51 protein-coding genes and 1 other RNA gene (1 of these 52 cut by a window edge) are annotated in these 57671 nt (G+C 47.7%); 22 read left to right on the top strand and 30 right to left on the bottom strand.

Going from position 1 to position 57671, the window contains the following annotated elements; translation table 11 throughout:
* Positions 1 to 545 carry the 3' portion of a DUF4846 domain-containing protein gene (locus F0L74_RS15035; RefSeq protein ID WP_213086971.1) on the top strand. Its footprint begins 265 nt before the window's first position, so 545 of the gene's 810 nt are visible here — the last part of the coding sequence; its start codon lies off the left edge, out of view; the stop codon is at positions 543 to 545.
* Position 546: 1 nt separating this feature from the next.
* Here the strand turns inward: F0L74_RS15035 and F0L74_RS15040 are convergent, their stop codons facing one another.
* Positions 547 to 1770, bottom strand: coding sequence for a hypothetical protein (locus tag F0L74_RS15040; RefSeq protein ID WP_149838664.1), 1224 nt, complete (start codon positions 1768 to 1770; stop codon positions 547 to 549).
* 155 nt (positions 1771 to 1925) lie between these two features.
* On the opposite strand from F0L74_RS15040, the gene F0L74_RS15045 reads away from it, so the two are divergent.
* Entirely contained in the window at positions 1926 to 2423 is a 498-nt protein-coding gene (locus tag F0L74_RS15045) for a hypothetical protein (protein ID WP_149838665.1), read from the top strand.
* A 1-nt stretch (position 2424) separates the two neighbouring features.
* Here the strand turns inward: F0L74_RS15045 and F0L74_RS15050 are convergent, their stop codons facing one another.
* Positions 2425 to 3360 carry a hydrogen peroxide-inducible genes activator gene (locus F0L74_RS15050; protein ID WP_149838666.1) on the bottom strand — a complete coding sequence of 312 codons (936 nt, stop codon included), beginning with the start codon at positions 3358 to 3360 and terminating at the stop codon, positions 2425 to 2427.
* A gap of 459 nt (positions 3361 to 3819) precedes the next feature.
* Here F0L74_RS15050 and F0L74_RS15055 point away from each other — a divergent pair, with 459 nt between their 5' ends.
* Positions 3820 to 6138, top strand: coding sequence for a T9SS type A sorting domain-containing protein (locus tag F0L74_RS15055; protein ID WP_149838667.1), 2319 nt, complete (start codon positions 3820 to 3822; stop codon positions 6136 to 6138).
* Between the two features lie 137 nt (positions 6139 to 6275).
* On the opposite strand, the gene F0L74_RS15060 is transcribed toward F0L74_RS15055, so the two are convergent.
* Positions 6276 to 7757, bottom strand: coding sequence for a catalase (locus F0L74_RS15060; RefSeq protein WP_149838668.1), 1482 nt, complete (start codon positions 7755 to 7757; stop codon positions 6276 to 6278).
* Between the two features lie 200 nt (positions 7758 to 7957).
* Between F0L74_RS15060 and F0L74_RS15065 the strand changes: the two genes are divergently transcribed.
* Positions 7958 to 8443 carry an ankyrin repeat domain-containing protein gene (locus F0L74_RS15065; protein ID WP_149838669.1) on the top strand — a complete coding sequence of 162 codons (486 nt, stop codon included), beginning with the start codon at positions 7958 to 7960 and terminating at the stop codon, positions 8441 to 8443.
* Between the two features lie 71 nt (positions 8444 to 8514).
* Here F0L74_RS15065 and F0L74_RS15070 read toward each other — a convergent pair whose 3' ends face one another.
* The 6 genes from F0L74_RS15070 to F0L74_RS15095 form a co-directional block, all read right to left on the bottom strand.
* Complete coding sequence (locus tag F0L74_RS15070; protein WP_149838670.1) at positions 8515 to 8976, bottom strand: DoxX family protein; 462 nt, start codon at positions 8974 to 8976, stop codon at positions 8515 to 8517.
* A 64-nt stretch (positions 8977 to 9040) separates the two neighbouring features.
* Positions 9041 to 9619: a Crp/Fnr family transcriptional regulator gene (locus tag F0L74_RS15075; RefSeq protein ID WP_149838671.1), complete on the bottom strand. Its 579-nt coding sequence runs from the start codon at positions 9617 to 9619 to the stop codon at positions 9041 to 9043.
* An 80-nt stretch (positions 9620 to 9699) separates the two neighbouring features.
* Complete coding sequence (locus F0L74_RS15080) at positions 9700 to 10818, bottom strand: cellulase family glycosylhydrolase (RefSeq protein WP_246197716.1); 1119 nt, start codon at positions 10816 to 10818, stop codon at positions 9700 to 9702.
* Positions 10819 to 10848: 30 nt separating this feature from the next.
* Positions 10849 to 11916: a glycoside hydrolase family 43 protein gene (locus F0L74_RS15085; protein WP_149838672.1), complete on the bottom strand. Its 1068-nt coding sequence runs from the start codon at positions 11914 to 11916 to the stop codon at positions 10849 to 10851.
* 28 nt (positions 11917 to 11944) lie between these two features.
* On the bottom strand, positions 11945 to 13504 hold the full coding sequence (locus F0L74_RS15090) for a RagB/SusD family nutrient uptake outer membrane protein (protein WP_149838673.1): 1560 nt from the start codon (positions 13502 to 13504) through the stop codon (positions 11945 to 11947).
* Between the two features lie 20 nt (positions 13505 to 13524).
* A complete protein-coding gene (locus tag F0L74_RS15095) occupies positions 13525 to 16641 on the bottom strand; it encodes a SusC/RagA family TonB-linked outer membrane protein (protein WP_213086972.1) in 3117 nt (1038 codons plus the stop codon).
* A 183-nt stretch (positions 16642 to 16824) separates the two neighbouring features.
* Here F0L74_RS15095 and F0L74_RS15100 point away from each other — a divergent pair, with 183 nt between their 5' ends.
* The 6 genes from F0L74_RS15100 to F0L74_RS15125 all read left to right on the top strand — a co-directional run bounded on the left by F0L74_RS15100 (position 16825) and on the right by F0L74_RS15125 (position 23084).
* Complete coding sequence (locus F0L74_RS15100) at positions 16825 to 19950, top strand: ligand-binding sensor domain-containing protein (protein WP_188316015.1); 3126 nt, start codon at positions 16825 to 16827, stop codon at positions 19948 to 19950.
* A complete protein-coding gene (locus F0L74_RS15105; RefSeq protein ID WP_213086973.1) occupies positions 19922 to 20686 on the top strand; it encodes a response regulator transcription factor in 765 nt (254 codons plus the stop codon). Before F0L74_RS15100 ends, F0L74_RS15105 begins: the two co-directional genes overlap by 29 nt.
* 168 nt (positions 20687 to 20854) lie before the next feature.
* On the top strand, positions 20855 to 21349 hold the full coding sequence (locus tag F0L74_RS15110; protein WP_149838676.1) for a hypothetical protein: 495 nt from the start codon (positions 20855 to 20857) through the stop codon (positions 21347 to 21349).
* 214 nt (positions 21350 to 21563) lie between these two features.
* The gene (locus tag F0L74_RS15115) at positions 21564 to 22058 is read left to right on the top strand and encodes an SMI1/KNR4 family protein (RefSeq protein WP_149838677.1); all 495 of its coding nucleotides are present in this window, start codon (positions 21564 to 21566) and stop codon (positions 22056 to 22058) included.
* 103 nt (positions 22059 to 22161) lie between these two features.
* A complete protein-coding gene (locus tag F0L74_RS15120) occupies positions 22162 to 22815 on the top strand; it encodes a 3-keto-disaccharide hydrolase (protein ID WP_149838678.1) in 654 nt (217 codons plus the stop codon).
* A 56-nt stretch (positions 22816 to 22871) separates the two neighbouring features.
* Positions 22872 to 23084, top strand: coding sequence for a hypothetical protein (locus tag F0L74_RS15125; RefSeq protein ID WP_149838679.1), 213 nt, complete (start codon positions 22872 to 22874; stop codon positions 23082 to 23084).
* A gap of 63 nt (positions 23085 to 23147) precedes the next feature.
* On the opposite strand, the gene F0L74_RS15130 is transcribed toward F0L74_RS15125, so the two are convergent.
* Positions 23148 to 23669 carry a hypothetical protein gene (locus tag F0L74_RS15130; RefSeq protein ID WP_149838680.1) on the bottom strand — a complete coding sequence of 174 codons (522 nt, stop codon included), beginning with the start codon at positions 23667 to 23669 and terminating at the stop codon, positions 23148 to 23150.
* Between the two features lie 151 nt (positions 23670 to 23820).
* Positions 23821 to 24903 carry an oxidoreductase gene (locus tag F0L74_RS15135; RefSeq protein WP_246197717.1) on the bottom strand — a complete coding sequence of 361 codons (1083 nt, stop codon included), beginning with the start codon at positions 24901 to 24903 and terminating at the stop codon, positions 23821 to 23823.
* Between the two features lie 86 nt (positions 24904 to 24989).
* Here F0L74_RS15135 and F0L74_RS15140 point away from each other — a divergent pair, with 86 nt between their 5' ends.
* Positions 24990 to 25850 carry a helix-turn-helix domain-containing protein gene (locus tag F0L74_RS15140; RefSeq protein WP_149838682.1) on the top strand — a complete coding sequence of 287 codons (861 nt, stop codon included), beginning with the start codon at positions 24990 to 24992 and terminating at the stop codon, positions 25848 to 25850.
* Between the two features lie 67 nt (positions 25851 to 25917).
* Here F0L74_RS15140 and F0L74_RS15145 read toward each other — a convergent pair whose 3' ends face one another.
* Positions 25918 to 26697 carry a M57 family metalloprotease gene (locus tag F0L74_RS15145; protein ID WP_149838683.1) on the bottom strand — a complete coding sequence of 260 codons (780 nt, stop codon included), beginning with the start codon at positions 26695 to 26697 and terminating at the stop codon, positions 25918 to 25920.
* A gap of 175 nt (positions 26698 to 26872) precedes the next feature.
* The gene (locus tag F0L74_RS15150) at positions 26873 to 27361 is read right to left on the bottom strand and encodes a hypothetical protein (RefSeq protein ID WP_149838684.1); all 489 of its coding nucleotides are present in this window, start codon (positions 27359 to 27361) and stop codon (positions 26873 to 26875) included.
* A 207-nt stretch (positions 27362 to 27568) separates the two neighbouring features.
* On the opposite strand from F0L74_RS15150, the gene F0L74_RS15155 reads away from it, so the two are divergent.
* Positions 27569 to 28381, top strand: coding sequence for an OmpA/MotB family protein (locus tag F0L74_RS15155; protein WP_149838685.1), 813 nt, complete (start codon positions 27569 to 27571; stop codon positions 28379 to 28381).
* A 69-nt stretch (positions 28382 to 28450) separates the two neighbouring features.
* Here F0L74_RS15155 and F0L74_RS15160 read toward each other — a convergent pair whose 3' ends face one another.
* Positions 28451 to 29176 (bottom strand): SDR family oxidoreductase, encoded by a 726-nt coding sequence (locus F0L74_RS15160; RefSeq protein ID WP_149838686.1) that lies wholly within the window; start codon positions 29174 to 29176, stop codon positions 28451 to 28453.
* A gap of 237 nt (positions 29177 to 29413) precedes the next feature.
* Between F0L74_RS15160 and F0L74_RS15165 the strand changes: the two genes are divergently transcribed.
* Positions 29414 to 30235, top strand: coding sequence for a hypothetical protein (locus tag F0L74_RS15165; RefSeq protein WP_149838687.1), 822 nt, complete (start codon positions 29414 to 29416; stop codon positions 30233 to 30235).
* A gap of 498 nt (positions 30236 to 30733) precedes the next feature.
* On the opposite strand, the gene F0L74_RS15175 is transcribed toward F0L74_RS15165, so the two are convergent.
* Together F0L74_RS15175 and F0L74_RS15180 are read right to left on the bottom strand one after the other, a co-directional pair.
* The gene (locus F0L74_RS15175; RefSeq protein WP_149838688.1) at positions 30734 to 31252 is read right to left on the bottom strand and encodes a hypothetical protein; all 519 of its coding nucleotides are present in this window, start codon (positions 31250 to 31252) and stop codon (positions 30734 to 30736) included.
* 126 nt (positions 31253 to 31378) lie between these two features.
* On the bottom strand, positions 31379 to 32863 hold the full coding sequence (locus F0L74_RS15180) for an XRE family transcriptional regulator (protein ID WP_149838689.1): 1485 nt from the start codon (positions 32861 to 32863) through the stop codon (positions 31379 to 31381).
* Positions 32864 to 32967: 104 nt separating this feature from the next.
* Here F0L74_RS15180 and aceB point away from each other — a divergent pair, with 104 nt between their 5' ends.
* From aceB to F0L74_RS15210, 6 genes are all read left to right on the top strand, one after another.
* Positions 32968 to 34677 carry a malate synthase A gene (gene aceB, locus F0L74_RS15185; protein ID WP_149838690.1) on the top strand — a complete coding sequence of 570 codons (1710 nt, stop codon included), beginning with the start codon at positions 32968 to 32970 and terminating at the stop codon, positions 34675 to 34677.
* Between the two features lie 27 nt (positions 34678 to 34704).
* The gene (gene aceA / locus F0L74_RS15190; protein WP_149838691.1) at positions 34705 to 35982 is read left to right on the top strand and encodes an isocitrate lyase; all 1278 of its coding nucleotides are present in this window, start codon (positions 34705 to 34707) and stop codon (positions 35980 to 35982) included.
* A gap of 124 nt (positions 35983 to 36106) precedes the next feature.
* Positions 36107 to 37078: a PorP/SprF family type IX secretion system membrane protein gene (locus F0L74_RS15195; protein ID WP_149838692.1), complete on the top strand. Its 972-nt coding sequence runs from the start codon at positions 36107 to 36109 to the stop codon at positions 37076 to 37078.
* A gap of 94 nt (positions 37079 to 37172) precedes the next feature.
* The gene (locus tag F0L74_RS15200; RefSeq protein ID WP_149838693.1) at positions 37173 to 37676 is read left to right on the top strand and encodes a GNAT family N-acetyltransferase; all 504 of its coding nucleotides are present in this window, start codon (positions 37173 to 37175) and stop codon (positions 37674 to 37676) included.
* 91 nt (positions 37677 to 37767) lie between these two features.
* The gene (locus tag F0L74_RS15205; RefSeq protein ID WP_149838694.1) at positions 37768 to 38655 is read left to right on the top strand and encodes an NmrA family NAD(P)-binding protein; all 888 of its coding nucleotides are present in this window, start codon (positions 37768 to 37770) and stop codon (positions 38653 to 38655) included.
* A 12-nt stretch (positions 38656 to 38667) separates the two neighbouring features.
* Complete coding sequence (locus tag F0L74_RS15210) at positions 38668 to 39579, top strand: helix-turn-helix domain-containing protein (RefSeq protein ID WP_149838695.1); 912 nt, start codon at positions 38668 to 38670, stop codon at positions 39577 to 39579.
* 46 nt (positions 39580 to 39625) lie between these two features.
* Here F0L74_RS15210 and F0L74_RS15215 read toward each other — a convergent pair whose 3' ends face one another.
* The 7 genes from F0L74_RS15215 to F0L74_RS15245 all read right to left on the bottom strand — a co-directional run bounded on the left by F0L74_RS15215 (position 39626) and on the right by F0L74_RS15245 (position 47358).
* Positions 39626 to 40414, bottom strand: a complete 789-nt coding sequence (locus tag F0L74_RS15215; RefSeq protein WP_149838696.1) for a hypothetical protein — start codon at positions 40412 to 40414, stop codon at positions 39626 to 39628.
* 11 nt (positions 40415 to 40425) lie between these two features.
* Entirely contained in the window at positions 40426 to 43665 is a 3240-nt protein-coding gene (locus F0L74_RS15220) for a TonB-dependent receptor (protein ID WP_188316016.1), read from the bottom strand.
* 208 nt (positions 43666 to 43873) lie between these two features.
* Positions 43874 to 44827, bottom strand: a complete 954-nt coding sequence (locus F0L74_RS15225; RefSeq protein WP_149838698.1) for a FecR family protein — start codon at positions 44825 to 44827, stop codon at positions 43874 to 43876.
* Positions 44828 to 45041: 214 nt separating this feature from the next.
* On the bottom strand, positions 45042 to 45653 hold the full coding sequence (locus F0L74_RS15230) for an RNA polymerase sigma factor (RefSeq protein ID WP_149838699.1): 612 nt from the start codon (positions 45651 to 45653) through the stop codon (positions 45042 to 45044).
* A 63-nt stretch (positions 45654 to 45716) separates the two neighbouring features.
* Positions 45717 to 46247 carry a protein kinase family protein gene (locus tag F0L74_RS15235; RefSeq protein ID WP_149838700.1) on the bottom strand — a complete coding sequence of 177 codons (531 nt, stop codon included), beginning with the start codon at positions 46245 to 46247 and terminating at the stop codon, positions 45717 to 45719.
* A gap of 15 nt (positions 46248 to 46262) precedes the next feature.
* Positions 46263 to 46733: an SRPBCC family protein gene (locus tag F0L74_RS15240; RefSeq protein ID WP_149838701.1), complete on the bottom strand. Its 471-nt coding sequence runs from the start codon at positions 46731 to 46733 to the stop codon at positions 46263 to 46265.
* A gap of 52 nt (positions 46734 to 46785) precedes the next feature.
* Positions 46786 to 47358, bottom strand: a complete 573-nt coding sequence (locus F0L74_RS15245; protein WP_149838702.1) for a Crp/Fnr family transcriptional regulator — start codon at positions 47356 to 47358, stop codon at positions 46786 to 46788.
* A 72-nt stretch (positions 47359 to 47430) separates the two neighbouring features.
* Here F0L74_RS15245 and F0L74_RS15250 point away from each other — a divergent pair, with 72 nt between their 5' ends.
* Together F0L74_RS15250 and F0L74_RS15255 are read left to right on the top strand one after the other, a co-directional pair.
* Positions 47431 to 48246: an alpha/beta hydrolase gene (locus tag F0L74_RS15250; protein WP_149838703.1), complete on the top strand. Its 816-nt coding sequence runs from the start codon at positions 47431 to 47433 to the stop codon at positions 48244 to 48246.
* A gap of 12 nt (positions 48247 to 48258) precedes the next feature.
* Positions 48259 to 49017 (top strand): hypothetical protein, encoded by a 759-nt coding sequence (locus F0L74_RS15255; RefSeq protein WP_149838704.1) that lies wholly within the window; start codon positions 48259 to 48261, stop codon positions 49015 to 49017.
* 9 nt (positions 49018 to 49026) lie between these two features.
* Here F0L74_RS15255 and F0L74_RS15260 read toward each other — a convergent pair whose 3' ends face one another.
* The gene (locus tag F0L74_RS15260; RefSeq protein WP_149838705.1) at positions 49027 to 49230 is read right to left on the bottom strand and encodes a hypothetical protein; all 204 of its coding nucleotides are present in this window, start codon (positions 49228 to 49230) and stop codon (positions 49027 to 49029) included.
* Positions 49231 to 49585: 355 nt separating this feature from the next.
* Here F0L74_RS15260 and F0L74_RS15265 point away from each other — a divergent pair, with 355 nt between their 5' ends.
* Positions 49586 to 50215, top strand: coding sequence for a TetR/AcrR family transcriptional regulator (locus tag F0L74_RS15265; protein ID WP_149838706.1), 630 nt, complete (start codon positions 49586 to 49588; stop codon positions 50213 to 50215).
* Positions 50216 to 50221: 6 nt separating this feature from the next.
* Here the strand turns inward: F0L74_RS15265 and F0L74_RS15270 are convergent, their stop codons facing one another.
* The 6 genes from F0L74_RS15270 to F0L74_RS15295 all read right to left on the bottom strand — a co-directional run bounded on the left by F0L74_RS15270 (position 50222) and on the right by F0L74_RS15295 (position 57555).
* Positions 50222 to 52432, bottom strand: a complete 2211-nt coding sequence (locus F0L74_RS15270; RefSeq protein WP_149838707.1) for a DNA/RNA helicase domain-containing protein — start codon at positions 52430 to 52432, stop codon at positions 50222 to 50224.
* Complete coding sequence (locus F0L74_RS15275; RefSeq protein WP_149838708.1) at positions 52429 to 52758, bottom strand: nucleotide pyrophosphohydrolase; 330 nt, start codon at positions 52756 to 52758, stop codon at positions 52429 to 52431. Before F0L74_RS15275 ends, F0L74_RS15270 begins: the two co-directional genes overlap by 4 nt.
* 161 nt (positions 52759 to 52919) lie before the next feature.
* Positions 52920 to 53291, bottom strand: a transfer-messenger RNA (tmRNA) gene (gene ssrA, locus F0L74_RS15280).
* 133 nt (positions 53292 to 53424) lie between these two features.
* Positions 53425 to 54774 carry an RIP metalloprotease RseP gene (rseP, locus tag F0L74_RS15285; protein ID WP_149838709.1) on the bottom strand — a complete coding sequence of 450 codons (1350 nt, stop codon included), beginning with the start codon at positions 54772 to 54774 and terminating at the stop codon, positions 53425 to 53427.
* A gap of 51 nt (positions 54775 to 54825) precedes the next feature.
* Positions 54826 to 55992, bottom strand: a complete 1167-nt coding sequence (locus F0L74_RS15290) for a 1-deoxy-D-xylulose-5-phosphate reductoisomerase (protein WP_149838710.1) — start codon at positions 55990 to 55992, stop codon at positions 54826 to 54828.
* Between the two features lie 69 nt (positions 55993 to 56061).
* A complete protein-coding gene (locus F0L74_RS15295; RefSeq protein WP_149838711.1) occupies positions 56062 to 57555 on the bottom strand; it encodes a GH3 auxin-responsive promoter family protein in 1494 nt (497 codons plus the stop codon).
* Positions 57556 to 57671: the final 116 nt, after the last annotated feature.

Consider the following 57671-nt stretch of genomic DNA (forward strand, 5'->3'; position numbering starts at 1 on the left):
TAGGTAAAAAAGACCTGCAGCAATGCGCGGATGCCGTGATGCGGCTGTATGCGGAATACCGTTTTGCTGCACAGCAATACGATAAGATAGTGTTCCATGCTACAGACGGTACCCGTATGGATTATGACAGCTGGCGGCAGGGTACCCGTTTTGTGCTGCAGAAAGGCAGGCTGGTACGGCGGCATATCGCGGCAGCGAGTAACAGCCGCGCTAGTTTTGATCAATACCTGAACACCGTATTTTCCTACGCCGGCACCTTATCCCTGAGCAAGGAATTAAAAAAGGCAGAAGATATATTACCTGGAGATGTATTTATTACCGGCGGCTCGCCGGGGCATGCAGTGATCGTAACAGATGTAGCGGTAAACAAAGCCGGCAGGCGGCAGTTCCTGCTGGCGCAGAGTTATATGCCGGCGCAGGATATCCACATCCTCGTTAACCCCGCTCACCCGCAAAGCCCCTGGTATGAGGTCTCGCCCGCCGCGCCGCTCATAACGCCGGAATGGGATTTTGCCCCAGGCAGCCTGAAGCGGTTCCCCTGGTAAATCACTCCAATATCAACCTGATAGCATTATTCCGCTTCATATCCGTATTCAGTCCCAGCGTGCGGTCATTACGGCCAAAACGTATCCACAACTGAGCGGTATTAGGCGGTATCTTGCCCAGGTTATCCGCCATAAACAACAGCGTATTTTCCCCTTTATGCAGGCGGATAGGTATTTGCTGGGGCACATGCTTTACGGGGAACCCAGTCGCTACCCACTGATCATTTAACCGCAGGGAAATACTATCCCCGTCCTCCATCTGCCCATCCCAAAGCTCCAGTACAATATTAGCGGTATCCACCTGGATGGTGGCTACCGGCTCTGTGGTCCTGCCGCCTGCCAGGCTGCTTAGTTTACTGCTATCGCCGGGGCCGCGGTAAATATCCGCTACCAGGAAGGTGGAATAATTATTGGGCCGGTCCCGGAAATCAAAGCTATACTCTTTGCCGTCCATTTTCATATAGAGGTTACCGGTATTAGGCGGCATTCCCCCATAATTATCCGCAAAGAAAACAAACAGGTTCCGGCCCGTATCCAGCCGCACATTCAAACGGCGGTTGCTATCGTTGATCTCCGCGCGGCTAAACAGCGGGTCGCGGTTGTGCAGCAGCGTAACAGTGTCCCGGTCATATTTCTCCTGGTCTTCCACCCGCATAAAGATCATGCTGTCGCTGACTGTAATACGGTCATAAATACCAAAATAAAGATCAGAATACGGCAGATCAAGCACACGGCGTACGCTGGAGTCTGAAAGGGGTTTATTATTCAATTTCTTTAGGGTGATGGGTTCCCGGTACAGGAAATCACGCAAGTCTACCTTGGTACTTACCCACCAGTCCCCATCAGCATACAGGTTGCGCATCCAGATGCCAAAGCCGTCTATCCACATACGTTGCACGGAGATCCTACCGTCGTGATAATCCAGCGTACCGTTCAGGTACCATAACCAGATACCCAATTTAAAAGGCGTTTCCTGCAAGGGGTATTTCGCTTTACCAATACCCAGCTGATTGTCATTCTTACGGGCCAGCAGCAATTCATATACACCGGTATATTGCCCGTAATGCAGTTTTATTTTAGCGGGATACAGCACACCTTGTTGTGGCACGCCTATCTGCAGGTCCATGACCATCTCCTGCATGGGCGGCTGTTTAACAATGATTTGCCAGGAGCCGGTCCATTTATCCGCCTGGCCGCAGGCAGTGTTAACAAAACTGGTTAACAAAAGGGGTAGTATAATAAGTATGCATCTCATACAGCGGCAAAATAACAACATCTCCCGGAGGTATTCAATATATAGTGTACATTTGCCATGTTTTAATAAGCCCATACCTATGTTAATCGGAACAATGTCCACTGGCAGTTTGCACAAAACATCTAATGAACAGCAGTAAAATTAATTATTTGCCCCTGACCCCGGAAGACCTGATAGTACTAGAAGATACGATGTACGAAAGGGTAGCGCAATTCAAGCGCAGGATGCTTTTTGCTACGGTGTTCTGCTGTATAGGGTTTGCACATACCCTGGTTACCACAGACAGCCACAAAACAATAGACACTGTTTTAGTAACGATACTGGCCCTGCTCGCAGGCATTGCAGGCCTCAGCTGGTATACCTGGATCTACAAAATAAACAAAGACATGCGGGAGCAACAGAAGGTGACGTTCACCACCAAGGTAACGGACAAAAAAGGACGCTCCAGCTCCAGCAGGAACTTTAATAAAGAATATAGCATTATCCTGTCCGATAACGATTTTTACGTTTCTTACTTAGACTTAGAAGAAGAAGTGTACAACCAGATCCCGTTATTCGCAACTATCAGCATAATAGTCACCAGGCGCTCCAGGACCTTCCTGTCATGCGATATCGAGCCATAGTTCAGGCTTTGATCAGCGCCTTACGTTTTTTATCTTTTAGCTTATCCGGCACAAAGCCTGTGATCTCTGCCTTAACAGCTTCGATCATCCGCCGCTTTACAAAATTCTTCTGCGTTACCATACTGATCTCCCGCGCAGGCTCCGGCGATCTGAAGAAACGTACTTTCTCCTGTTGCGTTTGGGACAGGTCCGCAAGGGCCAGCTCGGGTAATATGGTCACGCCATTGTTCTCATCCACCATCCGCTTCAGCGTTTCTATACTACCGGTGTTATACTCGTAATGTTGAAATCCTTTCGTGTTTTTACGCCGCTGACAGATGTTCAGCACCTGGTCGCGCATACAATGCCCTTCATTCAGTATCCACAATTCATCTACATTAATATCATCCGGCCCAATATGTTTTTTATCTGCCAGTTTGCTGCAGTTAGCTACATAGGCCACAAAGTTCTCGTAAAACAACGGCGTCTCTATCAGCTGGGGCTCTTGTAAGGGGGTGGACAGGATACCGCAATCTATGGTCCCCTGCTTCAGCTGCTGGATGATCTGCTCCGTGGTTTGCTCCCATATCATCAGCTTTACGCCGGGGTATTTCTGCATAAACTGGGTGATCAGCTTTGGGATGATATAAGGCGCTACGGTGGTAATGATACCTATCTTCAACTCTCCGGTCAGGTCCCTATTACGATCCGTGATGATCTCATTGATCTTCTGGTACTCCGCCAGCATTACCCGCGCTTGTGCAATCACTTCTTTACCCAGCTCTGTAGGCACTACAGGCTGCCTGGTACGGTCAAACAATTTTACGCCAATGGAATCCTCCAGCTTCTGTATCTGCATGCTCAACGTAGGTTGTGTTACAAAACACTTCTCAGCCGCCGCATTAAAACTCCGGTAGGTATCCACCGCCACCACATATTCCAGCTGTACAATTGTCATATAGATTTTATCTTTCTGCAAATTTAAGTCAATTGATTTTATCTATATTTCTCTAATGTAATCCCAGCGTCATAATTCCAGGTAGGCCCTGCATGTCGGGGAAAAAATGGTTTTAGAGACGGTCCTACAACCACTAACGGACACTACATAACAACATGATCTATAACAAAGAAAATTTTCTCCGGAATCCCGGAATATCTCATAACTTTATAATGAAAATTAATAATGTAATTTATAACCCGATCGTATGTAAACCCAGATAAAACGAGCAGTAGCATCTCAAAATAACCAATAACACATTTAAGACGCACCCGTAAATATAAAACCCGTATGTGCTAACCCACAATTCCCCAATGGGGATGATTTGCTATGAACTGCGCTATTCTCCCAGCCGCAACAGCTACCGCAGCGGAAGGTAGGTTTCCTCTATTATTTATTTGTTCACCATAACCCAGTTTTATGTACACACAACGTTACATCCTTAAACCCTTTTTTATTTTCCTCTTATTATTAATGGGCAGCAAAGATATTGCCTATGCCCAGGTGTATTTATTTATAGGCGCTACAGACCCCAGCACGGGTACGGAGATCTTCTCTGTCAGGAATGGTGCAGTGATCGAGCTTTACACGAGAACCATAAATGGAACAACCGCAAACCCGCTCACAAATGCCAGGCTGTCCTATCCGATTCCGGTAGGGACCGTTTACATTCCAGGATCTACAACAATAAACAACGGTACAGTACCGGACGTAAACGGCAAAATGCCTTTTGCCGATATTCAGGGCAATGTGCTGGGATCTGGTACCCTACCTGCTGGTGGGGGGTCCATTGATGTTAAATTCAGGGTACAGGTAATTGCCAGCAGCGGCGCCATAGCCATTGGTGGTATAGCTAAGGGCACCCAGGGTATTAATAATGTTATTGACAACATTGCCGGAATTTTGGATGTGACCGGTTCAACTAATCCATTTTATGAGACTAGTACGGCTGATATAGCCCCAACGGCTATGGAGCCTTATACGGATCTCAGGAAATTCGGGACTGCGACGCTCCCATTGTATAGCGGTATAAATGGCCAGTGTATGGATGCGCTTACCGGAACGCCGCTACCACAGGGCTCCTTATTAAAAAATGCGTCGGCAATAGCCTACCATGATGCTTCTAAGCGGGTGTATTTTGTGAATGATGCTCCCGGGGATGATCTCGGTTATATTGAGCTCTCGGGTTCCGGGTATGCAAAAACCTATACCGGTTATAAGCTGGAGCCTAACACCGCAGCTGGCTATAATATCACCAGGATGGCCTTTGCCGCAGACGGATATGGTTACGCGCTTACAGACAATGGCCAGGATCTTATACGTTTTGACATTAATAGCGCCGTTACTCCTACCATTAGCCAGTTAGGCCCGCTCGTTAACGACCCGTCAAACGGCGTCAACGATGTGTTAGCGGAAACCGGCGGGGATATGTTTACTGATTGTAACGCTAATTTATACCTGACTACCGGCACTGCTAAAGTATACAGAATTAATCCCAATACAAAGATCGCCATATATCTGGGTACCATCCGTAACGTGCCGGACAGCGGTATCAATTCAGCCGCCGCAGACGGCTCAGCGGGGCACGTGTCCATAGGCGGCAGGTTCCTTCCGGCCACAGGCTTTCCATCTAACAGCAGATTTGAAGCCAACCTTATGACCATGAACGCTGTTCCCATTACTACCAGTGCTCCTTATGAAACCGGCGGTTTCAGCAGTGCTTCCCTCCCGGTGTATTCTCACTTTCTGCTAACCAGCCACTCTTACAGGAACCTTTCCCACCATGTTGGTATTGTATCAGGCGATACAGTTGAATATACCATCACTGTGTACAACCTGGGCAATATTAATGCCGCTGGCGTAAAGCTATATAATCCGATCCCGGATTTTGCCCATTACCTTCCCAATTCTACCACCATGAGTGGTTACTCCGTGCCAGATGAAAACGGCGCCATGCCCTTTTCTATAGCCGGCGGACATTATGTTAGCTCAGAGGACGCGCCGGACGGTATTGTGCGGCCAGACGAGCGCGTAGTGCTGATAAAATTCCGGGTAACAACAGATCCCAATCAACCTATCTGTAATAATGCCCAGCTGGTCCTTCCGGATATAAATGGCAATATCATAAATATGCCGGTCGAATTCACCCCTGACTTCTCATTGGGCATTCAGCAACCCGCCTGCTTTTTTTCTGCCGGGGCGCTCAGGCTAGCCTTCACAGGTACCCTCAGCAACAGTGAACCGCTGCTGCAATGGTCCGTGGAAAAAGAGAATGACATAGATTATTACGAAGTGGAATACGCTGCGGAGAATAGCAGTTCTTTTAGCACGGTAGCCAGGGTAAATGCAGGTACGCTTCCGCAAAATGATCACCAACTGATTGACGAATCCAACACACTCCCCGGTATCAGCAACTATCGCTTAAAAGTAATGCTGAAGAGCGGGGAAATATCTTACTCAAATACCGTACAATTAAACGTTCCGGGAAGCGTGCAGGTACGGCCCAACCCATTCCTGGAAACCCTGAACCTCCAGGTGCAGCTAAAAACAGCAGCAACGGTACAGGTGCGGTTAATTGACCTGAATGGAAGAACAGCTTTTGCCACAACAGAAAAGTTGTCAGCAGGCGCCAACTCCCTATCATTGAAAGTACCGGCAGATCTCACCCCGGGAATGTATGTATTGGAACTTTTATCCGGCAACAAACGCCTGCTGCAGAAAAAAGTGATCAAACAATAGTAACTGCATCTAAACGGAATTTACAACACTAAGAACAAGGGCTGACCAAATAGGTCGGCCCTTTCCTTTGCAACAACAATAAGGGCCAGCCTTCTAGGCCAGCCCCCGCAAAAAACACCAAACTTCCAATTTTCACCCTACGCGTTCTTCAATCCTTCCGCTATACGTTTTCCATAATCCGCGTCACATTGGGTGAACAACTCCACCATCTTCTCCTGTATAAACGGGGTAGCGGCTTTGAGGCCGTCTACCAGGTTATTAATAAGCTCTGTACGTTCCCACTCCTCAAAAGAGCGGTAGCGCTCCCCTGCCTGTCCAAAATCATTAGTGCGGTCTATACTGCGGCGCATGATCCTGGCGGCGGCATATTCCGGCTCATAAGGCACCTCTGTTTCCGGCGCTTCCACTAAACCATTTAAGCTGGATGGCTCATAGTTCACATGCGGATTTGTCCCCGCCGGTACATCTACCTTATACGTCATTGCGCCATCCCGTTGATTGGTGCCTACATGGTTTTTAGGCGAGTTAATAGGCAGCTGCAGGTAATTAGGGCCTACCCGGTAACGCTGCGTATCGGAATAAGAGAAGGTACGGCCTATCAGCATCTTGTCATCAGAGAACTCCAGCCCGTCTACCAGCACACCGGGACCAAATGCTGACTGCTCTACTTCTGCAAAATAGTTTGCCGGGTTCCTGTTCAGCGTCATCTTACCTACCGGCAGCCAGGGGAATTTATCAGCGGGCCAGATCTTGGTATCATCCAGCGGATCAAAGTCCAGTTCCGGATGTTCCTCATCGCTCATGATCTGTACCAGCAGCTCCCATTGGGGATAATTACCGGTTGCTATGGCCTCATACAGATCCTGTGTGGCGTGGTTGATGTTGGTGGCCTGTATGTGATTCGCCTCTGCCTGCGTCAGGTTTTTGATGCCCTGCACCGGCTCCCAATGGTATTTAACCAGTACGGCCTGTCCGGCTTTATTCACCCATTTATAGGTATTTACGCCGGAGCCCTGCATCTGGCGGTAATTAGCCGGTATGCCCCAGGGAGAGAACACCCAGGTGATCATATGCAGTACCTCTGGCGAGTTGCTGAAGAAATCAAAAGCACGGCCGGCATCCTGGCGGTTCGTAATGGGGTCCGGTTTCAGTGAATGGATAAAATCCGGGAACTTGATCGCATCACGGATAAAGAAGATCTTGAGGTTATTACCCACCAGGTCCCATATACCATCCTCCGTATAAAACTTAACCGCAAAACCGCGGGGGTCACGTAACGTCTCCGGCGAGTGGCCGCCATGTATCACCGTAGAGAACCGTACAAACACAGGCGTTTCTTTGCCTTTTTTCTGGAACAGTTTAGCGCGGGTATAGCTAGCCGCCGGTTCATTCCCTACCGTGCCATAGGCCTCAAACACGCCATGTGCGCCTGCGCCGCGTGCATGCACTACCCTTTCCGGTACGCGCTCCCGGTCAAAATGCGCGATCTTTTCCAGGAACTGGTAGTTCTCCATTACCGCCGGGCCGCGGTTGCCCAGCGTACGCATATTTTGGTTATTGGTAACAGGGTGTCCCTGCCTGGTGGTCAGATGCCGCTGTTGATCTTGATTTGCTTCCATAAAATTTGCTGAGTTGTTTTCCGGTTTCAAAAGTAGAACAGCAGCGCTTACAGGAGAACGGAATAGGAAAATAAGATCAGGTATAGACGATGCCTATCTATAGGGAAAATCTATCGCGCATGATATTTTACTATAATGTGCTGATGTGTGACCGTGCAGTCTAATATTGCACATTATTTCATCGTCACAATTCTAACACCATGGAAATATTTGAAGCCGCACGCAGTAACAATATAGCCGCCCTCAAAGAGCAGCTGCATCCCTTAAACGTTAATTCCCGCGATGCCCGTGGCTCCACGCCGCTGATCATTGCAGCCTATTACAACAATGCAGAAGCTGTAAAAGCTTTACTGGACGCCGGCGCTGATCCGGAGCTGCAGGATAGTATGGGTAACACTGCTTTAATGGGCGTTTGTTTTAAAGGCTACCCGGAAACGGCTAAAGTACTGCTGGAAAATAGGGCCTCTGTTCATACCGCCAATGGTAACGCGGCTACCGCGCTCACTTTTGCGGCCAATTTTGGCAGGAATGAGCTGATCACTATGCTGCTGGCATACGGCGCCAACCCTTTACAAAAAGACAATTTTGGTAAAAACCCTATTGACTATGCACTGGTGCAGGAAAATGCAGCTGGTTATGAAATGCTGGTAGCGGCTGCCCGCAACGGAATGCCCAGCGTCCATTAATAACATAAAAAGACCACCAGCACATTGTTACTCCTGATGGTCTTTTTACAGTTTCCCCCTTAATATAGCTATCAAAAAGCACCCCGGCTTATAGTGAAATAATACACCCATATTATGTACAATACCTGTTCAGGTATCCTGAACCAAAGGTATGCAAGCCCGGGCCCTGTATACGTAGCCTTTTCCAGGTTCAGATGCTGGCTGGCTGCATAGATATTAGCCGGTAATATCAGCACAAAAAACACGATCAGTATCCAGCCGGCATAAGGTCGCAGCGCAGGCGCCAGCAGCGCTAATCCCAGCAGTATTTCTGCCACACCGGTTATATGCACCCAGGCAGCTTTATATGGTATAAACGGCGGTATCATCATTACCATACCTTTGGTGAACAGGAAATGCCCCAGGGCGGTAAAGCACAGCATCAGGCACATGGCCATGTTACCGGCAAATACCACATTCCAGCTATGCATGGTAAGCCGGGAGATCAGTGAAGAAATGGCAAAAACCGCTACTAATACAATTAAAACTTTCATTATTGCGTTGCTTTGATGCTGGTACAAAATTCAACAATGAAAGGCGCCCGTAAAATGATGTATGTTAGTTTTTGGGCGGTTGCCTGCGGATCCGGCTCAGGCTTTCCGGCGCTATACCCAGGTAGGATGAGAGGTGTTTTACGGAGATGGTCTGTACCAGGGCGGGATTCTTTTTCATCAGATCGCCATACCGCTCTTCTGCCGTACGCGAAAGCAGGTCCATTTCCTTACGCAACCTTTTAATGTACTGGTATTCGGCCATCAGGCGGCCTATCTTTTCGCCGTTGTGGTAACGGGCATAGAACTCATTGAGGAATTTCACCGGAATGCATACTGCTTCCGTATCCTCCAGCAGTTCAATAAAAATATCGCTGGGCTCCCGGGTGATAAGGGAATAATAGGCGGTCACAAAATCGCCCTCAAACTGGAAGTCAACAGTAAACTCCTTACCGTCTTTAATAAAATAATTGCGGGTAGCGCCCCTGTTCAGGAAGTAGATATAGTGTTCTACCTGGCCCTCGCGGATCAGGTACTCGCCTTTTGTATACTGTTTAATGGAAAGTATCTTTGAAAACTCCTCCCATTCTGCCGGCGGCAGGGGTAAAAAGCGGTTCAAAGCCTGTTGGAGCTGCTGGAATTCCATTCCTAAAGATAGGGCCCTTTATCATAAAAAGTGCCCCCAAACTGTGTGCACAATCTGGGGGCATTTAATTCACCAGTCAACTATTTCCCCTGTGTCAGTTGTTTGATCAGGGCTGTTTCTTCGGGTTTATATGGTGTTCCGTCCTTATGGAATATATCATGGAACCAGGTAGCGGGCTCCCTGCCGTCTTTCATGGGCGTATCCCAGGCGTATTTGGTATTGGTCTTCCCATCTACCAGGCCCCAGTTAATAGCCACGATCTTATGTTCCTTTAACATAGGCAGTATAGTGCTAAAAGTACTGTTGCGCGTGCGGGCCATGTACTCCGTACAGAACAAAGGCTTGCCGGTTTTCAGCAGGAAAGAATCCAGCCAGCGCTGGTGCTCCTTTACATCGTGATAGTTATGATAGCTGATCACATCAGAGTTCTCCAGCTGGAACTTGTTCAGGTCTGTGAGGTCCAGTCTCCATACACCGGCGGATAAGGGTTGTGAAGGGTTCACTTCCCTACCCCAGGTGAACACGTTTTTCAGCAAAGGCAGGCTCTTATTGCCGTAATTGGAGTTACCCGGCTCATTGTACAGGTCCCACAGTACAATACGGTCATCATCCTTAAAACGGGTCAATACATCCTTCACATACTTTTCCAGCATCTCCACCGCGCCGGGGTTCATGTCCGTGAGCTTACCGGGGTCCTGCACCCAGCCGGAATTATGGATCCCTGTTTTAGGCGCAGGCTGTTCCCCCGCCTTATAAGTATCATTCCAGCAATCATCAAAAAATACAAACACCGTCTTGATATGATGGCTGTTGGCAATGGACAGGTATTTATCCATACGGTCCTTAAACCCTTCCGGGTCTGTTTCCCAGGCCAGGTGGTGCAGGTATACGCGCATTACGCTCATACCTATACCGGCTGCATAACCCAGCTCCCGGTTAATAGTCGCCGTGTCAAAACTGGCGGCCTGCCACATTTCCAGCTGGTTAATGGCCGTGCTGGGAATAAAATCTGAGCCGGCCATCCAGGGTAATTTCGCATACCATTCATTGGCCTTTTCTGCGGGCCATACATCACGCACCGCAGTCGTTTTTGCAGTGTCTGTGCCAGTGGTGTCAGTCGTCGTGTTCGTGTGGTTACTGTTACAGGCAAACAGCGCCATAGCGCCGCCCACCAACAATAAAGACAAGGGTTTGATCATTCGTTATGCTGTTTTGTGTCATAAAATCAATTATTCTCCGGAAGGCGCCTGTTGCGGTACGCCAATATTCACAGGCCTGCCAAAATCAGGCGTACCATCCGCTTTCCAGGCAAAGCGCTGCATCCGCACATTGCGTTTGTTGCCGCAACCCTGCCCCGGCAGGGAATTGGCGTGATAGATGATCCAGTCTTCCTTTTGATCCAGCGATTTAAAGAAGCCGTTATGCCCCGGTCCAAAAGCGCCGGCGCTTTCATTTTTGGTAAATACCGGCGTAGCGGATTTCTGCCAGTCTGCGGCATTCATAGGATTACCACCCTCTTTCAGGCTTAGCAGGCCCAGTGCATAATCATCCGTCCAGCAACCGCTGGCGGAATAGGTGAGGAACAAACGGCCGGCCGGGTTCTGTAAGGCTTCCGGGCCCTCATTCACCGTAGGCAGCTGCGCATTATGTCCCATCTTCTCCCAATCATAAGTAGGCGTGGAAAGCATCACCCGGTTCCCGCTAATGGTCCACGCGTTGCTCATCTTCGCTATATATATGTTCTGGCTTATATTGGTATCCCCTTCCCAGCCAGACCATATCATGTATAACTGACCCTTGTATTCAAACACAGAGCCGTCAATCGCCCATTTATCAGTGGGATCAGCTATTTTGCCTTTAAAGGTCCATTCGCCCTGCGTAGGGTCCGCGCTGGCGTTTTCTATCACATACATACGATGGTGATCGTTATTGCCATCATCCGCCGCAAAATATACATACCATTTGCCCTGCACATAATGGATCTCCGGCGCCCACAGTTCACGGGAGTAAGCGCCACTGGCAGGCGGCGTCCAGATAGTGGTCATGGGCGCGTCTTTTAGGCCGGTCATTTTAGCCGTACTTACTAACCCTATGCGGTTGCCCAGCGTATTAGTGTAATAATACCGGCCATCTTTAAACACCACCCAGGGATCAGGGCCGCTGGCAAGTAACGGATTGGTAAAAGTGGTAGCGTTGCTGCCAGGGCCATTGTTATCCCCATTGGTTACCTGGCTCCTGGAGCATGCCACCGTAATAAACAGCACCAGTATATACGAAAATGGATGACTCAACAACATGCTTCTAGTGTTTTTATAGGATTCATAATTATTTCCAACCGGGATTTTGTACAAGATTCGGATTTACATCCACATCCTGCTGCGGAATAGGCAACAGCTCATGTTTGCCTGTCTGAAAATTAGCGAAGCCAGGATCGCGGCCTGCCAGTTGCGGGCCCAGATCGCCCCAGCGCGCCAGGTCTTCCCAACGGTGGCCTTCGCCTGCCAGTTCTGTAATACGCTCATGTTTTAACTGGGCTAAGAATGCCGCCTGACTTAAACCTGGTTTTACCACAGACAGCTTCTGCAGCCCCGCGCGTTCCCTAACCCTATCCACAAAAGGATAAGCCGCCGCTGTTTGGCCGGTAGCATTCAATGCCTCCGCATACAATAAAAGTACATCTGCAAAACGGATATAACGATAATTATTACCGGAGTGGAAGGACTCCACATCATCCCTGAAATCATTCAGCATCTTGCGTAAATACACATCATGCGTATTAGGCACGGCAGACGGATCACTGGAGTATCCCAGCGAGGAAAATGTTTTACCATATACCAGCGAAAAATCTGGCCCCCGCTCATCGGTGGAATCATACAGGAAAGAAGCCGCCAATCGTGGGTCACGCGCATTGGTAGCTGTTCTTTCTGTCATATACTCATTCACCACCCACCGGCGCGCCTGCCCATCTGTAAAGCCAATAGGTCGCGGTGCAAAGAAAGGTGGCAGGGAACTGCCATAGTTCAGGTTATCAGTATTATTGGGATCCGTATCATCATCATGGTTATCCGTAGGGTTTACGGCAAACTGGAACTCAAATACAGACTCCGCATTGTTCTCTGATGTGATCACGAAATTATCCCGGTAGTTGGTCATCAGGGTATAGATGCCATTGCCTTCGCCGGTAAAGAACCATTGCAGGGCAGTAGCCGCCTCCTGGTATTTACGCTCCTGCATAAAAGCCTTGCCCAGTAATGCATGCGCGGCGCCGCGGGTAGCCCGGCCTTTATCCCTGTCACTATAGGTGATGGGCAGTGCAGGCGCGGCTTCTGTCAGGTCTTTTTCTACCTGTGCCCATACTGCTGCCTGTGGAGACGTAGCAGGATGATCATCCGGCTGCGGCGTCTTTAACTGCAGCGGCACATTGCCCCAATATTGCGCCAGGTAAAAATAGAACAGGGCACGCATAAACTTGGCCTCACCCAGGTATTGCTGTTTAAGCTTTTCATCCATCTGGATGGCCGGCACATTATCCAGGATCTGGTTGGCGCGGTTAATACCAATAAAACAATCCTGCCACAGGGAACGGGTCTCAAAAAGGTTATAATCCGTAATGATAAACTTATCAAAATTGTTGACCAGCGTAGGATTAGGGCTGGTACTATAACCTTCGTCAGACCGGATGATCGTTATAAAGAACTGGTTGCGGCAAAGCCCCACGCGGTGATAGGTGCTGTACAGCGTATTTACGCCCGCCAGGGCATCCTGCTCCGTTTTCCAGAAATTGGTAATAGTGGGCGTATTAGGATTCTGTATATCCAGCTTACCGGAGCAGCCTGCTGCCAGTAGCAGCACAGCGGTGATATAGAACGGGAATATCTTTTTCATAACTTGTTTTTGCTGTTGGATTAAAATTCACATTGTACGCCAAAAGAGATCAGCCGGCCAGCTGGCCAGTTGCCATTATCAAAACCCCTGCGTTGCGGGCCAGACCCCGGTATATTGGGATCCCTGGCGCCGGCTACATCCGGGTCAAGTCCTTTATAACCCGTAAAGGTGAGCAGGTTCTGGCCGCTTACAAATACCCGTGCATTGGCAAAACCAGCTTTTTTAAGCATAGACTCCGGCAGCGCATAGCCCAGTTCCACATTACGTATGCGTACATAAGAAGCATTCTCCAGCCAGCGGGAGCTGTTGGCGTTGTTGTTAAAGCTGATACCCGCGTCATCTGTTTCAATACCCAGGCGGGGATCATCCGTATTAGTGTTGGTAGGCGTCCATGGGTTGATGTCTTTACGGAAATTAGTGGTCTGATAACCATCCAGTACCCGGCGTATATCATTATACACTTTATACCCAAACACACCTACCACCTGCAGGTTCAGGGAGAATTGTTTGTAAGAGGCATTAAACTGCATGCCACCCTGGAAAGTAGGCCAGGGCGAGCCAACAAACACGCGGTCGTCATTCGTGATCTGCCCGTCGCCATTATTATCCAGGTATTTTATATCACCGGGTTTGGCCTGCGGTTGTATCACCTGCCCACTTTTGTTCTTATAATTATTGATCTCATCCTGGCTCTGGAAAAGGCCTTCCGCTTTTAACATATACCAGGAGCTCATAGGCCGGCCTATCTGCGAGCGTATAAAAGTAACGCCGGGCGCATCTATATAATCCACGCCCACGCCCTGGTTACCTACGCCAACTACCCTGTTCTGGATAGTCGTACCGTTAACGCCTATATCCCATTTAAAAGGGCCCTGGTTATGCCGGTAGGTAACGCTGAACTCAATACCCCGGTTCCGGATAGAGGCGGCATTGGAGATGATCTTGGAGTCCGCAGTGCCCAGGTAATATCCCAGCGGCACATCTACCAGCACATCTTTTGACAGGTTATTATACCCCTCCAATGTTACAAGGATCCTGTCATTGAACAAGGCGGCGTCTATGCCTATATTGGTCTCGTCCCTTTTTTCCCAGCGCAGGTCCGGGTTGGCCAGTATGGCCTGGTAAGCGCCGCCAACCGGGGTTTGGTCTACCCCATATATTGCGCGGGGGCTCCTGTTAACAATGCCTATGGTAGGCCAGGAACCGCCCAGGTCCTGCAGTACATTGCTGATACCCAGCTGTCCGTAAGAAGCCCGCAGCTTCAGATCAGAGATCCAATCCACATGAAAAAAGGGCTCTTTGCTTAACCGCCAGGAAGCCGCTGCCGCATAGAAATTGCCGGTCCGGTGGTCCGGGCCAAAGCGGGAATCCTGGTCTATCCTGCCGGATAAGGTCAGGAGGTATTTATCATTATAGGAGTAGTTCAAACGGCCCAGGAAACCCTGTATACGGTAAAACAGGCTGCTGCCGCTGCCCGCGGAGGAAATCCCCAGTGCGGAAGAGATGGTTGAATAGGTTTGTCCGCCTATATTCTGTAAACCGGTGCGGCTACCATTGGTATAGTCTCTTTTAAACTGCTGATAGGAATACCCTACCACGCCATTGATATTATGCTGACTAAACGTTTTGTTGAAATTAAGCGTATGCTCCAGCAGGTAATTGGTGTAGGTAGATCTTTCTTCCGTTACAAACGTGGCCGCCGGTTGGTTGGCATAACGCCAGATACCAGTGTCCCTTACTTCTTTCCGGTAGTCGAAACTGGCTTCCAAACCGGCATTGGCACGATAGCTCAGCCAGTCTGCTATCTTAAAATCAACATACGCATTGCCCACTACCTTTGAATAGTTGTAATTGCCTTTATCCAACGCAGCTACTGCCAGGTAGTTATTGGCATAAGTAGGTATCTCCGTAGTACCTATGCCCCATCCACCGGGATTATTGGGAATGGATTTGTATTCATCCCGCTGTACGCCGATGATTGGCAACATCTGCGGCGCTTCATAAAAAGCATTGATATTACCCATTGGATTATTGCCGCTGGAGTAGCTCAGCACCATGTTCTCCCCTACTGTAAGCCGGCCTTTTTTGGCTTCTGTATTGATACGCAGCGCGCCCCTCTCAAATTCATTTGCTACCAGCACACCCTTATTTTTAAAATAACTGCCGGAGATCAGGTAGCTGCCGCTGGTACCGCCGCCGGAGATCCCAACATTATAATCCTGCGAATTACCCGTACGGTAGATAGCATCCTGCCAGTCTGTATTAATGGTATTATTAGCCAGCTGCGCCGCAATGCCCGGCGGTAAGGTTTGGCCGGAATTCGCATATTGTGTTTTAGCTGTTTGCAGATACTGACCGGCATCCATTACATCCCAGCGCTTAGGCAGCTGCTGTATGCCATATTTCGCGGATACGCTGATCCTTGCCGGACCGGATTTCCCTCTTTTGGTCGTAAGGATGATCACGCCATTAGCCGCCCGGGAGCCATAGATAGCCGCCGCGGAGGCATCTTTTAATACCTGTATGGATTCGATATCATTGGTATTGATAGTAGCATTAGCGTCTGCTATCATCCCATCTATCACATATAGCGGGTCGCTGTTGGTAAAACTGGCCACACCCCTGATCTCTATAACAGGGTTCTGACCCGGTGCGCCGCCATTACGCACCGTTAAACCAGGCACCAGCCCTTGTAGGGACTCGCCTACAGAAGTAGCCGTTACACTGGCAGTATTCTTGGTATTCACCGCAGAGATAGCGCCCGTAAGGTCCCGCTTACGTACCGTCTGGTAGCCAATCACTACCACTTCGTTCATACCAATATCACTGCGTTGCAGCGTGATAGTATACGTAGCCGCGCCAGTAACAGCTGTCTGGCCATTGGTATAACCTATATAAGATACGGCCAGCGTATCCCCCGGCGAGGCTTGTATGGTAAATTTACCATCCCCTCCGGTAGAGGTAGAGCGTTGCGTGCCCTTCACGACTACCGTAGCGCCGGGCAGCATCTCCCCATCAGATGACCGCACAGTGCCCGTAACCGCGGATTGTGCAAACACATTCGCATGAAAACATAAGAGAATAAAAAAACTAAGGAATAGGGAAGGATGATCCTTCCATGTGTAAAAGAATTTCATAACGGTGGACGTTTGGTGGTAAAATAACATGAAATGAAGCAGACGGGCTTTTCAATACATCTCAAAAAGTGTTCAATTTTTCTCAATATCGCTCTCTGCAGTTTTTGTACCTTTAATGCAGAGTACAAATATTCCGGGATGCGCTTTCCTGCTTACGTTTTACTGCTTATAATCTGTTTTACGGTGCCCGCTTTGCCCGCGGAGGCCCAGCCCTATTACTTTAAAACATACCAGGTAGAAAATGGTTTATCCAATAACGCCGTATTAAGCAGCCTGCTGGATAAAAAGGGGTTTCTGTGGATAGGCACGCGTGACGGGCTGAACCGCTTTGATGGCTACTCCTTTAAAGTATTCCTGCCGGATAAAAGCGCCCCTAAAAGCCTTGGCAACAACTACATCCATACCTTATACGAATATAACGGCATGATCTGGGCGGGTACGGAAAAAGGGCTATTCCGCATGAACCCCGCTACGGAACAGTTCGATCATTTTGCCGCCGGTGGCGAGGCCGCTGTACGCGATATAAAGGCGGATGGTAAGGGTAATATCTGGTTTGTAGCGGACTTTACCTTGGTGAAATACACAGTACGCAATGGCGCCGTACAACGTTTTGAGCCGGACAAATATTTCGGGGCCAGCTCTGTTTGCATTGGAACAGATAGCCTGTTATGGATAGCCACCCTCAACGGCAGCATTAAAAAATATGACGCGGCGCACAATAGCTTCAGCAGCTATGACCTGTTTGATCACTCCCCGCCTGCCATTTCAAACGTCATTAATAAGATCTACGATAGCGGACAGGGGTTCCTGCTGGTAGGCACCGCCAAACAAGGCATCAAACAATTTGACCTGCGTACCCACACCTATAAAGACATTATCCGCACTAACCCGGATGGTACCCCCATCTTTGTGCGCGATATCATCAGCAAGGATAAAGATACCTACTGGATAGCCACAGAGTCCGGTATCTATATTTATAACAGCCGCCGGCAAACGGTCCATCATCTCCAGAAACAATACAATAATCCCTGGGCATTATCAGATAACGCCGTATATACCCTGTGCCGCGACGCCGAAGGCGGTATCTGGGCCGGCACCTATTTTGGCGGATTAAACTATTGCCCGGAACGTTATACTTTCTTTGAAAAATTCTTTCCTATCGCCAATGAGAACTCCCTAACGGGCAACGCTGTACGGGAAATACGCTCAGACCAGGCAGGCAACCTGTGGATAGGCACAGAAGATGAAGGCCTCAATAAACTGGATGCCGTCACCCATCAGTTCAGCAGCTTTAAACCCTCCGGCAAAACAACAGATATCGCCAACACTAACCTGCATGGCCTGCTCCTCACCGGTGATACTTTATGGATTGGCACTTTTGAAAGCGGGCTCGATCTGTTTAATATCCGCACCAATAAAGTGATGCGGCATTACCAGGCAGATGGCAGGCCCGGCTCCTTTGCCAGCAATTTTATCTACAGCATTTCGCGCACGCCCGATGGTAACATATTACTGGTCACCGCCGCCGGCGTATACCGTGTACTGCCAGACCGTAGCGGTTTTGTCCCTTTGCCCGGCCTGCCCCAGTATGTATTTTACACCAGCGTACTGCAGGATAGTAAAGGTCTTATATGGGCCGGTACCTCCCGCGATGGCCTGTATTGTATAGATCCGCAACACGGCGTACAGCTATTATTAAAGAATAACCGTATTAACCAGGTAGTAGAAGATAGCCGCGGCGATGTCTGGATCACTACAGAAAACGGCCTGTACCAATACAAACGGCTTACGCGTACCTGGCGCACTTACACGACAAAACAAGGCTTTCCCAGTAACCTTATGTATTGCGTACTGGAAGATGAGCAACACCAGCAGCTATGGATCAGCACCTCTAAAGGCCTGGTACGCTTTGCCCCGCAAACGGGGCAGCTGCGCATCTTCACCAAAGCCAACGGCCTGCTCAGCGATCAGTTTAACTACAGTTCCGCCTACGAAGACAATGCCGGCAATATGTACTTTGGCAGCGTAAAGGGTTTGATCCGTTTTAACCCGGCCTCATTTGTAGAGAACCTGCACGAGCCGCCGGTATACTTTACCGGCTTCCAGGTATCCAACCGGGAGCTGGAGATAGGCGGTAAAGATGGCATCCTGCACCAGTCCATCATCTTTACAGATACCATCCGCCTGCCCTATGACCAGTCTTCCTTCAGCATCAACTTTGCGGCGCTTAGCTACAGCGCGCCGGAGATGACGCAGTACGCCTATAAGATGGAAGGCCTGCGCGAAGAATGGACCTACCTGAGCGCCAACCGCAAAGTATATTTCACGGAACTGTTGCCCGGCAAATACACCTTCCGCCTCAAAGCGGCCAATAACAGTGGCCAATGGAGCGGACAGGAACGCCTGTTATTCATAGAAGTGCTGCCGCCGTTCTGGGCCAGCCCCCTGGCATTTGTAGCCTATGTACTTACCATTATATTGATAATATGGCTGTTAATGCGCAGCTATAACCGCCGTGCGCGGGAACGGCACCAGCGCCGCATAGAGCTCCTGGAGCATGAAAAGGAGAAAGAGATCTACCGCTCCAAGATAGAGTTCTTTACCAATGTAGCGCACGAGATCCGCAACCCGCTCACGCTGATCAAAGGCCCGCTGGAAAAAGCCCTTAAAAAAGCGGCCACCTCTCCGGATATTGTTACCTATCTGCGGATGATGGAACGTAATACCAACCGCCTGGTAGAACTAAGCCAGCAACTGCTGGACTTCCGCCAGACAGAAAAAGAAGGCTTCCGCCTGAGCTTTGTGCGCACCAACGTTTCCTACCTGTTAAAGGGCTTGTATGAGACCTTTCAGCCCATTGCGGAAGAACAGCATTTCCGTTATATGCTGCAATTGCCGGAGCAAGACCTGTTTGCTTATCTGGATGTGGAAACCTTCCGTAAAATAGCCGGTAACCTGATCGATAATGCTTTAAAATACGGCGTAGGGGAAGTACGTATCCAACTGGCCATGGAAACGCCGGACCGTAAATGGTTTATGTTGATAGTCACCAGCGATGGCCCGCTGATACCCGATAACTGGAAAGAAAAGATCTTTGAGCCCTTTGTGCGGCTAAAGCCCACAGCGGGCAAACCAGGCAGCGGCATTGGACTGGCGCTGGCCAGATCATTGGCTATCCTGCACCATGGCGCCCTATACCTGGAAACAAATGAGCGGAATACCTTTATATTGCGCCTCCCTGTGCACCAGGATGTTGAATTTGAATTTAAAAAGACGCGATATGAATCCAACCCTTCTATTGGTGGATGATAATGAAGAGATCCTGATCTTCCTCAAAGAAGACCTGGGAGAGCTCTATTCTATCTTTACTGCCGGCAGCGGCGCGGAAGCCCTGGAAATATTGAACCAGGAAGCCGTACAGCTGGTGGTATCTGATGTAATGATGCCCGATATGGATGGCTTTGCGTTATGCAGTTATATCAAGAACAATATAGAATACAGCCATATACCCGTTATCCTGCTAACCGCCAAAAACACCCTGCAAGCCAAAATAGAAGGCCTGGAGATAGGTGCGGACGCCTATGTGGAAAAACCCTTCTCACCAGAGTTCCTGCAGGCGCAGATTGCCAGCCTGCTTAGCAACCGCAATAAGGTCAAAGCTTATTTTGCCAGCTCCCCACTGGTACATATGAAAAGCATGGCCTACACAAAAGCGGATGAACAGTTCCTCAGTTCCCTGCAGCAGGTGATACACGAACACCTGGATGATAAGCTGCTGGATGTGGAGTTCCTCGCAAAACAAATGAATATGAGCCGGCCCACCTTATACCGCAAGATCAGCGTACTGTCTGATATGAGCCCCCATGAGCTGATCAGCATCACACGCCTGAAACGGGCCGCAGAGCTGCTGTTATCCGGTCAGTACCGCGTAAATGAAGTAGCAGACCTCCTGGGCTTTAGCTCGCTGGCCAATTTTGGCCGTGCCTTCAGCAAACAGTTCAACCTATCCCCTGTTGAATACATGAAACAGAATGGCGGGGAATAAATAACCCTTTCCCATACGAATTACCATTTTTTACGTATCTTAATCGTCGATCTATACCATCATCACCAAACACATCTCCGGAATAATTACTACCAAAAGCATCATAAGCAGCTTTATCAACCTGGCTTTACGAAAACGCTATATCTGTAACATTAAAATCATCTTACCATGAGCATTTTAGGTCTTATTCACACCATCATCGCCATTATTGCCCTGGTATTTGCGGCAAATGGTCTGATCAAAACCGGGTTTGTATCCCCATTTTCCGCTACCGGCAAGTGGTACAGCATTATGACAGTGCTGGCTTGTCTTACCTCATTCGGACTTTCCAAGGCAGGCGGCTTTAACCCCGGACACGCTATTGGGATCCTGATCCTTGTACTCCTGGCCATTGCGTATTTAATTGGAAAGAACGCCAGCCGTAAACGCATCCTGTTATACGTACAGGTATTTGCCATGACGGCCACCGTATTCCTTTCGCTGATACCCGCCGTGAATGAAACACTCTCCCGGGTGCCGGCAGGCGCGCCCCTGGCTACCGGACCGGATGATCCCCTTGTGCAGAATGTAGTAAAGGTATTACTGGTGCTGTTCATCATTGGCGTGACCGCCCAGATCCTCAAGCTGCGTAAAACGTCCCTGGCGGCGCAACAGGCAGCTTAATTTTGCCACATTAACAAACTGCTGCCCAACCAGTACCAACAAAAGCAGCTGACTTGTTGCGGGCGCTTTCACTTTCGGACAGCTTGCTATCTACTAATTCCTTTTGTGCTTTATTCCACTATATCTGTTAAGGACGCCTGTGCTCTCCAGGCGTCCTTACCTTGTTTTACAGGGTTAACCTGCTATCTTACAGCATAAATAACCCGCGCCCGCTATGTGGTATACATCCTTTGAATTTTATGACCGGCAACCGGGCCTCCAACCCGGATCAATGACTACCTTGCTCTCTGCCCCTGTATCCGCCACAGAACTGGCATTACTGGAGCAGAACCTGCAGCGTATGAGCATTAACAACGTACACCCGCGCCAGTGGGTAATACCGCAGTTTACACTACCGGAAGAGCTGTTGCAGCTGCTGGCCTGTTCCAATGGGGGCGGTATCGTGAATGGCAGCCGCGAATTCGGCTTCTTTTCCCTGGAGCAGATCCGGGAGTACTACCTGCACTATCATTTTCCGCAATACACGCCCTATTTCCTGCCTATCGCCTTCAATGGCGGCGGTATCTTCTATGCCTATGATTACCGGCAACAAACGCCGCCTATCGTGGCCATATCGGCCGGCAACCTGGATGCTGCGGACAGCGCCCTGCTGGGATATTCACTACAGGAGGTGCTGGAGCAGGATACAGATATTGCGGATAGCCTCTAAAAACCAGGCTAACACTGGCAGGGCTTGCCACCGCTCCCATAAAAAGCTTGACTTTTAATCCAAAAACGTTTAGTTTCATTCTACACTAAACAACAAACAGGACATGCCACTAAAAATAACCCGCATCTGCTGCACCATTGCACTTGGACTGCTGTTTAACGCCTGCTCCGCACAAAAGCAGGCAGGCGGCTCCGGCTGGACTTCCTTATTTGACGGCAAAACATTCAATGGCTGGAAAGTAGGCGACCATGACACCACGTTTAAGATCGAGAACGGAACCATTAAGGTAAATGGCCCCGTAGCCCACTTATTCTACGTTGGCGATTTCCACCAGCACGAGTTTAAGAACTTCGAATTCAAAGCAGAAGTAATGACACGCCCCGGCTCCAACTCCGGCATCTACTTCCATACCGCCTACCAGGAAAAAGGCTGGCCGGAAAAAGGCTTCGAAGTACAGGTAAATAACTCGCATACGGACTGGAAACGGACCGGCAGCCTGTATAATGTAGTGGACGTGAAAGAAAAATATGCCAAAGACAATGAATGGTATACAGAACAGATCATTGTAAAAGGCAAAAGAGTGATCATCAAGGTAAACGACAAAATAGTAGTAGATTATACAGAACCGGAAGGCTACCAGCCACCGGCCAGCCAAAGCGGCAGGAAGTTCTCTTCCGGCACCTTTGCACTGCAGGGCCATGATCCCGGCAGCACGGTGTTTTACAGGAATATCATGGTAAAACCATTGGCAGACTAACTATATTATGCCCCGGTATAAACTGCCGGGGCAACTTTATCCATTAACTTATTACCATGCACAAGATCTTTACAGTACGGGTATTCGGCACGCAGGCGCTGGATGAAGCCGTAAACCGCTTTCTAAGCGAAAATGAGCATATCCAGGTGATCAGCTCCAACCAATCCATTATCCCCGGCGGCGGTACCGTTGAGATAATTTATTCCATCATCTATAAGGAAGGACGGCAGCCCACCAGGATCGGTTACCTGGGCAAACCCGGAGAGTAAATAATTCGAAAGGGCCGTCTCAATAATAAGAGACAGCCCTTTACCGATTGGATTGTTATCGTATCACAACTTTTCTATGTACTGGATAGTGACCCCGTTAAAACAATCATCCGCACAATTCTCCGGCGTATAACCACAGGAAGATATCATGCCGTTGTTATTGGTTTCAAAATAAGTCCTGGCGTCATCTCTTTTCAACAGGTAGTCAGTTTTTGCCTTATTGTAGATCTCATCCAATGTGATGGCGGCAGCGCCTTTCTCATGGGTATTAATACTGCTTTCGTCCTCCGTCCACTCTTCCACTACGGTAGGCGTCGTGTTCTGCCCATTAACAAATCCCTTTCCTACAAACGAACGGCCGGTTACCTGGCCATTTTTCACCGTGATAATAGTCTCCGTGCCATACCCGGTCCATGATCCAAAAACAACCATATACCGGTAGGAGTTCTGGGACGATGCCTTGAAATTCTCCCAGGCCTTATAGCTCTTGTCAAAATCGTTTTCGTAATTGATATCGCTTTTATCACAGGAAACAAACAGGGTTCCCATCAACAATAGGGTAAAAAGGTAGATGCTTAATTTCATAACGGGCTTTTGTAGTTAAACGGGCAAAAACTATATAATGTTACAGTTATGCTGAAAACCACCAGAAAAGCAGAAAGGCTCCGGACATAGCCGCTGTACGCTGCTGCCCTTGCATTTATTTTATAAAATCCCTGCTTGTGAAGACCCCGGCTCAGCTGTAAATAACCGGGTAATCAATATATCCTTTATTCCCTCCTTCATAAAAAGTAGCCTCATCTGCTGCTGCCAGGGGCGCCTTGTGATGGAAGCGCTGTACCAGGTCCGGATTAGCAATGAACGGCCTGCCAAAAGCAATAAGATCCGCCAGCCCGGCCTCCAGTGCAGTCGCTGCTGCAGCAGCGGTGAACCCGCCAGCCAGCATTAATAAGTTAGGAAAGCGTTTACGCACATACTGCAGATGATCCAGCGGTATAGGCGGATGCCCGTTGCTGGACTGGTCTGACAAATGGATATAGAGAATATCCAGTTCCCGCAACGCATCTGTAATGTATTGATGGCTGGCCAGCTCCTCTGCATAGGGCGGCAGGTCATTAAGCCCCGCAAAAGGCGACAGGCGGATGCCGGTACGCTCCTTACCAATAGCCGCCGTAACGCCTTCCATGATCTCCAGCAGGAAGCGGCTGCGCCGGGCGATGTTGCCGCCGTAACGGTCCGATCTGTGATTAGTATGAGGATGCAGGAATTGTTCCGGCAAAAACCCGTGAGCGCCATGTATTTCCACGCCGTCAAAACCCAGGTGGATAGCGTTTACCGCGGCCGCTACATGCGCTGCTACCAGGCCCTGGGCGCCTGCAGTGCTCAACGCTTCCGGTATGGGCATATGTTGATGATTACCAACGGCCGTGCGTATGGTGCCCGCAGCGCCTACCGCCGAAGGCGCCACCAGGCCGGCGCCCCCTTCGTTATTCAATGGATGTCCAATACGGCCGGTATGTACCAGCTGGATGAAGATCTTTCCGTTGCGGGCATGCACCGCCTCTACGACCGCTTTCCAGGCAGCTTGCTGTGCATCATTGTAAATACCCGGCGCATGCAGATAACCCACACCATTTGCCGTTACAGCACTGTTCTCCGCGATGATCAAACCAGCTTCCGCCCTTTGCGCATAATACAGGGGTGCGGAGGAAGCCGGAATACCTTTTACGGAGCGGCGCCTGCTCATGGGCGCCATTACCACCCGGTTGCGCAAGGTAAACGCCGGCGTGACCAGTGGCGTCAGTAACTTTTCTATCATGATCATATTATTTGCCGTCAAAATTACCGGCAGTATACCGGGTAGAACAGTGATAAAAAGAGGTTTGTGCTGTAATTTTACAGGTTATGGAAAACAAACAGCTACTCCAGCCCTTTGAGCTATATGTATCAGATATGGAATGCTGGCACGAGCGCCCGCTGGTGTATCACTTCTTCGAGATAGTGCAGATATTGGAAGGCGAAGGCACGCGGGAAGTGAACCGCAACCGCCTCCCCTATCATAAAGGGAGTATATTCCTGTTCACACCGTTGGATTGCCGGGGCTTTGACAGCAGCGCCCCTACACGCTTCTGTTCCATCCGTTTTTCAGAAGTGTTCCTGGGAAAATGCAAAAGTCCGCAGGATAAAGAACGGATCATCCAGTGGCTGAAACAGCTGGAGCATATATTCTTTCATCATAACCGCTTCCAGGAACTGCTGATCAAACAACCCCGCGACTGCCAGATGGTGGGTACGCTGATCAATAACATGATGGCAGAATATGAGCAACAGGCCGCCTATCATGAAGAAAACCTTCAACATTTCGTGACCCTTATCCTGAATATCCTGGCCCGCAATGTGACAGCGCCTCCCACTGATCTTGCGCCGGCTGCAGAGCCGCTCATCAACCGTATGCTGCTGCATATCCGCTCGCACATCAGCGAGCCGGAAAAGCTACGCGTAGATCACCTGGCGGCTCAATTTAATCTTTCTGCCAATTACGTAGGCGAATATTTCAGGAAATTTACCGGAGAAACCCTGCAGCAATATATCATGTTATATCGCATAAAGCTGGTGCAGCAAAGGCTGGTCAATAGCGCGCTTACTGTGAGCCAGATTGCGGATGAACTGGGCTTTACGGATGAAAGCCATCTGAGCCGGCAGTTCAGAAAATATGTAGGCATGGCGCCGGCGGAGTACAGGAAGCAGTCTGGGAAAACGGCATAATTACGGCCCTATAAACGCAAAGGCGTACCACTGTTGGTACGCCCTTGCCTTTTTATACACCCTTCCTTTATTGAGGATACAGGATCTGTGTGGCCAGCACATCTCCGGAAGTGAACCCTGCCCAGTTGAGCACAAAGGAGTTCATTACAGAATTGGCATCCACGGTTGGCGTACCCGGAATATGTGTGCCACTGGTTTGATTGGTGTGATGGAAACCAATGGTGTGGCCAAATTCATGGGTAATAGCAAACAATTTCTGGCTGGCAGACAAGGTATTGAAATAAGCATTGATCTCAACGCTTACACCCGGCCGGCCGTTGGAAGTAGGCAGGTATGCGCGCGCAATCCATGACTGGCCCGGCGCATTGCCCATAAATACCCTTGTATACACACCGGAAGCGCTGGTGATGATAGACATACCCAGGCGGGTGCCGTTCACCGCATTCCAGTTGTTTACAGCGCCCTGGATGGCTGTTCTCCAGGCGGTAGGTACAGAAGATTCGATGAAGATCCGTACATTATTATTGTACGTGTTACTGATAATGTAGGTGTTCCTCCGTTGTTCTGTCTGAGGGCCACCGGCTTTTTCTTTGTTCCAGGTGATCGTACGTTGTTGCAGTTCCGGCAGGGTCATGATGATATCGCTCTCAACGATCACCCTGTCTGCTTCAAATACGATCTTTTGTTTATCAAATCCAAGGCTGGTGAGGTAGTTGGTCATCTCCTGGATGCTGGCTTCAGGAGCTGCCTCGTTGGTTGATTTGTCTTTCTGCGCACAGGAAGAGAATAATGCCACCAGCAGCGCAAGGCAAATGGCATACTTGAGTTGGATTTTCTTAGGGTACATGATAGTACAGATTTAGAGTTAAACAATTCACTGAAGCTAAAGTATACCACTTGTAGTATGTCTGCAGTAGAAAAGTTTAAGCACGCCAACTTGTTGTAAACAGTTATTTATGGCCGGTTTCCAACGATTGCATTAAGTGTGCATAATACACATGATCATCCTGATCGCGCTTGCGCTAAACGATCTCCAGGTTAGAACTGATCTCAAACAATCCATGATCATTCTCACTTTTGTTACCAAAAGCATAAAATAAACGCAAGCCATTTTTAAACCGGATACAAACCACCTGTAAAAATACTTTTGCACGATCAAACTCCCACTCAATATTTAACGCCAGCAGTATTTCAATTAACCTGTCAAACGAAGTATTTTTATCTATTACTTCCTCCTGTTCACCCAGCTGAATGACTAATGTCCGGTCCAGGTTTTCTTTCATGGAGATCTTCACCACATCGCAACGCCTTGCTTTATCAAAGATCACTGTCAGGTTAGCATCTGTTTCCATTTCCACGACATAATAGTCAACATCCGGCGTACTGATAAGATAACTGCCCTCCAGTGATTTACCCAGCTGCTTTTCAACTGCCGGTTTCATAAGGCCGGCCTTTAACCCTGACCGGAAGCTGCCGCTGCTGAACAGCTCATTTAATACTATTTTTTTCATCCTGCGGGGTTTTAAAAATGTGGTGTAAGATAGCTGTTTTTAAGTGGCAGGTATGTTGCCTGCCCGGGATATTTGTTCTATATTTCCGCCCTTAAACCATGGGGAGAATGTCAACATCACACCGGTGATACAGCCCTCCTGGCCATTTAGGCACAAAGTTTGACAATTGAACGAGACTATGCCAAACCGTCAAAAAAACACCATATTATGAAGCACAACGTAAGGACGTTACTATTACTATCTGTCCTGGCCCTGTTTCTGGCAAGCTGTGTTGCAAAGCGGAAATACCTGGATTCACAGGTCGCCCTGCGCATATCTAAAGCCGACAGCGCCACACTAGCTAACAGGGTAAATAACCTGGAAGACAACGTTAACCAGCTGGAGCAAAAGATCAAAGACCTGAACGATGCCAATGCCAAGCTGGCGGAAAATGCCAATGCTACACAAAGCCGCCTGACCTCCCAGTTAAGCAATAGCAAACAGGCATATGAACAGCAACAGCAGAAACTGCAGCAACTGCAGTCATTGCTGGATCAACAGAAAGAGAAATCCGCAGAGATCAGGAAAAAGATGACAGACGCCCTCAGCGGTTTCAACTCCAATGAGCTGACCGTTACGCAGAAAAACGGGAAAGTATATGTGAGCCTGAGCGAGAACCTCCTGTTCCCCTCCGGTAGCGCAGACGTGAACGTAAAGGGTAAGGATGCGCTGAGCAAGCTGGCCGCAGTACTGATCGTAAACCCGGATATCTCCGTAAACATCGAAGGTCATACAGACTCTATTCCCATCCGTAGCAAGTTCCAGGATAACTGGGCGCTGAGCACGGCCAGGTCTACCGCTATTGTAAGGATCCTGGTAGACACCTACCATGTAGATCCCACCAAGGTAATAGCCTCCGGCCACAGCCAGTACGATCCGGTTGAAAGCAACAGCACACCGGAAGGACGGGCAAAGAACAGGAGAACGGAGATCATCCTCTCCCCCAAACTGGACGAACTGTATAAGCTGCTAGGTACCTGACGTGCAGCCATATAAAATACAAAGGNNTTGTATTTTATATGGCTGCTTACGGTGTTGTCCAACCACTTATCAACTGGGATTCATCCGGTTAAACGCTTTATCGATCTCCTCCGGGCCAGCCTTCGTCATAGCCTCGCTAAACCCAAAGCTCAACGTTGTTTTTCCTTCCGCTAATTGTTTAAACACCGCTTCAATAAAATCACTTACCGGGGGCGCCGCATCATGCAGGCCTTTACCGCCCAGGTCTGTATTCAACGCCGGCGGGATCATCTCTATTACTTCTATCCCCTTTGCCCGCAACAGATATTGCGCAGAGCGGGTAAACGAGTGAAAGAACGCCTTGGTAGCAGAATACACCGGCACCTTCGTTAACGGCACAAATGAAAGGCCAGAGGTAACGTTAATAATAGTATCTAATGAGGCCAGGTTGCTGAAAAGCGCGGTTAAATGAAGCGGTCCTTCTATGTTGATGCTGATCTCCTGTTTAGCACGCTGATAAAAGTCCGCATCTGTAACAGACATCCAGTTCTGGATACCCGCATTATTTACCAGTACATTCAGGTCGCTATGCTGACTGGCTACCCAGTTAAAAAGATCTGTGCGCTCGCCCTCTACGGACAGATCGCATGCCCGGGTGATCACAGACGGGTATTTAGCAGCCACCTCCTGTAAAGCAGCGGCCCGTCTGCCACAAATAATGACCGTATTGCCTTCCTGTATAAATCTCTCTGTAAGCGCCAACCCTATGCCACTGGCGCCGCCGGTGATCAGTATTTTATTGCCTGTTAGTTTCATCGTTGATTGTTTGTAGGATAAAGGTAAGCAACTGGAAGATTTAGATGATCTTTAATACCAATGCAACACAATTTTTTTAATCGCTAATCTGGCCAGGTTCGCTATTGAATAGATTCTAACACCAATCCTACAGCCATTCGTAAATCTCAAATATGCCTACTGGTAGCCTCTCCTGCCTTTGCCTTAATTTTAGCTAAATAAATATTTCATTTAGCAAACAAAGTAAAACTCATACACATGGCAAAGCAAACAGGCGTGATCAAATTCACCGGCAAGCTGGGTAACCTGATCGGTTACCGCCGGAACGGCAAACACTGCCTCCGCACCATGCCGGAGACGGTAAGACAAACAGTGGCTACCCGGCAGGCAGCCGCACGGTTTGGTGTTGCCAGCCGCAAAGGAAAGCTGATCCGCAGGGCCATTGTGCCCCGCCTGGATATACGTTGCAATGGTACGCTGGTAAACCGCCTGAACCGGGCGCTTATACTTACCTGCAAAAATAATATGCAAACCTTGGAGGGCTTTCGTTTCAACCCGCATACCGGCTTAGATAAGCTCATCCCACAATTGCCTGTGTACACATCCGCAGGCATATTACACCTTCCCGCCCAGGAGCTGCCCAAACCAGGAACCGCTACCCACCTGGAGTTCTGCGCTATAGCCGTACGCATCAACTTTACGGAAAGGCGGGTGGTACATGTAGAAGAAGCCACTACCCTCATAGACCTGCGTACACCATTCACCGGGCTGGACTTGCCTATATCCGCACCGGGCAAAGGCGCCCTGTTATTAGTATTGCAGGTACGGGCCTGTACGGCGCACAACGGTATCATACAAGCCTCCGGAGACCGCCGGCAGGTAGCGGCAGATATCATCACCGTAATAACGCCTGCAGCTGTACAAAAATGGGAAGGGAAAGTGAAGACCAGGAAACAACATACACCAGTATACAAACCCGGTAATTCAATGACTGGGTACAAACACACACTAAAACAAGCATTGCCAGCCAGCATAACAGGAGCCACTCCTGCGCCGGTGTTTAAACTGCAATTAGAATAAGCCCCGCACGCCTATATTCAACATTCATTTATTTAGTTTATTATTCCGGGAGCGCCCCGCTCCGGAGGCCCTATGTCCGGTAGTCTCAAAATCAACTTCTTGATCACAAATATGCGCCAATGCCATCCCGGAATAAGACCTTTTTACACTCCCCACAACGCTCATCAATACTTTTTTCCATGCTGGATGACATCTCATCCTACCCTAACAATAAATCCTGATCAAGTCCACCTTTTTAGCAGTGTACCTACAGTTATCTCAGGTATTCCATTGTGTCATGGCTATTGGTATCTCCATCATTTGACCTTCTTGGAAACAATAACTTGTACTTCAAACTATTCTTTACCCACTTCACATTTCCATCGCTGCTATAGAAAAAATACCGCCCATCTGGCGAAAAATACGGACAAAAATCGCGGGTCTTTGTATTGATAGATGGCCCCAGGTTTTCCGACGGCAGCCACTTCCCATCTAAGGGATTGTGCCGATAGTTTTATATTATATGCCATTGGCCTTTTCAAATGCCTCCATTGCCTGCTGAAAGGCGGCCTCTTTTTTATACACCGATCCATACATTTTCTGCTTATCCATGCCCAGCTGTATCAACTTGTCCAGCGCTTTCTTCGCTGTCTCTTCATCATGGTCACGGGTAAGGGCCTGTTGTTCGATCTCCTGCCGGTCATAAAGATGCAGGTCTTTAAGCGCTGTGTAATAATCTGCCGCCGCCTTTTTTAATGCATCCCCCTGTTGTGTACCTTCTACCGGCAGGCTGGTTATATCATTGATGATCTTATTGAATGCCAGCTCTTCTTTATCCACCGCCAGCAATGCCCCTTTGAAATCATGTTTTATCAGGCATTTCAGCTTTTGCTCATCAAGTCCCCCTTTGCTGACCAATATATCCAATGCGCGACGCTCCTGCTGATCGATCGTTTGCTTAAAATCAATGGCCTTTTGGGGTTTACAGGCTGTAATGGCCAACAATAGGGTCACTGCGATGTATATATGCTTCTTCATTTTCACGCTCATTTAGATTGTGATCGTTAACAGACAATCCGCCCAATAAGTTAGGTAATTCCTGCAAATTGTGAAACTAATGTGTTGAAATTTTGCGTTATCCTTTTTCTATGATGACCAGGTGGCCTATTGCTCCAGTAACGGCAATGCAGCATCTTTCCTGGCCTCCGTTTCCATTTGAATGATCACTTCCGGTATTGCCGCCCGTTCCAGGCAATCTGTAATACCACATCGCTCACAAGTGGTATGTACCGTTACAACCGGGATAGCGGCATCGTTAACAAACGGCATGGCATGTATCAGGTTCTGATCGATCAGCAACCCTATGGTCACACTTACGGCATCTGCGCTATTGAGAGATATGGGCTTTGCAATGGAAAAACATACATACCTGTTATGGGTTTGCCAGTACTGGGAGATCTGAACATCTATAAGCGGAGACCGGTATTTTTTTGCTTTCACCAAGGCCGCCACCCGTTTAATGGATTTGATGGATACCCAGCGGTGGCAGTAATGCTCATGTAACGCATTGGCATAAGGATTATGCAGCTGCGACAGATGCAGCTCTTTTGTCATCTCAAAGCGGTCGGTGGCTATATTCCCATTCATCCGCAGAAAGAACAGGTTCTCAATACCAAAATGTTTAGGCAGGATATTGGTTAACCGCTGCATCATCATCTCCGGCGTTACATCATAAGCAGACATCAGTTCTGTAAATGATCTGGCATTCCATTTATGCTGACTAAGCACCCGCTTCACATCATCAATAAAATTGCCTTCCGGCATTAACAAGGCAACGCCAAAATAAGAGGCTTTGAAATTGTTAAGCATCATATCAAAGGACTCGCTCCGCCTGCTCACGGTTTCATACGGCCGCTCCGTAAGCGCCAGGAACTGGAACCCCAGTTCGCGGGCCAGCAGGAATTTTTCCTGTGTCTGGCTCAGTCCCTTGTTAAGGAATAGAACTTTGTTCCGGGTGGAATAGTAAGAACGTAATGCCTGCAGGGCCTCTATACCAGCCATCTTCTTCCGGTTCACCTTTATGCCCATATTGCCAAGGACGGCTTCCAGTTTGGCGCTCACAACCGGCGTTTGCTCCTGCAGATCATACTGGGTTTTAAACGCCGCTACCGCCTGTTCTATCTCTTCAAAATAATTGTTATTCAGGTCCTGGTAAGAACGAAGGGCAGATTGGTAAAAACTCTCTTTTGATAATTGATAGCTCCTGGAGATCTTTAAAAGCGTGCTGATAAAAGCGGTTACCTTATCCGGCGTATTGGAAAAAAGGTCCAGCAGGGAAGCCGGCGATAAACCAAAATGTTCCCAGGGGACCGCGTTGATAAAATCAGAATTGATCAGGTCTATAATGGGTTGCAGCTTCTTATTGGCCCTTAATGAAACAAGGTAATCGTAATCCACCCCCAGGGTTTTCGCCAGGGCGATGATCTTATCCGCCTTGGGAAACTTTTTCCCGGTCTCAATATCATGCACATAGGAAATGGAAAGACCCGCCTGATCGGCCAGCTGCTGGTAAGACAATCCTTTTTCCTGCCGCAGTGATTTTACTTTAAGTCCAAAGATGAGCCTAATACTATCGTTTCCAGAGATCATAATACCTAATATAAAGTAAAAAAAGGTAACTCATCGAAATAAAAGAGTTTAGCGAATTTTTCGCTTTTAGAATATTTTCCTATATTTAGTCAAAATTTGCAGATATGACTAATTCCACGCTTATTCCGGAACGTCATTTCGTACATGACGCCGTTGAGATCAATGGTCCCTTACCACCAGCCTACCAAAACATACTCACTCCCCATGCCCTTACCTTCCTCGCTGCCTTGCACCGGCGGTTTAATCAAAACAGGAAGATCTTATTAACAGACCGCGAAGAGCTCCAGCTCAGGATCAATAAAGGATGGACGCTCCATTTTCCCCTGGAGACCACCGCCATCAGACAAGGTAAATGGCGGGTCAATCCCGTACCGGCAGACCTGCAGGACAGACGGGTGGAGATCACCGGCCCCGTAGACCGCAAAATGATCATCAACGCCCTCAATTCCGGCGCTAAGATCTTCATGGCTGATTTTGAAGACAGTAATGCGCCCAACTGGGATAATACCATACAGGGACAGATCAACCTAAAAGACGCCATCAACGGCACTATTAGCTATACCAATACAGAAAACGGCAAAACATATGAGCTGGCAGAACAAACGGCCACTCTTATGGTAAGGCCCCGCGGATGGCACCTGGTGGAGAAACACCTCCTGGTCGACAATGAACCGGTAAGCGCCAGTCTGTTCGATTTTGGGCTCTACTTCTTTCACAATGCCCATACCCTGCTGGAAAAAGGCAGTGGCCCCTATTTCTATCTGCCTAAACTGGAGCATTATAAAGAGGCGCGGTTATGGAACGATGTATTCCTTTTTGCACAAAACTATTGTAACATACCTTCCGGGACCATTAAAGCCACCGTGCTGGTAGAAACCATCCTGGCGCCTTTTCAGCTGCATGAGATCCTGTGGGAGCTCAGGGAACATTCCGCAGGTATGAACTGTGGAAGATGGGACTACATCTTTTCCTTTATTAAAAAATTCAGGACCATCCCCGGTCATATCTTCCCGGACCGTTCACAGGTAACCATGACCGTACCCTTTATGCGGGCCTATACCCAACTGGTGATCAGGATCTGTCACGAGCGGGAAGCCCACGCTATTGGCGGCATGGCCGCGCAAATACCTATTAAGAATAACCCTGTAGCCAACGAAGCCGCCCTCGAAAAAGTAAAGGCGGATAAACTAAGGGAAGTACAGGACGGCCACGATGGCACCTGGGTGGCGCATCCCGGACTGGTACAGGTAGCCCTGGATCTATTCAACCAATATATGCCAGAACCTAACCAGCTGCACCGGAAAAGAGAGGATTTTCACTGCACGGAAGAAGCGCTGCTGCAAGTACCGGAAGGTACCATAACAGAAGCCGGTATCCGCTCCAATATCAATGTTGGCATCCTTTACCTGGAAAGCTGGTTACGCGGCAACGGCGCGGCCGCCATCCACCACCTGATGGAAGATGCCGCTACCGCAGAAATATCAAGAACCCAGATCTGGCAATGGCTGCATGCCCGTGCAAAACTGGTTGACGGCAGAACTTTTGACCACGAATTGTATGAAAGCCTGCGGGATGACGAAATTGAGCAGATCCAGCAAACAGTAGGCTCCCTGCAATATCAGCAAGGTTATTATATACAGGCCATCTGCCTGTTTAACAAGCTGGTCGTACAGGAGAGATTTGAAGAGTTCCTTACCCTCTCCGCTTATGATATCATCCTTTCCAATAGTGAACGGAAAGTCTGTACGGAGTCCCTTACCGGCGCCCCCATACTAAAACTGGTAAACACTGCAACCCCTGTAAATAAGATCTGAATTGTAAACCACGCTAAAAAACAATGTATGAACACTACCTCCAAGTCTTTGGAAATGGAAAACGCATGGAATAACCTTCCCAGATGGCAAGGCATCAAACGGCCTTATTCCGCCACAGATGTGCTGAAGCTCCGTAGTAAGGTGGATATCACCTATTCATTGGCCCGTAATGGCGCTGAAAAATTGTGGACATTACTGCATGAGCAAACCTTTGTATCCGCTCTAGGCGCTTTGACCGGCAACCAGGCCATACAGGAAATAGTAGCCGGTTTAGACGCCATTTACCTCAGTGGCTGGCAGGTAGCTGCGGATGCTAACCTGGCCGGCGCTATGTACCCGGATCAATCCCTTTACCCGGCCAATTCTGTTCCGGACGTGGTTAGGCGCATCAACAATGCCCTGCTGCGCTGCGAGCAGATAGATTCTGTTAACGGGGATAATTCCAAAGATTGGATGCGCCCCATCATAGCCGATGCAGAAGCCGGCTTTGGCGGCAACCTGAATGCATTTGAGCTGATGAAAGCCATGATCGAAGCAGGCGCCGCAGCGGTGCACTTCGAAGACCAGCTATCAAGCGCCAAAAAATGCGGCCACCTGGGCGGTAAGGTACTGGTGCCCACGCAGGAAGCTATTCACAAGCTTATTGCGGCCCGCCTTGCGGCGGATGTAATGGACACGCCCACACTTATCATCGCCAGAACAGATGCAGAAGCGGCTAACCTCTTAACCGCCGATGTGGATGAAAGGGACCTGCCTTTTATTACCGGCCAGCGAACAGCAGAAGGCTTCTACTACGTGCGGAACGGGCTGGATCAATGCATTGCCCGCGGTATTGCCTATGCGCCATATGCAGACATGATATGGATGGAAACCTCTCACCCGGATCTCAAAATGGCCGCAGATTTTGCCCGCGGTATTCACGAAGTTTATCCCGGCAAACTGCTTGCCTATAATTGCTCCCCTTCTTTTAACTGGTCAAAACATCTGACCAGGCCGGAAATGGAAACCTTCCGGGAAGAGCTGGCCGCATTGGGATATAAATTCCAGTTCATTACGCTGGCGGGTTTTCACGCGCTCAATACATCTATGTTTGAGCTCTCGAGGGCCTACAAAAAATTTGGCATGGCAGGCTTCTCGGAGTTACAGCAGAAGGAATTTGCCCTGCAGGAAGATGGGTTCAAAGCGGTAAAACACCAGAGTTTTGTTGGTACCGGTTATTTTGATGTAGTGCAGAATATTGTGCAACAGGGCGCATCCTCTACTATAGCTATGGCCAATAGTACGGAGAACGCACAGTTCCATTAAGACGCACCTATAAATAATGCATCGCCGGTCGCGGCACGGTGGCTGGCGATGCTATCACCATATTAACTCTTTATCATGATAATTTTCCGCGTACTATCCGTGCAGCCTTTTCGTTTGATAGCTTATGTCCGGGATCACCCTACCCTATTCCATCACCGTCGCGCTATTGCTGGCGGCCGCCGTTGCCCATGCGCAGGACCCGCATTTTGCGGGCGTGCAGGAGCTAAACATCTGGTACAACCCCGCTTTAAAGACCAATAAAGATGCGGTGGCGAATATCCGCCTGCGTAATGTAAATTACCCTGGCATTATTTCCTATTCCAGCAAAGCGGCCACCATTGAGCTCCCTTTGCTCAGTAAGGAAGATAAGGGTGATGATGCTACCGCTTTTGTGAACCTGGCGGCAGGGGGCAGCACAGACAAGTCAAACGATAATTTCATGAGCACATCCACCGCCATGCTGGCCCTTTCCTATGCACTGCCGTTAAACAATAACAACACCTATATGGCCCTGGGCTTCCAGGGCAATTACAGCTATAGCCGCGTAGGCACAGGCAGCTACTACGAGATCCCTAACCAGTTTGATAAATATGGGGCGCTGGCTGCCGTCATGGCCGCAGACCCCTACCAGTCCGGTTTCAACCACGGCTATTTTACCGCCGGTGTGGGCGTAGCCCTTTTCCATACGGAAGAAGAAAAACAGTGGTATATAGGTGGTTCCATCCGCCATTTTAACCGGCCCTATAGGGAATGGTCCCATACAACGCGCTTACCCGCCAATGACGGCATTCAGGGGGGGTATACGGCCGCCATCAGTAGCGCGGATAATATAAGCGGTTACGGCAATTTCACCTGGCAGGCCGGTACCAGCGAACAGATCGCCGGCATACGGTATTCCCGCTACCTGGACGATAGTACCCGTAATGCCTTCTTTATCGGCGTCAGCTACCGTGCCGGCGATGCGATCATACCAGATGCCGCGCTACACTTCGGGAAAAGCCAGCTGGCCTGTTATTATGAGCTCAATACTGCTCATCTCCCTTCCGGCCGTTACCCCCGCAGGACCTGGGAACTGTCTTACTCGCTGATTTTGTGAACATTGCGCGAAAATTCGTAAAATTGTGATCAGAAACCTGATCCTGTAGCGGCACCCTATCTGTGCTACTGGAGATTAAAATATTCTGATCAACATGCAGCATCCAATTACCACGGAAAGACTATCCATAGACATACTATCAGTAAATGATCACGACTTTGTATTAGAATTGCTCAATTCGAAAGGCTGGCTGGAGTTTATTGGAAACAGGAACATTCATTCAAAAGAAGAAGCGATCACCTACATCACCCAGATACTACTTACCCCTAATCTTACTTACCGGGTTGTAAGGCGCAAAGAGGACAATACACCCATTGGTATTGTATCGTTCATAAAACGTGATTATCTGACTCATCATGACCTGGGTTTTGCATTTCTGCCACAATTCATGGGGTTAGGTTATGCGTATGAAGCCGCCCGGGGAGTGATGCTGCAAATAATGCAGGACCCCGCACATGCACATCTGCTGGCTACCACCGTTCCCCATAACACAAGTTCTATGCGGTTATTGAAGAAATTAGGCTTCCGGTTTGAAAAGGAAATAGAGATCAACCATCAGCCGTTACATGTATATTCCGTAACAACTAACGACCTCTGACCCACGCCCGAGAAAATGCCACAACAAACGTAGATTCTGACACTTTTGCCCGCTTGCGCCGATAGAACTTTGCAGTATAAATAACATTGAAATGAAAATTATACTGACAGGTTCATTAGGCAACATCAGCCGACCGCTCACAAAAGAGCTGGTACAAAAAGGACACGCCGTAACCGTTATCAGCAGCAAGCCGGAAAGGCAGCAGGACATTGAGGCACTGGGCGCCATTGCGGCTATTGGCGTATTACAGGATACAGTCTTCCTCACATCCGCTTTTAGCGGCGCCGATGTGGTGTATTGTATGATCCCGCCGGCTAATGCTACAGAGCCAGACCGCATAGCTTATTACCGGGAAATTGCCACTAACTATGCCCAGGCCATTCAACAGGCGGGCGTAAAACGCGCCATTTATCTCAGCAGCTTTGGCGCGGACCTGGATAAAGGCACCGGCATCATCCTTGGCGCACATCATGCAGAGATGATCCTCAACCAGTTGCAGGATACGGTTATTACGCACATACGCCCTACTTACTTTTACAACAATCTATTTATGTATGTGGGGATGATAAAGCGCCTGGGCCGAATCGCAGTCAACTACGGCGGGGATGATAAGATCCCGATGGTCTCTCCCATTGATATTGCTGCTGCTATTGCCGGAGAGATCGAAAAACCGGCCGCCGCAAACCAGGTAAGGTATGTATCCAGCGGCGAGTATACCGGCAACGAAATAGCAGGTATGCTGGGCGCGGCCATCGGCAAACCGGATCTAAAATGGCAGGTGATCACGGACCAGGAAATGCAACAAGGTTTGGAAGCGAATGGCCTCCCCGCTAAACTGGCGGCTGGTTATACAGAGATGTTTGCCAGCCTGCGCAACGGCCTGTTATCCGGTGATTTTCACCAGCACGCACCGGCATTGGGTAAAGTAAAGCTACCAGACTTTGTGCCCGCATTTGCCGTCCTATTCAACCAGAATTAATTATCTTGATGTATGAGCAGCACCCATATCTATAGGCTAAGAACGATCTCGGAATATCACCAGTTCAGGGGCTTACCAAAGCCGGAACATCCTTTGATCAGCGTAATAGACCTGGAGAAGATCCAGTTGCAAGCCAGGGAACCGCAAAGCCTTACGCAGGATTTTTACGCCATTGCCCTCAAAAGGGCCGTAAATGCGAAGATGAAGTATGGCCAGCAGTCTTATGATTTTGACGAAGGTATCATGTCCTTCCTCTCTCCTGGCCAGATCTATGCCATCGGCGGGGATACGCCGCTGTTACATTCCGGATGGCTGCTGCTCATACATCCTGATTTTTTGTGGAATACCCCATTGGCCAAATCCATAAAACAGTACGAATATTTTGATTACGCCGTGCATGAGGCGCTGTTCCTGTCAGAGAAAGAAGAGGCTACCATCATCGGTATCATGCGGCATATTGAACAGGAATACCGCGCAAATCTTGATAAATTTAGTCAGGGCATCATCATCACCCAAATTGAGCTATTGCTTAATTATGCGGAGAGGTTCTATAACCGGCAGTTCATCACCAGGAAGATAGCTAACCATAAGATCCTGGAACGCCTGGAGGCAGTGCTGGCTGCCTATTTCAACAGTGATGACCTGCTAAAGAAAGGATTGCCCACCGTACCATACATTGCCGAAACACTGAACGTATCGCCCAATTATTTAAGCGGCCTGCTAAAATCATTAACCGGCCAGAGCACCAAACAACATATACAGGACAAACTGATCGATAAGGCAAAGGAAAAGCTATCCACCACAGATCTATCCGTAAGTGAGATCGCCTACGAATTAGGATTTGACCGCCCGCAGTCTTTCAGTAAATTGTTCAAGACAAAAACGAGCCTGTCGCCATTGGAGTTCAGACAGTCGTTTAATTAGCTATAAGCAGAGCGCCCATCTACGGGAGCGCCCTGCATAAAAGAAATTATGGAATTATCCGTTCAAAGATCTCAAAAGGCTCCTGCACGCCATCTCTGTAAGCGCCAATCCCCATCGACACAACCGCATTGGGAATATAATACTGGTTGTTACTTAGCAGAAAATAGCTGTTGGTGCCATTTTCAATACTCATTACCTTTTTGTTGTTATCATTGGGATCATAGCCTTCTATGGCATACAAGATAAAAGCAACATCCGGGGGTGCCAGCGTGGCCGGATCAGGCAGTTCAATAAATCCGCTGAACCGGTCTTTCCGCACTCCTTTTATCATTTTGTCGGCCAACGGGATATTGACGCTCGCATAATCATATACGCTTATTTTCAGGTCCATTACATCGGGTAAACTAGGATCCAGTGTAACCACGCGCACCAGCATGTTATCAGGCGACGACGGTTTAGCCGTGAGGTCATCAAATAATGCGGCGTCTCCCGTATAATAAAATTTGGGCAAACTGATCGTTTTGGTGGCTTCTACCGTAATTGTAGTATCTGTGAGTGCCTTTTGTGTGGTCATATTAAACAGCACCAGTTGATGTTCCCCTTCTTTTATAAGGATCTTCTGCGTGGTGTAAGGTTTATCCACACTAAGGGTGTCCCGGGTCTCACCGTCCACTTGTACGAGCAAAGGAGAAGCCTCCCCGGAAAAAACAGAGCTAACCTCCAGGCTTCCAAACCCAACGCCCCTGATATCCTCCCCTTTATTACAGGAGAAGAACAAACCGGACACCACTAGAAGGCTTACCGGTAATACGATATATTTTTTGATGTTGATCATTTCCATGTACTTTAAAAACGGTAAATAAAATTCATGCTGTAAGTAGTGCCAAAACGGTAACGGCGTACCACCCTGTCATAATCCTTGTTATAAGAGGTGCCTTTAGGGTCTTTTTGTCCGGGCAGCAACGCATCCCCTTCGCCGGGATAACGCTCTACAGAAGTCAGCCGCAGATCAAATCCCAGAGGATTACCTTCATCAAACTGGTTCTTATAAAAGATCTGCTCCTGGTTCAGCAGATCAGTGATGTTCAGCTTCAGCTCCGCACGTTTATTCTTCAGGAATTTATAGCTCACCTGCAGATCAAGCAGGTTGCGGGAGTTCTCATACTCATCTTCCCCACGGTCCGGAGAGGCAAATACGATACGTTTACCATAGCGGTTATAGGACAAATTCACGTTGAAGGAGCTGCCTGCATACAATAATCCGCCGTTAACGATGTAGGGCGATTGACCGGCAAGCGGCCGGTCGCGTTTGGGGTAGATCGGTTTTTTGTTTTCGTCAACCGCATCATTCGGGTAGAAGCTAACATTCGCATCCAGCCAGGTGAAATTGCCCGACAAATAAATATGGGACATAAAACCGGATGAGGGTGCGATGAAGTTCAGGGATTTGCGGAAATCCACTTCCAGACCCTTGTCAAGCGCGCTTTCCAGGTTTTTATAATAATAAACGGTACCACCACCGCCAGATGAAGGGATGATCAGCATCTCAATAGGGTTATGGAAATTCTTATAGAAACCAGACAGGCTGATCACTTCGCCGGGTGAAGGATAATACTCCAAACGAAGGTCCACATTTTCTATGTTAGTGGTTTGCAAGGAAGCACCCTGCACCATTGAAAACAGATCATAATCCCAATACGCGAAACTGGATAGTTCACGAAAATCAGGGCGGGCCACCGTTTTATACCAGGCGGCGCGTACATTCATTTTATCCGTGAGGGCATATATGGCATTGACAGAAGGCAACCAATCCGTCTGTTTAACAGTGGTCACCTTTTGCGCCAGCGTGCCATCGTCCCCTTTCACGAGGCCATCATCCACCTGCTGATCGTTGTGCTCCGCGCGCATACCGCCAATCAGACGCAATTGCTTTAGCAGCTGCAGATCCAGCATAGTATAAAAAGCATTCAAATGCTGAGCGCCATTATATCCGCCCGCCGATTGGGCAGTTGCAGCATTCTGCCCGCCGGCATTCAATGGATGTAAATAAAGATAAGTGGCAAAATTCTGCTGGTTAAGGATCTGGTCATATGGCAGGCCGTTAAAATCAGGCGCGTCGCTAAACGAATACATGCGGTACAGATCAGCGCCAAAATCTGCTGTCCGGTATTTGCCCTGGTAACCGGCCTTCAACGACTGACTGAGGTGCAGTAAATGAAAAGGCACCCGCACGTTTGCCGCCCAATTGTAAACCCTTTCGGTCAGCTCAGAGTAGAACAGGTTGCCATTCCTCAATTGGTTATCGTTCAGATCAATGGTCTGGTAATCCGGCGGAAGATTATCCAACGGGTGCCCACCCACCCGGGCGACCAGGCGGCTATAAGGCTGATCACGGTTTACGCTGCCCGCAGAAACAAACCAGTCTGCTTTGATCCCGTTCTTGCTCAGCACATGTTCTCCACCCAGCTGCGACTGGAAAAGCTGGTTAATGATCGTAACGTTGCTGTAATTGTCCACACGCTGATCAGCATTGTCAATATTTTTACCCGTGTACTTCCACAGTACATCGCTAAACTTCCGGTTATAGGTATTTTGCAGGGTGATCTTATTTTTACCAAACCGGTAGCCCAGGTTCAGGCTGCCGCCCAGCGTGGTGGCATAATTGTTTGCGGTGCCTTTGTAGTTAAAAAACGGCAGGCTGACCATATCCCGGTTCTCAATGGTCTGTTCATTGCGATAGGTAAGCGCGGCAATTATTCCCAAACGGCTTTCGTTTTTAAAAGGGATCACCCTGCCTAACTGTAGCTGATAGTTCTGCATAGGCGCTGCTACATATTTTTTGAGCAGCCAGTTGTCCGGCATACTCCCCAGGAATTGATGCATTTTCTGCCGTGTGGGGTCAGTGGCAGGTGCGGTGCGGTCAATGCTGCGCTCCAGCCCATTATATTCCCCAAAGTCCATGCCGGCCGGCTTTTTATGGATCTCTGACCCAAACCCGATCCAGGCATTCTTTCCGCGGTCAAGCCCAAACATATCCTTACCCGTACTCTGCGTATTATACCCGGTGCCAATGGTCACCTGGTAAAAATTGGAATCGGGGATATCTTTGGTCTCTATCTGTACCAGCCCGCCGGTAAACTCCCCGGTCAGATCCGGTGTGGCCGTCTTATTTACCACAATACGGTCAAGGATGGCGCTGGGGATCATATCAAATGCAAAGTTCCGGCGGTTAGGTTCGCTACTGGGTAATTGCGCGCCGTTGAGCAGCACGTTATTATACCGGTCACTCAAACCCCGTACCACCACATACTTATTATCCGAGATCTGTAAGCCGCTGACACGTTTGAGCACCTGTGCGGTATTATTATCCGGCGTGCGGCTGATCTGCTCTGCTGTGATCCCGTCAGAAACAGCTGCATTATTCTTTTGCCTGGCGTATAACCCTTCCACAGAAGCCTTGCTGTAACTGGATGTTACCACCACTTCTGATAAGGCATTTGTGGATAGCTTCATGCTGATGTTCAGCGATGTGCTTCCATTTTCCGCCACCACAACACTGGTAATTCGCCGGGTGCGGTAAGAAACATAACTTATCTCCAAAGTATACGTGCCGGGAGCAAGGACCAGGGTATAGTTACCATCCACACCGGTTTGCGTGCCGGCGCCGGTTTCGATCACTTTTATATTAGCGCCGGGTAGTGTGCCGCCTTTTTCATCCAGCACCTTACCATACACCTTACCCGGTTTGGGCGGCTTGGGCAATGCCGGCATCTTTGTTACGGCTATCATCCAACCGGATTGTTTAAAACGTAGCCGCTTATCAGTGGCTATTGCTTCCAATACCTCATAGAGACTGGTAGTCTTTGTTGACAAGGAAATATGTTTGATATCGCCAATCTCTTCAGCGAAATAAAAACTAAAGCCGGATTGCCTTTCAATATCATCCAGCAGATCCCTGACGGAATGGCCGTTGCCGTTGATCTTTATTTTGACCTCCTTAAGGTCCTGAGACTTTAGGCCTGATGCCACCAAAACCCCTGAAGCGGTCAGGGTAATGATGAGAAACAGGAACATTAATCTCGACATATGACACAGGAATTTAATTGCCCTTTTTTTTGTAAAATTGCACATAGCTTTATTTATGGATTTCGTGTATTGATCTGCACTGGGACCGGACTAAAGCTTACCGGAACGGAGGAGGTGAGATTCCTTCGTTCCTTTCTTTTAGAACGGCTTATGGTTGTTTGAATGGGTCTTTGTTATTGCATATTTTCATCGTTTAAGGTGAATACTATTATTTCCAAAGAGTGATGACCCTTTCTTTTATACTATATTGAAAACCTCCACTGGCAGCCAGCATTTCCATTACATGGGAAATATTTTCTCCCTTTATCCGGAAGTTCAGCGTTTTCTTTTCCAATGCAGGCGTTTTAATATGGATGGTCACGCCATAGATCCGCTCCAGCTGCCGGCACACTTCCCGCAATTCCTTTTCCCTGAATACAAATGCTCCCTGTTGCCACGCAACATATTCCGCCGGTCCAACGGTTTCATGGCTAACCGATCCTGTTTGCCGGTCATAAGTGAGCTGCTGGCCGCGCGTAAGCACGTAATGGTCAGATGATGCGCCGGCTTTAACAGCTATCTTTCCGGTGGTAACCGTTACCGCCGCATCTGCATCATCCTGATAATTCCTTACATCGAATGCTGTTCCCAACACCTCTACGGCAAGCTTACCAGCATGTACAATGAATGGATGGTCCTTATCATGGCTCACTTCAAAGTATGCCTGCCCTTCGAGATACACCTCGCGGCTTTTCCCCGTAAAAGAAGCCGTATACCTGATATGGCTGGCGCTGTTCATCGATATCCTGGAACCATCTTCCAGCGTGATAATTTTACGCTCGCCACTGGCGGTACTGTTTTCAGCATACACAATATCCTGCACCCCGGGCGCCTTCGAATGCTTATTGTAGAAAAAGATAGCGCTGAAAATAACCATCGCTATGGAAGCGGCGGCCAGCCAGACATACTTAAAACGTACGTGCTTTTTAGGCGGAAAGAACCTGGCATGTAAAGCTTGCTGAGACGCCTGCTGTTCTATAGCCAGCTCCTCATCAGAGACCTCTTCTCCCCCAACATCCAGCCGGGCCATCCAGCGGGCCAGCATTTCCTTATCACCAGTGCCGGCTGCACCCTGCAGTATCTTTCTGTATAGTTCGTTAATTGGATCTTGTTCGTCTTTCATATTGTTTTTATTAACTATCAAATCATATCCCCCTGCCCTATATATAAAAAGCAGTACCAGGGCAAATACCCCACAAGTTTTGTGTTAAGGAATTGTTACCAACTTACACCCGTCCGCACAGCCTTTCAATTGCTGTCGTTTTCTACAAGCGTTCAACATGTTCTATAGCTATGAAATAAAGCGCCTTATTGCTTTGAAGGGGATATTAAGATGATCAGGAGATCAGCCAAATAATAAACAGCAGTTCTAATGCGGTTGGGTTATAGGTTTCTGTAGATTTACGGAGGCGTCCGATGGCCCTGTCTAACTGGTTCCGGACCGTTTTGGGGGAGAGATTCAATTTGTCTGCAATTTCGTTCACTGAATAACGCTCGTTCCTGTTCAGCAGGAAAACTTCCCGCATCCGGTCTGGCATTTCTTCTACTGTTTTATTAATAGCTGCCAGCAGGTCTTCGTAATAGGCGTCTATATCCCGCAGTTCCATGGGGTCAAACTGGACCGCTGATACTTCATTGGCAGCATATATCCTGAAATCCTCCAGGTGTTTTTCACGGAAACCTTTTGTGCGGAAATAGGTAGATAATTTAAACCAAAGTCTTTTATGGAGCCAGCCATTTAGCTCGTCGCCAAAATTCAGTCTTTCCCGTTTCTCCCATAGTTCGATGAACATTTCCTGAACGAGATCATAGGCTTCCTGCCGGTCCCCTATTTTTCTGTAGGCTAGTTTACGCAGCACCGGCCAGAACCGCTGATGCAGCTCCTCAAAGGCTGTATAGTCTGATGTACGGATCAGACTTATAAGTTCTTTGTCCCCGGTTTGTCCCATGCGGACAAAAATAGAAGCTTTTGTATTAACTCAATGTTAATAAACGTTAAGACTCCCACCCAATTACTGCGGCGGAAAATTAGCGCCCCAGGTAAAGAAACAATTACAGCCCTCTTCCGGGCAAGTGATCCACCCTTTCATGGAGCTTAGTTCCGTATCCGGTTCACACATCAATTGATGGTTATCAAAATCATGCCCACAACCCTTACAAATGGTCTCAGGCTCTTCATCAGCTGACTTTTTTAGCCTGGCTGTTTGTAAGATCAGTTGCTGGAATAAATTATCCATATCCACTTTTTCAACAGGACGGGCGCCTGATTCAAAAAAGATCATGGAGTTAATATCAGCAGTTCTCCCGCTGGCTTGTAATGCATTGTCCAGGTAAGTATGCATTTTATAACAAACGCCATTTTTTATGGCGGCGTTTGTTGTATTGCTATCCTCAAAAAAAATAACAATAAACCAGGCCTCATGCTTTCTGGGGTCGTAAAAAAGTGAATACTCGGAAGCATTGGGTGTAAGCGGGCGATGGATAGCAAACATTTGTGCCACTATTGCTTCTATTGTATCAGCTATTAATTCATTCTTACTCATATATTTACAGGTTTATCAGGATACTTTTTCGCAGGCTGCCTTCAGTTCCTCAAGCGATTGCTGCATATCTTTGTCAACGACCTTGTTGAGCGATCTTTTGAAAACTTTTGTCAGCCAGCCCTCCATGCTTTCACTCACAGTAACAGTAGTAATACCGTCCACTTCCTTAAAGTTCCAGTTGTGAACGGCATAAATACCATACACTTTCCCCGTCCAGCCCAGGTTTGAAAAAGGCATCACCGTATGAAGGATGGAATGGATCTTACTGCCTCCCGCTTTCCAATCGAAACTGGTATCGGGCATTAATGCGCCGTTTATTTTCGATCTGCTGACGGAGGACATCCATTTACTCCAGTTATTAATATCTGTAAGCATATTCCAAACCGTTTCAGACGAAGCTTTTATATTGATGGTTCCTTGGCAGTAAACGGCGGCATTTTCATTTGTTGGCAACATGATAGCGTTATTTGTTTGTTGTAAATTCATGTTGCAAACATCTCAAACAATTTATTTTCTTCTCTTGACAAATATCAAGAATTTACGTCTTTCCTATTTTCTTTCTGATGCGGCTCAGGGTTTCCGGTGTGATCCCCAGCATTGACGCCAGGTATTGTAACGGCACCTGGTTAAAAAGCTCCGGCTGCTGGTTAAACAACAACTGGTACCGCTCTTCCGCTGTCATTGATAACAGGGCAAAGATCCGCTCTTCGAGGAAAATAAAACAGCGGGCAATAAACAACTTTTCAAGTTCATGCCAACGGGGGATCACATTGGCAATGTTCTGGTAATCCTGCTTTGTTATTGTATAGATCTCACAGTCGCTTAATGCCTGTATATTATAGCGTGTTGGCTTATTAAAGATCAGTCCACTCAGATCAGTGAGAAAATAGCCTTTGGATGAGATCCACTGCGTGATCTCTTTTCCGTCTTCCAGCGCATAGACCCTGATCAATCCTGATTTATGGAAACTTAATTTGTTGCAGATCTTTTCTGTCCTCAGAAAATAATCTCCTTTTTCCAGCGTCTCCAGGTGAAAGCAGTCACTGATCCTGGACACTTCTTCTTTGCTCACCCCAAAATAGGAATGAATGTATTGCTCCAGCTCTGTCATTTATTAAAAATATATCGAAATATTAAAGCATTAAAGCATTATTTTTATCCGCCCACTCAAACCCGTGTTTTTATGAAATATATCTGCTACCTGTTACTCTTGTGTTTTGCCCTGCCCGTTATGGCGCAGGATACAACTACCTACCTGGAGCAAAAAGATATCCAGTACCGTACCGGCGAGCTTACCGATTATATGAAAGAACGCTGCCGGCTGGATATTTACTATCCTGCCAGGCATGCGAACGTTCCGGTGATCATATGGTTTCATGGCGGCGGCTTAACGGGTGGCAGTAAACAAATACCTGATGAGCTAAAAAAACAGCATATGATCATTATTGCTGCCAACTACCGGCTAAGCCCTAAGGTCTCCTGCCCTGCTTATATAGAAGATGCCGCAGCGGCGGTAGCCTGGGTATTTAACCACGCAAAAGACTACGGAGGCGACCCTGCCAGGATAGTAGTATCCGGCCATTCCGCCGGTGGTTACCTGGCAGAGCTGGTAGGCCTTGATAAGGAATGGCTGGCCAAATATAATATTGATGCCAATCGCATTGCAGCGCTCTTCCCCTTCAGTGGACAGGCTATCACCCACTTTACCGTGCGGAAAGAAAGAGGTATACCCGAAACGCAGGCTATTATCGATAAATACTCCCCTTTATACAATGTACGTGCAGATGCGCCGCCGCTATACCTGTATACCGCCGACCGTGAACAGGAGCTGTTTGGCCGCTATGAAGAAAACGCTTACCTGGCACGCATGATGAAACTGGCAGGCCATAAGAAGACACATTTGTACGAGTTTGACGGGTTTTCCCATGGGGATATGCCCGGACCGGGATTTCTGTTGATGCTGAAGCAGCTAAATGCGGATTTTTGGAAGCTGAAATAACAGGTAGAGCAAATGAAAATATACTTTATCATCCTGGCTACAATCTTCCTGATCATTATGGGAATTTACTTTTCGCGATACATCGGCTATAAATCAGTATACAGGAGCTATCAGACCATCTCCGAACTTAAAGATCATGAAAGCTATACTATCAAAAAATTAACCGGGAAAGAACTGTATTATCAATCCGGACTAAGGTTTGCAGATACCGGGAAGGACGACAGCGGATCTCCAGGTTATATCTATTATGATACCCTTCAACATAATCTCTGGGTTGAAACCACAGAAAGACTAGACCGCAAAGACGGCCACCTGCCTTACCCTTTTGAAGAATGGCTGAATATTGACCTGAACGGGAACACCATAGCAGTAAAGCCGGACAGCAGTATGCTAAAAGCGCCCGGCGTGGTATTAAAAAGTGACATCAGTAACACTTACAAATGGGATGACCTAAAGACCCAATTCTACCTGGAATTCTTTTTCAAGGAAAAATTCAACTGGAGCTCCCTTAACCCATTTAAAGGCATAGGTTCTTTAAACGGCGCATCTTCCCATACCTGGAAAGGGATGGCTTATTTTAAACTGCTGATGCAGAAAAATGCCATCCATTTCAGGATAAATACCGCCAACATCACTAACTACCAAATGGAACTGTACCGTCTACCACCCCAGTACACAGATAGAGAAACCGTGTTACTTTACATTCACGACAAATACTTTGACAAGAAGGAAACAGGCTTGTACCTGATAACAGGGAAATCGAAGAATTAAGGCCCCCCCTTATCCAATAAACGGCAGTATCTCACTATAGGGCTTACCTACAATAAGGCCATACAGCGCAAGCAGGAATAATACCCCTACGATCAAAAGTGCAATGGGTTTGTAACGAAAAACGATCCCTTTTCTTACTGTGTATTTATAATACAGGAATGTACCCAGCAGGTATAAGCCAGTGAACCCCAGCATAATCCAATTTACCATCATATTAATTGATTTTTAGTTTTTTGGGTGGCTACTCTGAACGCTACAAACAATCCAATAAACACAACCAGTATCCCTGTTCCTACCTGGGTTAAATATTGGGCTACCCAGCCTATAAGTATGGCTACAATGCTGATGTTCCCATGTGTATCGGGCAGAAACATTTTGCCGGAGAAGATGTAAATGGCAAATATGGTAAATACTGTTAACCATACCAGCGCATATACATAATGTAGGGGATTTGTACTGAAACGTCTGCTTTTCATAGGTCAGATTCAAGACAAATATAAAAATAAGACACTAATTAGTGAATTAAATATTATTTATTTTTGTGAGATCATACCTAAAATCTGTAATTATGGAAAGGAAACCAGTAGCAGGCGCTATCCGGAATAAGGAAAGAAGCAAAAAAAAGTTCCTGAGTGCTGTAGGGAAGATCCTTAAAACCAAAGGATACCAGGGGTTAAGGGTAAATGATATAGCCACAACGGCCGGACTTGACAAAAAAATGATCTACTCTTACTTTGGCGGTACAGACCAGCTTATTGATGAATATATCCGCAGCCAGGATTTCTGGAGCAATATAAAAGAAGATAAAATTCCGGCTGGTATTAAAGATGGTGGGAAGGCTTTTTCTGAAAACATGTTGTTGTCTCAATTTGACTATGTTTTCAAAAACAAAGAATTGCAAAAGATATTGCTATGGCGTTTATCTGAAAAGAGAAAATCGTTGAAAAAGTTAACGGACGTTCAGGAAAAGAATGGTGAGGCGCTGTTTAGAAATATTATGGACCCGCATTTTGGGGATAATGATAAACAATTCCGTGCGGTGATGGCTATTCTGGTATCGGGTATTTATTATTTGAATTTGTATGCGGCTGTGAATGGGAGTGTTTTTTGTGGTTTGGATATGAAAAGTGAGGAGGGTAGAGATGAGGTAAAGAAAGCACTGTCGTTTTTGGTTGAGCGGACGTATGGGGGGTTATAATACCGATCAACTGAGTGCCGGACTGAATAAAACACATTCAAAAACGCCGGCAACTTCCAGCCTGGAAAGTTCATCACCTTCAAGTATAATATCTGTATACGATGGGTCAGAGGACAAGGGTTTAAGAATAATACGCTCATGCTCCCAGGTATCATCGGCATTATCTTTTTTTATGCTGAAGTACTTTTTGACCGTATAATTTGAGCCGAAATCGGCATCCTGGATACTGGTGTGGGATACCAATACAACCTTCCCGTTTCTGCTACCGCCGCTATATTTTCGAAATAAGCAGATAGCCCCATTGGGAATTAATTTATTCATTGACTCTCCTACCACTTTGCAGGCGAAATGATCTGCTGATATTCTTAACCCATTCCCGATAGGAAACTGTTCGACACTACCACTGATCTGCTGCTCGCTAAAACTTCCGGCCGCGGCAGTGAAGTCATACAGCGGCACACTTCTGATAGATGGTACAGTTGGCGCTTCTATCCTGGCAGCGTTCGCAATAGGCTCGTTATAAGAAGGAATGTAACGTGCGAAATATTCCCGAAGTCCCTCATCACATACATAAATGTAGGTGCCTTTGATACCACGTAGCATCATCGTTTTGTAAATATTAATAATGAAATCCTTCAATTGTGCTAGATCTTTAATACTATTTTTGCCATTTCTATCATAATAATTATCCTTTCTAATTATGATTTTTCCCTTTTCATAGCCAATCTCATTACCGAAAATAATACCAGTATAATTCAGGTCGTATCCCTGTATTTTATGAATACAACCTATCTCGTTAATAGCATTTTTTGAATTGATCCAGTCTTTTGCAGCAGCACTATTCCATCTCAACTCGAGCGTGCCCATTCTAATATCAATGGCATTCTTATTCTTTTTAGAGAGCCAAGGCCATGCAAATCCTGCCACTACTCTTGCCAGCTGTTCCACGCGGTCTTTTTCTTTAATATGGTTTATCATCTGCTCCAGATCATTAAAAAGCAGGAAGTCATATTTTCTTAGTTTAATTTTTTCTTTTGTGTTAATAAGATCCCCCTTCAGCAGACGGTCAATGAAGTTTACATACTTTAATCCGCCCTTTACGCGAAACTGTGAATTAAGGTATTCTGTTTTGGTTTTTGGGGCATTTTTAAGACTGTCAAACTTTTCCTGCAACACATCTGAAGGTCTGATTGATTGAAATTCATCATAAAAGAAAATGCTCTTATCAGACTGCTTAATAACCCAGTCGAGCTCATCCCCTGTCTCCTTATCTATATTCAAATCGGCGCTGACCCTATCAAAGTCACCAAAGTAGTTACCCAAATTAACTCTTCTCCGGAGCCGGTGTGCCTCATCAACCAGGACAATATCGTAACGGTTCTTACCAAGATCAGCTGGCCCGACCACCATGTCCGCGCTTAATCCTTCCACATGTCTGAATATTTTTTTTACAGTTGATCTAAAGGAGTCTACAGGAATAATTAACGCCATTTTCGGGTTAGGCAGTTTCTGTTTTAACTGATGCACCAGATCTACTATCCGTTGATCTTCCGGACCAAAAGCACTGAAATTAAAATCCTCTTCGGCTGTATGTAATAGCTTAAATAAAAAAACGGCCAGAACAGTTTTCCCTGAACCAGCACCACCCTCTATAACAATATTCTTATATCGGTCATCCAATAAAGACTCAAGGATCAATATCAGACTTTTCGTTTGCTCAGTACTTAATGCTTTGTAGGGAGAATACTTAAATAGATCAGAATTATCAATTTGCCGCAGCGTGTGTTTTACTATCTTTAATTCGAGAAATTTGTCCCAGATGGACCGGAAAATTTCATAGTATAATTCCTCCTTTTGATAATAGCTATGGTCGGCTAACCCAAGATTAGCATTTAACAAGTTGTACATGCCGTCACCGGACAAATATTTAATGCAGTTTGCTTCAATGTCAAGTGCAGCCGATTTATTAAACTTCTTGCCTGAAAGCAAATAGACTTCATTCAGTTTGCTTTTTTCAGGATGGTTCAGGTGAGTAGTTAGCCGGGTAATTATGTCGATGGTTTCACCAACATATGCATTGAGTTTCTTTTTATTCTTTTCCTTTAACAAGTAAACAACCGGCCAGAATTCCTGAGCAAAATAATAATCGTAAAGTTGTTCAATTCCTTCAGAATTAAAAACTTGCTTCTCAATATTGTACTCTTGGGCAAAATTCATAGGTCGTTATATTTCTTAGCACTGCCTTTCGCTTTTTCAACGGGATATTTTAAAGCGTTCTTCTGTATTTTATTAGTTACAATGTCATTGACATCAAACCCATACTTATCTGCCAATTGCAGGGCGTAAGTGAAAATATCAGCCAATTCTTCTTTCACTTTTTCCGGGTCAGCTTCTTCTGGCTTTTTCCATAGAAATAATTCATTTAGTTCCGCAGCCTCAATACTTAATGCTAAAGCCAAATCCTTAGCATTGTGGAATTGACTCCAGTCACGTTCTATATTGAACTCTCTGATCTTATTTATTAGTATTTGCCACTCACCCATAAAATACCTTTAAATGGCAATTTAAGAAACTATTTACAATAAAGGATTGTGTGTGTCTCAGGGTTATACTAAAGTTATCGAACACAATGATGCATATTTATGTGCTTGAATGCTAACTACCTACAAACAAAAAAGGGGAGTGATCTTTCGATCACTCCCCTCAGTGGAGCTGGCGGGAATCGAACCCGCGTCCAAACATATCCTCCAAAAGCTTTCTACATGCTTATTTACGCATTGATGTGTCGGAACTTGGCAGGGACGTAACTAACCAACCTTGTCCTTATCCGTTGTTGTTTCGGCACTCACTCACAGAAACCATGAGTACCTATCCTCCTAGTTTGTTGATTCGGCGGCGGCAGTCTTAGCAGGCGCAGACTTGCGGCGGCTATAATGGGTACCTAATTTAATTAGGCAGCCATGGCGTAGTTAGATTCGCCAATTAAAGTTTGTATATTCAGATTTACGTGCTAATTATACAACGCACGGCATGCTTACACTTTCAAAGACCTATGCTGTCAAAACCAGGCAGCCCCAGTTTGTATTGCAGACAGCAAATATACGACTTTTTTAGTTATAAATTACGGTGGTCAATCGTTGTAGCAGGCCGCCGGCATAAAAAAGGGTGTACCATTACGATACACCCTTCACTATCTTATAACTTATCGGTTATGAAAACCATTTGCTGATAATATTCCTCCATACATCCAGGCCATTCGCATACAGCAACAGCGCAAACAACAGCACCATACCTACGATCTGGGCATATTCCAGGAACTTCTCGCTGGGCTTGCGGCCGCTGATGATCTCGTACAACAGGAACAGCACATGGCCGCCATCCAGCGCCGGGATCGGTAAGATGTTCATAAACGCCAGGATGATGGACAGCAGGGCCGTCATTTCCCAGAAGGACATCCAGTCCCATTCGCCGGGGAACAAGTTACCAATGGTGAGGAAACCGCCTAGTGACTCGCTGGCCTTTACTTCTTTGGAAACAAAGATGAGACGCAGCTGCTGCACATATTTTACCAGGGTATTGATACATTTATTGAAACCTGCCGGTATGGCTTCAAAGAAGCTGTATTTTCTGGTGTTCAGCTGGAAGAACTTGGACAGGTCCGGCTCTACATAAACGCCCATTATACCGTCTTCTTTTAGCGGTACGTTCAGCACTACGGTATCGTTGCCGCGCAATACGCCCAGCTTTACCGTTTGGCTCTTATAGGGCGCTATCATCTTCTTGAAATCGCTCACGTAAGTGCCGGGCTGACCGTTCAGGGTGATCAGTTTATCCCCTTTACGCACGCCTGCTTTTTCTGCAACAGATTCTTTGGCAAAATACCCCGCGTAGTAAGGCACGCGTGGCACGGCAAACGGTGATTTCTGCTTGATCATCTGGCGGATAAAACCCGGAGGGATGGCTACATTCAGCTCTTGTCCATCGCGGGATACCTGTATGCTTTTAGCTTCCTTCAGGATGATCTCCGCCGGAATAGCCTGGAAGTTCTCTACTTTCTGATGATCTACGGATAATATCATATCACCATCGCGCAGGCCTATACTCTGTGCCAGGGAATCAGTAGCGATACCATATTTCACGTTCTGGGTGGGCAGATAGGTTTCTCCCCAATACCAGAGCATCATAGCGTATATCAGGAAACCCAGGATCAGGTTAACGGTTACCCCGCCTATCATGATAATGAGGCGCTGCCAGGCCGGTTTGGAGCGGAACTCCCAGGGCTCGGGGGGCCGCATCATCTGATCGCGGTCCATGCTCTCATCTATCATACCGGATATCTTAACATAGCCACCCAGGGGCAACCAGCCTACGCCGTATTCCGTTTCTCCTTTCTTGAATTTGAATAAAGAAAACCAGGGGTCAAAGAACAAGTAGAACTTCTCTACTTTGGTCTTGAATAGCTTGGCCGGGATAAAATGCCCTAACTCATGCAGTACCACCAGGATAGACAGTGACAGGATCAGCTGCCCGGCTTTCACAAATATTTCTTGTGTTGTCATGTATTTAAAATCTCCGCTTAAAATAAGGTATTTTTTCTATCAGCGCGGCCATCAGATCACGATTGCGTTGATCAGCGCTGCGGCGTGCTCGCGGGCTGCTGTATCGCTTTCGTAATAGTCATGCAGGGTGGGCGTTTCGATGTGCTGCACCTTTACCATGGTTTCCTCAATTACTTCTGTCATCTGCAGGAAACCGATCCGGTTCTTCAGAAAAGCATGTACTACCTCTTCGTTGGCTGCGTTCATGATGCAGGCGGCATTACCGCCTTTTCTGAGCGCTTCAATAGCAATGGCAAGGTTACGGAAAGTTTTGGTATCCGGCTGCTCAAAAGTGAGGGAAGGAAAATTCTTAAAGGAAAACCTTGGAAAATCGTTGGCCAGCCGTTCCGGGTATCCCATTGCATACTGGATGGGCAGCTTCATATCCGGCAGGCCCATCTGGGCCTTCAGGGAGCCATCTACAAATTGCACCAGGGAGTGAATGATAGACTGGGGATGGATCACCACCTCAATCTGGTCCGGTTCCAGGCCAAACAGCCAGCGGGCCTCTATCATTTCCAACCCTTTATTCATCAGGGTGGCGGAATCAATAGTTATTTTGGCGCCCATGCTCCAGTTAGGGTGCTGCAGGGCGTGATCTTTCTTTACATTGATCAGGAAATTGGGCTTTTTACCCAGGAACGGACCGCCGGAAGCCGTTAAGATCACTTTTTCCACGCTGTTGGGCGCTTCTCCCTGCAGGCATTGGAAAATGGCGGCATGCTCAGAGTCCACCGGGATCACCGGCACATTCTTACGCCGGGCGGTGGCCATTACAATATCACCTGCTACTACCAGCGTTTCCTTATTGGCCAGGGCTACCGGGGTACCGTGCTCTATGGCGGAGAGGGTGGGCGCCAGACCGGCAAAGCCCATAATGGCGGCCAGCACCATATCAATATTGTCCCAGGCGGCTACTTCTACCATGGAACGGGCGCCGGCAAATACTTTGATGCCTTTGTCAAACAGTACGTCCTTTACAGCCTGGTATTGACTTTCGTCGGCTATTACCACTGCATTGGGCCGGAATTTCAGGGCCTGCTCTATCAGCAGGTCCGCATTTTGCCGGGCGGTGAGCACCTCTACCCGGAATTTATCGGGGTGGGCGGCTATTACATCCAGCGCCTGTATACCAATGGAACCGGTAGAGCCTAGAATGGCAATGTTCTTTTTAGTCATTTTACAATAATATCGATTATCACTGATTTCAGATTGCGTCCAAAATGTTAAAATATTTGCAATCCATTATCATTGAAGGTATTGCATCAGTTGCTCAGCCAGCGTTCTGTCGTTGCTTAAACGGGGTACTTTGTTCTGTCCGCCTAATTTTCCGATGGATTTCATAAAATCTATAAACCCTTGCCGGCGTATTGGCCTGATTTTCAGGGGTTGCAAAATATTTCCAGTTAACAGGTCATCGTAATATATATTCTTTTGCCGCAGATTTTGGTCCACCTTGTTGGCAAAGGTAGCTAAATCAGCCGGCATGGTCTCAAACTCGATAAACCATTCATGATAAGGCAGTTCACCATCGGCCTGTACCCTGGGAGCTACCGTAAACTCAGTAATACGCACCTGCTCTTCGGAAGCCGCCTTCATAAGGCTATGCTCCACTTCCTCCCCTATCACGTGCTCGCCAAAGGCGGAAATAAAGTGTTTGACACGGCCCGTTACCACTATCCGGAAGGGGTTCAGGGACACAAATTTCACCGTATCGCCAATATTATAGCCCCACAAGCCGGCATTGCTATTAATAATAAGGGCATAGTTCACCCCCAGCTCTACATCTTTGAGGGATAAACGGGTGGGATTTTCGGAAAAGATCTCCTGTGCGGGGATAAATTCAAAGAAAATCCCGGAATTGGCATTTAACAGCAATCCCTCCTGCCCCTGTACATCCTGGAAGGCAATAAAACCCTCTGATGCGGGAAATGTCTCTATAGTATGGATGGGCCGGCCGATGGATTCCATCAGCTTAGCCCGGTACGGTTCAAAGTTTACGCCGCCATATACCAGGAGGTCCAGGTTCTTGAACAGCTCTCCTACCGGCTTGCCGCTACGGGCAATGAGCCGGTCAAAGTACATCTGTACCCACGGCGGAATACCGCTGATCAGGGTCATATCCTGGTTAATGGTCTCCTCCACGATCCTATCCAGCTTGGTCTCCCAGTCTTCAATACAGTTGGTCTCATAGCTGGGCAGCTGGTTGGTGCGCAGGTAACGGGGCACGTGGTGGTTTACAATGCCGCTGAGGCGCCCGGTGGGGATGCCGCCTACACGCTCCAGCTCCGGAGAGCCGGAAAGGAAGATCATCTTACCGTCCGCAAAGGCTGTATTACCGGTTTCCGCCATATAATGCAGCAGGGCATTACGGGCGGTATCTATATGATTGGAAACAGATTCCTTGGTAATGGGTATATATTTAATACCACTGGTGGTGCCGGATGTTTTAGCCAGATATATAGGTTGTCCTTTCCAGAGCACATGATGACGGCCTTCCTTTATCTTATTAATATAGGGTTTAAACTGTTCATAGTCCCGTATGGGAACAGCCGCCTTAAAGTCATTATATGTATGGATAGCATCAAAATTGTGCTCTTTACCAAAATCCGTCTTCCTGCCTGTTTTTATCAAATCCTCCAGGATGGCATCCTGGTCTTCTACCGCCCTTTGCATTTCCTTCCTGATCTTGCTGCTCACAATGGAAGCAAATGGTTTGGCCAGCAGTGATTTAAACTTCATGCCGTGTGTAGTTTAAGAATAGTTGAAATGACAAAAGTATAAAAATTGTGATGCTTTGCACGGCAAGTTAACGGTTTTTCACAAACGGACCATAGCGTACAGGCGTGGGCACATGG

It is taken from the genome of Chitinophaga agrisoli (assembly GCF_008386695.1).
In the GTDB taxonomy this organism is placed as follows: domain Bacteria; phylum Bacteroidota; class Bacteroidia; order Chitinophagales; family Chitinophagaceae; genus Chitinophaga; species Chitinophaga agrisoli.

Coding starts and splice junctions, on each gene's coding strand:
- F0L74_RS15045 (WP_149838665.1), top strand. CDS start 1,926: ATGAACAGCAGTAAAATTAATTATTTGCCCCTGACCCCGGAAGACCTG.
- F0L74_RS15050 (WP_149838666.1), bottom strand. CDS start 3,360: ATGACAATTGTACAGCTGGAATATGTGGTGGCGGTGGATACCTACCGG.
- F0L74_RS15055 (WP_149838667.1), top strand. CDS start 3,820: ATGTACACACAACGTTACATCCTTAAACCCTTTTTTATTTTCCTCTTA.
- F0L74_RS15060 (WP_149838668.1), bottom strand. CDS start 7,757: ATGGAAGCAAATCAAGATCAACAGCGGCATCTGACCACCAGGCAGGGA.
- F0L74_RS15065 (WP_149838669.1), top strand. CDS start 7,958: ATGGAAATATTTGAAGCCGCACGCAGTAACAATATAGCCGCCCTCAAA.
- F0L74_RS15070 (WP_149838670.1), bottom strand. CDS start 8,976: ATGAAAGTTTTAATTGTATTAGTAGCGGTTTTTGCCATTTCTTCACTG.
- F0L74_RS15075 (WP_149838671.1), bottom strand. CDS start 9,619: ATGGAATTCCAGCAGCTCCAACAGGCTTTGAACCGCTTTTTACCCCTG.
- F0L74_RS15080 (WP_246197716.1), bottom strand. CDS start 10,818: ATGATCAAACCCTTGTCTTTATTGTTGGTGGGCGGCGCTATGGCGCTG.
- F0L74_RS15085 (WP_149838672.1), bottom strand. CDS start 11,916: ATGTTGTTGAGTCATCCATTTTCGTATATACTGGTGCTGTTTATTACG.
- F0L74_RS15090 (WP_149838673.1), bottom strand. CDS start 13,504: ATGAAAAAGATATTCCCGTTCTATATCACCGCTGTGCTGCTACTGGCA.
- F0L74_RS15095 (WP_213086972.1), bottom strand. CDS start 16,641: ATGAAATTCTTTTACACATGGAAGGATCATCCTTCCCTATTCCTTAGT.
- F0L74_RS15105 (WP_213086973.1), top strand. CDS start 19,922: ATGAATCCAACCCTTCTATTGGTGGATGATAATGAAGAGATCCTGATC.
- F0L74_RS15110 (WP_149838676.1), top strand. CDS start 20,855: ATGAGCATTTTAGGTCTTATTCACACCATCATCGCCATTATTGCCCTG.
- F0L74_RS15115 (WP_149838677.1), top strand. CDS start 21,564: ATGTGGTATACATCCTTTGAATTTTATGACCGGCAACCGGGCCTCCAA.
- F0L74_RS15120 (WP_149838678.1), top strand. CDS start 22,162: ATGCCACTAAAAATAACCCGCATCTGCTGCACCATTGCACTTGGACTG.
- F0L74_RS15125 (WP_149838679.1), top strand. CDS start 22,872: ATGCACAAGATCTTTACAGTACGGGTATTCGGCACGCAGGCGCTGGAT.
- F0L74_RS15130 (WP_149838680.1), bottom strand. CDS start 23,669: ATGAAATTAAGCATCTACCTTTTTACCCTATTGTTGATGGGAACCCTG.
- F0L74_RS15135 (WP_246197717.1), bottom strand. CDS start 24,903: ATGATAGAAAAGTTACTGACGCCACTGGTCACGCCGGCGTTTACCTTG.
- F0L74_RS15140 (WP_149838682.1), top strand. CDS start 24,990: ATGGAAAACAAACAGCTACTCCAGCCCTTTGAGCTATATGTATCAGAT.
- F0L74_RS15145 (WP_149838683.1), bottom strand. CDS start 26,697: ATGTACCCTAAGAAAATCCAACTCAAGTATGCCATTTGCCTTGCGCTG.
- F0L74_RS15150 (WP_149838684.1), bottom strand. CDS start 27,361: ATGAAAAAAATAGTATTAAATGAGCTGTTCAGCAGCGGCAGCTTCCGG.
- F0L74_RS15155 (WP_149838685.1), top strand. CDS start 27,569: ATGAAGCACAACGTAAGGACGTTACTATTACTATCTGTCCTGGCCCTG.
- F0L74_RS15160 (WP_149838686.1), bottom strand. CDS start 29,176: ATGAAACTAACAGGCAATAAAATACTGATCACCGGCGGCGCCAGTGGC.
- F0L74_RS15165 (WP_149838687.1), top strand. CDS start 29,414: ATGGCAAAGCAAACAGGCGTGATCAAATTCACCGGCAAGCTGGGTAAC.
- F0L74_RS15175 (WP_149838688.1), bottom strand. CDS start 31,252: ATGAAGAAGCATATATACATCGCAGTGACCCTATTGTTGGCCATTACA.
- F0L74_RS15180 (WP_149838689.1), bottom strand. CDS start 32,863: ATGATCTCTGGAAACGATAGTATTAGGCTCATCTTTGGACTTAAAGTA.
- aceB (WP_149838690.1), top strand. CDS start 32,968: ATGACTAATTCCACGCTTATTCCGGAACGTCATTTCGTACATGACGCC.
- aceA (WP_149838691.1), top strand. CDS start 34,705: ATGAACACTACCTCCAAGTCTTTGGAAATGGAAAACGCATGGAATAAC.
- F0L74_RS15195 (WP_149838692.1), top strand. CDS start 36,107: ATGTCCGGGATCACCCTACCCTATTCCATCACCGTCGCGCTATTGCTG.
- F0L74_RS15200 (WP_149838693.1), top strand. CDS start 37,173: ATGCAGCATCCAATTACCACGGAAAGACTATCCATAGACATACTATCA.
- F0L74_RS15205 (WP_149838694.1), top strand. CDS start 37,768: ATGAAAATTATACTGACAGGTTCATTAGGCAACATCAGCCGACCGCTC.
- F0L74_RS15210 (WP_149838695.1), top strand. CDS start 38,668: ATGAGCAGCACCCATATCTATAGGCTAAGAACGATCTCGGAATATCAC.
- F0L74_RS15215 (WP_149838696.1), bottom strand. CDS start 40,414: ATGATCAACATCAAAAAATATATCGTATTACCGGTAAGCCTTCTAGTG.
- F0L74_RS15220 (WP_188316016.1), bottom strand. CDS start 43,665: ATGTCGAGATTAATGTTCCTGTTTCTCATCATTACCCTGACCGCTTCA.
- F0L74_RS15225 (WP_149838698.1), bottom strand. CDS start 44,827: ATGAAAGACGAACAAGATCCAATTAACGAACTATACAGAAAGATACTG.
- F0L74_RS15230 (WP_149838699.1), bottom strand. CDS start 45,653: ATGGGACAAACCGGGGACAAAGAACTTATAAGTCTGATCCGTACATCA.
- F0L74_RS15235 (WP_149838700.1), bottom strand. CDS start 46,247: ATGAGTAAGAATGAATTAATAGCTGATACAATAGAAGCAATAGTGGCA.
- F0L74_RS15240 (WP_149838701.1), bottom strand. CDS start 46,733: ATGAATTTACAACAAACAAATAACGCTATCATGTTGCCAACAAATGAA.
- F0L74_RS15245 (WP_149838702.1), bottom strand. CDS start 47,358: ATGACAGAGCTGGAGCAATACATTCATTCCTATTTTGGGGTGAGCAAA.
- F0L74_RS15250 (WP_149838703.1), top strand. CDS start 47,431: ATGAAATATATCTGCTACCTGTTACTCTTGTGTTTTGCCCTGCCCGTT.
- F0L74_RS15255 (WP_149838704.1), top strand. CDS start 48,259: ATGAAAATATACTTTATCATCCTGGCTACAATCTTCCTGATCATTATG.
- F0L74_RS15260 (WP_149838705.1), bottom strand. CDS start 49,230: ATGATGGTAAATTGGATTATGCTGGGGTTCACTGGCTTATACCTGCTG.
- F0L74_RS15265 (WP_149838706.1), top strand. CDS start 49,586: ATGGAAAGGAAACCAGTAGCAGGCGCTATCCGGAATAAGGAAAGAAGC.
- F0L74_RS15270 (WP_149838707.1), bottom strand. CDS start 52,432: ATGAATTTTGCCCAAGAGTACAATATTGAGAAGCAAGTTTTTAATTCT.
- F0L74_RS15275 (WP_149838708.1), bottom strand. CDS start 52,758: ATGGGTGAGTGGCAAATACTAATAAATAAGATCAGAGAGTTCAATATA.
- rseP (WP_149838709.1), bottom strand. CDS start 54,774: ATGACAACACAAGAAATATTTGTGAAAGCCGGGCAGCTGATCCTGTCA.
- F0L74_RS15290 (WP_149838710.1), bottom strand. CDS start 55,992: ATGACTAAAAAGAACATTGCCATTCTAGGCTCTACCGGTTCCATTGGT.
- F0L74_RS15295 (WP_149838711.1), bottom strand. CDS start 57,555: ATGAAGTTTAAATCACTGCTGGCCAAACCATTTGCTTCCATTGTGAGC.